At 69.1% G+C, this 55,584-nt stretch carries 55 protein-coding genes and 7 pseudogenes; 31 read left to right on the top strand and 31 right to left on the bottom strand.

Annotated elements, in window-relative coordinates; genetic code table 11:
- The first annotated feature begins 46 nt into the window (after positions 1-46).
- The 5 genes and pseudogenes from gap to GAS53_RS32530 all read left to right on the top strand — a co-directional run bounded on the left by gap (position 47) and on the right by GAS53_RS32530 (position 5,358).
- Entirely contained in the window at positions 47-1,048 is a 1,002-nt protein-coding gene (gene gap, locus GAS53_RS32550; protein ID WP_151481300.1) for a type I glyceraldehyde-3-phosphate dehydrogenase, read from the top strand.
- A 47-nt stretch (positions 1,049-1,095) separates the two neighbouring features.
- Positions 1,096-1,479, top strand: a pseudogene (locus tag GAS53_RS58500) (zinc-binding dehydrogenase); the annotation flags it as partial.
- Positions 1,480-1,637: 158 nt separating this feature from the next.
- Positions 1,638-1,997, top strand: coding sequence for a hypothetical protein (locus GAS53_RS32540; protein WP_192583379.1), 360 nt, complete (start codon positions 1,638-1,640; stop codon positions 1,995-1,997).
- Positions 1,998-2,045: 48 nt separating this feature from the next.
- A pseudogene (locus tag GAS53_RS32535) lies at positions 2,046-2,812 on the top strand (transposase).
- 923 nt (positions 2,813-3,735) lie between these two features.
- Positions 3,736-5,358, top strand: a complete 1,623-nt coding sequence (locus tag GAS53_RS32530; protein ID WP_225859226.1) for an MFS transporter — start codon at positions 3,736-3,738, stop codon at positions 5,356-5,358.
- A gap of 23 nt (positions 5,359-5,381) precedes the next feature.
- Here GAS53_RS32530 and GAS53_RS32525 read toward each other — a convergent pair whose 3' ends face one another.
- Positions 5,382-5,741, bottom strand: a complete 360-nt coding sequence (locus tag GAS53_RS32525) for a hypothetical protein (protein ID WP_151481298.1) — start codon at positions 5,739-5,741, stop codon at positions 5,382-5,384.
- A gap of 669 nt (positions 5,742-6,410) precedes the next feature.
- On the opposite strand from GAS53_RS32525, the gene GAS53_RS32515 reads away from it, so the two are divergent.
- The 4 genes from GAS53_RS32515 (at position 6,411) to GAS53_RS32505 (ending at position 7,974) form a co-directional block, all read left to right on the top strand.
- Positions 6,411-6,938 (top strand): hypothetical protein, encoded by a 528-nt coding sequence (locus GAS53_RS32515; protein WP_151481297.1) that lies wholly within the window; start codon positions 6,411-6,413, stop codon positions 6,936-6,938.
- Positions 6,935-7,270, top strand: a complete 336-nt coding sequence (locus GAS53_RS32510) for a hypothetical protein (protein ID WP_151481296.1) — start codon at positions 6,935-6,937, stop codon at positions 7,268-7,270. Before GAS53_RS32515 ends, GAS53_RS32510 begins: the two co-directional genes overlap by 4 nt.
- A gap of 39 nt (positions 7,271-7,309) precedes the next feature.
- On the top strand, positions 7,310-7,477 hold the full coding sequence (locus tag GAS53_RS55435) for a hypothetical protein (RefSeq protein ID WP_192583378.1): 168 nt from the start codon (positions 7,310-7,312) through the stop codon (positions 7,475-7,477).
- Between the two features lie 143 nt (positions 7,478-7,620).
- A complete protein-coding gene (locus GAS53_RS32505; RefSeq protein WP_151481295.1) occupies positions 7,621-7,974 on the top strand; it encodes a hypothetical protein in 354 nt (117 codons plus the stop codon).
- A 265-nt stretch (positions 7,975-8,239) separates the two neighbouring features.
- On the opposite strand, the gene GAS53_RS32500 is transcribed toward GAS53_RS32505, so the two are convergent.
- Positions 8,240-9,583 (bottom strand): amylo-alpha-1,6-glucosidase, encoded by a 1,344-nt coding sequence (locus GAS53_RS32500; protein ID WP_151481294.1) that lies wholly within the window; start codon positions 9,581-9,583, stop codon positions 8,240-8,242.
- A gap of 767 nt (positions 9,584-10,350) precedes the next feature.
- Between GAS53_RS32500 and ligA the strand changes: the two genes are divergently transcribed.
- A complete protein-coding gene (ligA, locus tag GAS53_RS32495) occupies positions 10,351-12,447 on the top strand; it encodes an NAD-dependent DNA ligase LigA (protein WP_192583377.1) in 2,097 nt (698 codons plus the stop codon).
- A 538-nt stretch (positions 12,448-12,985) separates the two neighbouring features.
- On the opposite strand, the gene GAS53_RS57715 is transcribed toward ligA, so the two are convergent.
- A complete protein-coding gene (locus GAS53_RS57715; RefSeq protein ID WP_263974179.1) occupies positions 12,986-13,120 on the bottom strand; it encodes a hypothetical protein in 135 nt (44 codons plus the stop codon).
- 70 nt (positions 13,121-13,190) lie between these two features.
- Between GAS53_RS57715 and GAS53_RS32490 the strand changes: the two genes are divergently transcribed.
- Entirely contained in the window at positions 13,191-13,379 is a 189-nt protein-coding gene (locus GAS53_RS32490; protein WP_225859229.1) for a hypothetical protein, read from the top strand.
- Here the strand turns inward: GAS53_RS32490 and GAS53_RS32485 are convergent.
- Together GAS53_RS32485 and GAS53_RS32475 are read right to left on the bottom strand one after the other, a co-directional pair.
- Positions 13,330-13,833, bottom strand: coding sequence for a hypothetical protein (locus tag GAS53_RS32485; protein WP_192583376.1), 504 nt, complete (start codon positions 13,831-13,833; stop codon positions 13,330-13,332). The genes GAS53_RS32490 and GAS53_RS32485 overlap by 50 nt on opposite strands.
- Positions 13,834-14,260: 427 nt before the next feature.
- On the bottom strand, positions 14,261-15,118 hold the full coding sequence (locus GAS53_RS32475; protein WP_151481290.1) for an alpha/beta fold hydrolase: 858 nt from the start codon (positions 15,116-15,118) through the stop codon (positions 14,261-14,263).
- 88 nt (positions 15,119-15,206) lie between these two features.
- On the opposite strand from GAS53_RS32475, the gene GAS53_RS32470 reads away from it, so the two are divergent.
- Positions 15,207-15,803: a TetR/AcrR family transcriptional regulator gene (locus GAS53_RS32470; RefSeq protein ID WP_151481289.1), complete on the top strand. Its 597-nt coding sequence runs from the start codon at positions 15,207-15,209 to the stop codon at positions 15,801-15,803.
- A gap of 18 nt (positions 15,804-15,821) precedes the next feature.
- Here GAS53_RS32470 and GAS53_RS56755 read toward each other — a convergent pair.
- Positions 15,822-15,944, bottom strand: a pseudogene (locus GAS53_RS56755) (alpha/beta fold hydrolase); the annotation flags it as partial.
- A gap of 156 nt (positions 15,945-16,100) precedes the next feature.
- Entirely contained in the window at positions 16,101-16,577 is a 477-nt protein-coding gene (locus GAS53_RS32460; protein ID WP_151481288.1) for a MarR family winged helix-turn-helix transcriptional regulator, read from the bottom strand.
- Positions 16,578-16,624: 47 nt separating this feature from the next.
- Here GAS53_RS32460 and pip point away from each other — a divergent pair, with 47 nt between their 5' ends.
- Both pip and GAS53_RS32450 read left to right on the top strand, forming a co-directional pair.
- Positions 16,625-17,584: a prolyl aminopeptidase gene (gene pip, locus GAS53_RS32455; RefSeq protein WP_151481287.1), complete on the top strand. Its 960-nt coding sequence runs from the start codon at positions 16,625-16,627 to the stop codon at positions 17,582-17,584.
- 124 nt (positions 17,585-17,708) lie between these two features.
- A complete protein-coding gene (locus tag GAS53_RS32450; RefSeq protein ID WP_225859225.1) occupies positions 17,709-17,858 on the top strand; it encodes a hypothetical protein in 150 nt (49 codons plus the stop codon).
- 42 nt (positions 17,859-17,900) lie between these two features.
- Here the strand turns inward: GAS53_RS32450 and GAS53_RS55430 are convergent, their stop codons facing one another.
- From GAS53_RS55430 to GAS53_RS32440, 3 genes are all read right to left on the bottom strand, one after another.
- Entirely contained in the window at positions 17,901-18,053 is a 153-nt protein-coding gene (locus tag GAS53_RS55430; RefSeq protein ID WP_192583375.1) for a hypothetical protein, read from the bottom strand.
- 470 nt (positions 18,054-18,523) lie between these two features.
- Positions 18,524-18,988 (bottom strand): hypothetical protein, encoded by a 465-nt coding sequence (locus GAS53_RS32445; RefSeq protein WP_151481286.1) that lies wholly within the window; start codon positions 18,986-18,988, stop codon positions 18,524-18,526.
- A gap of 98 nt (positions 18,989-19,086) precedes the next feature.
- Positions 19,087-20,022 (bottom strand): hypothetical protein, encoded by a 936-nt coding sequence (locus GAS53_RS32440; RefSeq protein WP_151481285.1) that lies wholly within the window; start codon positions 20,020-20,022, stop codon positions 19,087-19,089.
- Between the two features lie 134 nt (positions 20,023-20,156).
- Between GAS53_RS32440 and GAS53_RS32435 the strand changes: the two genes are divergently transcribed.
- Positions 20,157-21,173: an ArsR/SmtB family transcription factor gene (locus GAS53_RS32435; RefSeq protein ID WP_151481284.1), complete on the top strand. Its 1,017-nt coding sequence runs from the start codon at positions 20,157-20,159 to the stop codon at positions 21,171-21,173.
- 29 nt (positions 21,174-21,202) lie between these two features.
- Here the strand turns inward: GAS53_RS32435 and GAS53_RS32430 are convergent, their stop codons facing one another.
- From GAS53_RS32430 to GAS53_RS55425, 4 genes are all read right to left on the bottom strand, one after another.
- Positions 21,203-21,505 carry an ATP-binding protein gene (locus GAS53_RS32430; RefSeq protein WP_318723280.1) on the bottom strand — a complete coding sequence of 101 codons (303 nt, stop codon included), beginning with the start codon at positions 21,503-21,505 and terminating at the stop codon, positions 21,203-21,205.
- 57 nt (positions 21,506-21,562) lie between these two features.
- On the bottom strand, positions 21,563-21,730 hold the full coding sequence (locus tag GAS53_RS56750) for a hypothetical protein (RefSeq protein WP_225859224.1): 168 nt from the start codon (positions 21,728-21,730) through the stop codon (positions 21,563-21,565).
- Positions 21,731-21,796: 66 nt separating this feature from the next.
- Complete coding sequence (locus GAS53_RS56745) at positions 21,797-22,006, bottom strand: hypothetical protein (protein ID WP_225859223.1); 210 nt, start codon at positions 22,004-22,006, stop codon at positions 21,797-21,799.
- A 660-nt stretch (positions 22,007-22,666) separates the two neighbouring features.
- Positions 22,667-22,834 (bottom strand): hypothetical protein, encoded by a 168-nt coding sequence (locus tag GAS53_RS55425; protein ID WP_192583374.1) that lies wholly within the window; start codon positions 22,832-22,834, stop codon positions 22,667-22,669.
- 158 nt (positions 22,835-22,992) lie between these two features.
- On the opposite strand from GAS53_RS55425, the gene GAS53_RS32420 reads away from it, so the two are divergent.
- Both GAS53_RS32420 and GAS53_RS32415 read left to right on the top strand, forming a co-directional pair.
- A complete protein-coding gene (locus GAS53_RS32420) occupies positions 22,993-23,547 on the top strand; it encodes an RNA polymerase sigma factor (protein ID WP_151481282.1) in 555 nt (184 codons plus the stop codon).
- Complete coding sequence (locus tag GAS53_RS32415; protein ID WP_151481281.1) at positions 23,544-23,996, top strand: hypothetical protein; 453 nt, start codon at positions 23,544-23,546, stop codon at positions 23,994-23,996. The genes GAS53_RS32420 and GAS53_RS32415 overlap by 4 nt, the downstream gene beginning before the upstream one ends.
- A 62-nt stretch (positions 23,997-24,058) precedes the next feature.
- Here the strand turns inward: GAS53_RS32415 and GAS53_RS56740 are convergent, their stop codons facing one another.
- Positions 24,059-24,364, bottom strand: a complete 306-nt coding sequence (locus tag GAS53_RS56740) for a hypothetical protein (RefSeq protein WP_225859222.1) — start codon at positions 24,362-24,364, stop codon at positions 24,059-24,061.
- A gap of 435 nt (positions 24,365-24,799) precedes the next feature.
- On the opposite strand from GAS53_RS56740, the gene GAS53_RS32405 reads away from it, so the two are divergent.
- Together GAS53_RS32405 and GAS53_RS32400 are read left to right on the top strand one after the other, a co-directional pair.
- Positions 24,800-25,693: an alpha/beta fold hydrolase gene (locus GAS53_RS32405; RefSeq protein ID WP_192583373.1), complete on the top strand. Its 894-nt coding sequence runs from the start codon at positions 24,800-24,802 to the stop codon at positions 25,691-25,693.
- A 182-nt stretch (positions 25,694-25,875) separates the two neighbouring features.
- On the top strand, positions 25,876-26,097 hold the full coding sequence (locus tag GAS53_RS32400) for a hypothetical protein (RefSeq protein WP_151481279.1): 222 nt from the start codon (positions 25,876-25,878) through the stop codon (positions 26,095-26,097).
- 24 nt (positions 26,098-26,121) lie between these two features.
- Here the strand turns inward: GAS53_RS32400 and GAS53_RS56730 are convergent.
- Both GAS53_RS56730 and GAS53_RS56725 read right to left on the bottom strand, forming a co-directional pair.
- Positions 26,122-26,599, bottom strand: a pseudogene (locus tag GAS53_RS56730) (IS5 family transposase); the annotation flags it as partial.
- The gene (locus GAS53_RS56725; RefSeq protein WP_225859230.1) at positions 26,575-26,760 is read right to left on the bottom strand and encodes a hypothetical protein; all 186 of its coding nucleotides are present in this window, start codon (positions 26,758-26,760) and stop codon (positions 26,575-26,577) included. The gene GAS53_RS56725 and the pseudogene GAS53_RS56730, both read right to left, overlap by 25 nt.
- Positions 26,761-26,952: 192 nt before the next feature.
- Here GAS53_RS56725 and rox point away from each other — a divergent pair, with 192 nt between their 5' ends.
- A complete protein-coding gene (gene rox / locus GAS53_RS32385) occupies positions 26,953-28,497 on the top strand; it encodes a rifampin monooxygenase (protein ID WP_151481276.1) in 1,545 nt (514 codons plus the stop codon).
- Between the two features lie 1,021 nt (positions 28,498-29,518).
- Here rox and GAS53_RS32380 read toward each other — a convergent pair.
- From GAS53_RS32380 to GAS53_RS32360, 5 genes are all read right to left on the bottom strand, one after another.
- Positions 29,519-30,550 carry an ABC transporter permease gene (locus GAS53_RS32380; RefSeq protein WP_151481275.1) on the bottom strand — a complete coding sequence of 344 codons (1,032 nt, stop codon included), beginning with the start codon at positions 30,548-30,550 and terminating at the stop codon, positions 29,519-29,521.
- The gene (locus GAS53_RS32375; protein WP_151481274.1) at positions 30,547-31,509 is read right to left on the bottom strand and encodes an ABC transporter permease; all 963 of its coding nucleotides are present in this window, start codon (positions 31,507-31,509) and stop codon (positions 30,547-30,549) included. The genes GAS53_RS32380 and GAS53_RS32375 overlap by 4 nt, the downstream gene beginning before the upstream one ends.
- The gene (locus tag GAS53_RS32370; RefSeq protein ID WP_151481273.1) at positions 31,502-33,019 is read right to left on the bottom strand and encodes a sugar ABC transporter ATP-binding protein; all 1,518 of its coding nucleotides are present in this window, start codon (positions 33,017-33,019) and stop codon (positions 31,502-31,504) included. The genes GAS53_RS32375 and GAS53_RS32370 overlap by 8 nt, the downstream gene beginning before the upstream one ends.
- Before the next feature lies 1 nt (position 33,020).
- Positions 33,021-34,115 carry an ABC transporter substrate-binding protein gene (locus GAS53_RS32365; RefSeq protein WP_151481272.1) on the bottom strand — a complete coding sequence of 365 codons (1,095 nt, stop codon included), beginning with the start codon at positions 34,113-34,115 and terminating at the stop codon, positions 33,021-33,023.
- 165 nt (positions 34,116-34,280) lie between these two features.
- Positions 34,281-35,294 carry a LacI family DNA-binding transcriptional regulator gene (locus GAS53_RS32360; protein WP_151481271.1) on the bottom strand — a complete coding sequence of 338 codons (1,014 nt, stop codon included), beginning with the start codon at positions 35,292-35,294 and terminating at the stop codon, positions 34,281-34,283.
- 157 nt (positions 35,295-35,451) lie between these two features.
- On the opposite strand from GAS53_RS32360, the gene GAS53_RS32355 reads away from it, so the two are divergent.
- Positions 35,452-38,064 (top strand): PA14 domain-containing protein, encoded by a 2,613-nt coding sequence (locus GAS53_RS32355; protein WP_404829337.1) that lies wholly within the window; start codon positions 35,452-35,454, stop codon positions 38,062-38,064.
- Between the two features lie 156 nt (positions 38,065-38,220).
- Positions 38,221-39,258, top strand: a complete 1,038-nt coding sequence (locus GAS53_RS32350) for an ABC transporter permease (protein WP_404829348.1) — start codon at positions 38,221-38,223, stop codon at positions 39,256-39,258.
- Here GAS53_RS32350 and GAS53_RS32345 read toward each other — a convergent pair.
- From GAS53_RS32345 to GAS53_RS32320, 6 genes and pseudogenes are all read right to left on the bottom strand, one after another.
- Positions 39,231-39,806: a hypothetical protein gene (locus tag GAS53_RS32345; RefSeq protein WP_151481270.1), complete on the bottom strand. Its 576-nt coding sequence runs from the start codon at positions 39,804-39,806 to the stop codon at positions 39,231-39,233. The genes GAS53_RS32350 and GAS53_RS32345 overlap by 28 nt on opposite strands.
- Entirely contained in the window at positions 39,803-41,203 is a 1,401-nt protein-coding gene (locus GAS53_RS32340) for a hypothetical protein (RefSeq protein ID WP_151481269.1), read from the bottom strand. The genes GAS53_RS32345 and GAS53_RS32340 overlap by 4 nt, the downstream gene beginning before the upstream one ends.
- Positions 41,200-42,033: an ABC transporter ATP-binding protein gene (locus GAS53_RS32335; RefSeq protein ID WP_151481268.1), complete on the bottom strand. Its 834-nt coding sequence runs from the start codon at positions 42,031-42,033 to the stop codon at positions 41,200-41,202. Before GAS53_RS32335 ends, GAS53_RS32340 begins: the two co-directional genes overlap by 4 nt.
- Positions 42,030-42,848, bottom strand: coding sequence for a zf-HC2 domain-containing protein (locus GAS53_RS32330; protein WP_151481267.1), 819 nt, complete (start codon positions 42,846-42,848; stop codon positions 42,030-42,032). Before GAS53_RS32330 ends, GAS53_RS32335 begins: the two co-directional genes overlap by 4 nt.
- Positions 42,845-43,405 carry an RNA polymerase sigma factor gene (locus GAS53_RS32325; RefSeq protein WP_151481266.1) on the bottom strand — a complete coding sequence of 187 codons (561 nt, stop codon included), beginning with the start codon at positions 43,403-43,405 and terminating at the stop codon, positions 42,845-42,847. The genes GAS53_RS32330 and GAS53_RS32325 overlap by 4 nt, the downstream gene beginning before the upstream one ends.
- A 137-nt stretch (positions 43,406-43,542) precedes the next feature.
- Positions 43,543-43,701, bottom strand: a pseudogene (locus tag GAS53_RS32320) (transposase); the annotation flags it as partial.
- 248 nt (positions 43,702-43,949) lie between these two features.
- On the opposite strand from GAS53_RS32320, the gene GAS53_RS32315 reads away from it, so the two are divergent.
- From GAS53_RS32315 to GAS53_RS32300, 4 genes are all read left to right on the top strand, one after another.
- Positions 43,950-45,944 (top strand): right-handed parallel beta-helix repeat-containing protein, encoded by a 1,995-nt coding sequence (locus GAS53_RS32315; RefSeq protein ID WP_225859220.1) that lies wholly within the window; start codon positions 43,950-43,952, stop codon positions 45,942-45,944.
- A gap of 292 nt (positions 45,945-46,236) precedes the next feature.
- A complete protein-coding gene (locus tag GAS53_RS32310; RefSeq protein WP_151481264.1) occupies positions 46,237-48,231 on the top strand; it encodes a sensor histidine kinase in 1,995 nt (664 codons plus the stop codon).
- Positions 48,232-48,237: 6 nt separating this feature from the next.
- Positions 48,238-48,927 carry a response regulator gene (locus tag GAS53_RS32305; RefSeq protein WP_151481263.1) on the top strand — a complete coding sequence of 230 codons (690 nt, stop codon included), beginning with the start codon at positions 48,238-48,240 and terminating at the stop codon, positions 48,925-48,927.
- 273 nt (positions 48,928-49,200) lie between these two features.
- Complete coding sequence (locus GAS53_RS32300) at positions 49,201-50,229, top strand: Clp protease N-terminal domain-containing protein (protein WP_151481262.1); 1,029 nt, start codon at positions 49,201-49,203, stop codon at positions 50,227-50,229.
- A gap of 503 nt (positions 50,230-50,732) precedes the next feature.
- On the opposite strand, the gene GAS53_RS32290 is transcribed toward GAS53_RS32300, so the two are convergent.
- Positions 50,733-51,053 carry a hypothetical protein gene (locus GAS53_RS32290; protein WP_151481261.1) on the bottom strand — a complete coding sequence of 107 codons (321 nt, stop codon included), beginning with the start codon at positions 51,051-51,053 and terminating at the stop codon, positions 50,733-50,735.
- A gap of 192 nt (positions 51,054-51,245) precedes the next feature.
- Between GAS53_RS32290 and GAS53_RS32285 the strand changes: the two genes are divergently transcribed.
- Both GAS53_RS32285 and GAS53_RS56720 read left to right on the top strand, forming a co-directional pair.
- The gene (locus GAS53_RS32285) at positions 51,246-51,812 is read left to right on the top strand and encodes a hypothetical protein (RefSeq protein ID WP_151481260.1); all 567 of its coding nucleotides are present in this window, start codon (positions 51,246-51,248) and stop codon (positions 51,810-51,812) included.
- 139 nt (positions 51,813-51,951) lie between these two features.
- On the top strand, positions 51,952-52,356 hold the full coding sequence (locus GAS53_RS56720) for an integrase (protein ID WP_151481259.1): 405 nt from the start codon (positions 51,952-51,954) through the stop codon (positions 52,354-52,356).
- Positions 52,357-52,448: 92 nt separating this feature from the next.
- Here GAS53_RS56720 and GAS53_RS32275 read toward each other — a convergent pair whose 3' ends face one another.
- Entirely contained in the window at positions 52,449-52,994 is a 546-nt protein-coding gene (locus GAS53_RS32275) for a TetR/AcrR family transcriptional regulator (RefSeq protein WP_225859219.1), read from the bottom strand.
- A gap of 182 nt (positions 52,995-53,176) precedes the next feature.
- On the opposite strand from GAS53_RS32275, the gene GAS53_RS32270 reads away from it, so the two are divergent.
- From GAS53_RS32270 to GAS53_RS32260, 3 genes and pseudogenes are all read left to right on the top strand, one after another.
- Positions 53,177-53,965, top strand: a complete 789-nt coding sequence (locus tag GAS53_RS32270; RefSeq protein ID WP_151481257.1) for an SDR family NAD(P)-dependent oxidoreductase — start codon at positions 53,177-53,179, stop codon at positions 53,963-53,965.
- 30 nt (positions 53,966-53,995) lie between these two features.
- Positions 53,996-54,306 (top strand): annotated as a pseudogene (locus GAS53_RS56715) (dihydrofolate reductase family protein); the annotation flags it as partial.
- A gap of 160 nt (positions 54,307-54,466) precedes the next feature.
- On the top strand, positions 54,467-54,928 hold the full coding sequence (locus GAS53_RS32260) for a hypothetical protein (protein ID WP_151481256.1): 462 nt from the start codon (positions 54,467-54,469) through the stop codon (positions 54,926-54,928).
- A 47-nt stretch (positions 54,929-54,975) separates the two neighbouring features.
- Here GAS53_RS32260 and GAS53_RS32255 read toward each other — a convergent pair.
- Positions 54,976-55,220, bottom strand: a pseudogene (locus tag GAS53_RS32255) (hypothetical protein); the annotation flags it as partial.
- Positions 55,221-55,584: the final 364 nt, after the last annotated feature.

The raw sequence follows: 55,584 nt of genomic DNA, 5'->3' as shown, positions 1-55,584 counted from the left end.
CGCGAGCCGCGGGCGAGCCTGGTGTGGAAGGGAAGGGACCTCACTCATGACTCGCATCGCCATCAACGGATTCGGCCGCATCGGACGCAATGTGCTGCGCGCACTGCTGGAGCGCGACAGCGCCCTCGTCGAGATCGTCGCCGTCAACGACCTCACCGAGCCCGCCACTCTCGCCCGGCTGCTCGCCTACGACAGCACGGCCGGCCGGCTCGGACGCCCGGTGACCGCCGACGGGGACGCCCTCGTCGTCGACGGCCGTCGGATCACGGTGCTGGCCGAGCGCGAACCGGCGCAGCTGCCGTGGGCCGAACTCGGCGTCGACATCGTCCTGGAAGCCACCGGCCGCTTCACCTCGGCCGAGGCCGCCCGGGCCCACGTCGACGCGGGCGCGAAGAAGGTACTCGTCAGCGCGCCGTCGGACGGCGCCGACGTCACGCTCGCGTTCGGGGTCAACACCGACGCCTACGACCCGGCCGTGCACACGATCGTGTCGAACGCCTCCTGCACCACCAACGCGCTCGCGCCGCTGGCCGCGGTCCTCGATGAACTCGCCGGTATCGAGCACGGGTTCATGACGACGGTGCACGCCTACACGCAGGAGCAGAACCTGCAGGACGGTCCGCACCGCGACGCCCGTCGCGCCCGGGCCGCCGGCGTCAACATCGTGCCGACCACGACCGGCGCCGCCAAGGCGATCGGCCTGGTGCTGCCGAACCTCGCCGGCAAGCTGTCGGGCGACTCGATCCGCGTACCGGTGCCGGTGGGCTCGATCGTCGAACTCAACACGACCGTCGCCCGCGACGTGACGCGCGACGACGTGCTGGCGGCGTACCGCGCCGCAGCGGAGGGGCCGCTCGCCGGCATCCTCGAGTACTCGGACGACCCGCTCGTGTCGTCCGACATCACGGGCAATCCCGCCTCGGCGATCTTCGATTCGGCCCTCACCCGCGTCGACGGCCGCCACGTCAAGGTGGTCGCGTGGTACGACAACGAGTGGGGCTTCTCGAACCGCGTGATCGACACGCTCGAGTTCCTCGCCGCGCGCTGACCGGACGCCGGGGTGGTGGCCCGCCTCCGGCGACCGCGCAGGCCAGCACCGCAAGCAAAGGCAACCATGGCTTCCTCGACCAGCTCGGCGTCGTACCGGTCACCTACGGGGCGGGGCTGGCCGATCGCCTTGCCCCACTGGCTCCGTACGGTGTCGACTTGGTGCTGGACGCGGCCGGTAAGGGCTCTCTTGCCGAACTGGCCATTGCCGGCGAGCCGCACCGCGTGGTGACCATCGCAGAGTTCGACGCCGGCCGAAATGGAGTGCGGTTCTCCCGCTCCGAAGCAGGAGAGTCGACGGGCTGGGCAGGACTGCCACTGGCGGCCGATCTCGCCGACCATGGCCGCCTCACTGTCCCGCTGCACGCCGTGTTCCCGCTGAAGGCGGCCGCCACAGCTCACGACGTCAGCGCCACCGGCCACGCGCGCGGCGCGCGCCCGAGGTCTTCCCATGCCTGCAGCCAAGGGCTGTCCCGTAACTGCTGGTCATGGAGCTGGCCAGGGTGCGGAAACTGCGTGGCTGCTGAGTTCGCGGTGCCGGTATCGTCCGGTCTCCCGACCCGCCGTACCCGGCCTACGTTTAGAGAGCGATGCAGATGACCAGCCAGCAAGCAACGACTACCCTGTGGCGCCCCACCGGCCCCAAGGAGCTGGATCTGGTTCGGGAGCTGAACTGGCGTGCCTGGCCGCCCCGGCTGCCCGAGCAGCCGATCTTCTACCCGGTCCTCAACGAGGACTACGCGGTCAGGATCGCGCGGGACTGGAACGTGAAGCACGATGGCGCCGGCTTCGTCACTCGTTTCGAGGTCGAGTCGGAGTTCTTGAGCCGGTATCCCATCCAGCAGGCCGGCGGGCAGACGATCCTCGAGCTCTGGGTTCCGGCCGAGGAGCTGGACGACTTCAACGCCCACATTGTCGGCGAGATCCAGTTGGTCCACGAGTTCCGCTGAGGCGGGGAGGCCTGCTGACGGGGCACGCTACGGTGCGATGATCCCGGCGTGGCTGGTGTGATCGCGGCGTCGGAGCCGTCCTGGATAGCCCCGTTCACCGGGCTGAGCCCGCACGCCTTCGGGCAGCTGGTGACCGTGCTGCGGCGCGAGGTGCGGATGCGGTTCGCAAGGGTCGACCGTGGAGCCGGCCCCTGGAGGACCGGGCGCTGCTGGTCGCGGCGTATTGGCGCACCAACCTGACGATGCGTCAGCTCGCGCCGCTGTTCGGGGTGTCGAAATCCGCGGTGGCCCGCGTGATTGACCATCTCGGACCGATGCTCGCGCTCCAGCCCCGCAAGCGGTTCGCCAAGGACACCGTGTCCATCGTGGACGGCACCCTGGTGCCCACTCGCGATCACACCATCGCCAAGCAGTCGAAGAACTGCCGGTACTCCACCAACCACCAGGGCGTCATCGACGCCGACAACCGGTTCGTCGTCGTGGTCGGCCAACCGCTGCCCGGGAACCGCAATGACTGCAAGGCGTGGGAGGAATCCGGCGCCAAGGCCGCCGTCGGCAGGACACTCACAATCGCCGACGGCGGCTATCCCGGCACGGGACTTGTCATGCCCCATCGTCGACGCAAGGGCGAAGATCTGCCCGACTGGAAGGAAGCGCACAACAAGTCCCACGAGCAGGTCCGCGCCCGCGTCGAGCACGTCTTCGCCCGAATGAAGACCTGGAAGATCCTCCGCGACTGCCGGCTCAAAGGCGACGGAGTCCACCACGCCATGCGCGGCATCGCCCGGGTGCACAACCTCGCCCTCGCCGGATAAACGAGCGGGCCACACGATGGCCAAGCACACCTGAGGTGACCCAGAGATCATTTAGCGCCTGCTTCCGGGGGCCGGTCCTGGGAATCAACCTCGCCGACGGCCAATACGCCGCCACGAGCCAAGTTCTATCAGTGGCTCAACAACTACGGCTCGGCCCGCTTCACCGCTGCGTTGGAGGGCTTGGCCCAGGACCTTGACACCGAAGCTCCCCCATCGACTACCGGCGACGCCGCCAGGCGCTGCAAGGCTGGTCGTTGGCCGGCGAGACATGGGGCTCGATCATCGCTGAACTGCCGCCAGTCCCTGGTCCTGTCGGCCCCAATATGGACGACCGCAAGCGTCAGGAGGCGTGCGCTTACGTCTGGGACGACGTAACCCGAGGCGAACCCCGGTTCGCTCCGCGTCCCATCGAAGCGGAACACCCCCCAGACGTCCGCCGGGCCTGGCACCTCCGGCGCAGCAGCACATGGTCCCAGCTCTCACGACCCAATCCGCTCGACCACTACGCGGCACTGTGAGGGCTCCTCATCCAGCACGCCGAAGATCTCCCACGGAAGATCGACAAAGCAAGTGACCCCGCTCAGCCGAACCCGATCCGCCGGGACTGAGTTCTGAAGGCCATGTTGAGTGACGCAGAACTGGTGCTCGGTAAAGCGTCAGGTAAGTGCCAGTGTTCCGGCAGTCTTGGGCGGGCAGGAGCTGCGGTTCGGCGTGGGCACCGAGTTGGGGTCGCAGGACGCGGTGCGACAGCTCACTGGAGGGCATGAAATCCGCCCAGTCGCAACCCTCCGGGAGCCATGAAATCCTTCAAGTCGTAAATCCGCCAGAGGGCACAAAATTGCTCAGTTCGCAAATCCGGCAGAGGACATAAAGTCCGTTCAGCCGCAACAGTATTGACAGGAAACTCTAAGCTTGACGGCGTCGTGGAGTTTGCTTATGGTCCAGTCGTTCAGGTTCCCGCCGATCGATATCCGAAGGTGTTCATGTCCGCGCCTCCAACGTTGCCGAAGTTCAGGCAGCAGTTGATTCTTGCCGTTCTTATGTTGTGTTCTCTGCTGATTTGGCTGGACAATACCGTCCTGAGTACTACGCTGGAGACCCTTGCAGACCCGGTTCGTGGACTGGGGGCCAATCCCGGTCAGCTGCAATGGGCGACCGGTTCGTACACTCTGGCCTTCGCCACATTGATGTTCACTGCAGGCGCATTGGGCGATCGGTTCGGTCACCGGACTGTGTTTTCCAGTGGGTTGGTGATCTTCGCCGGGTCCTCGCTGTGGGCGGCGTACGCAAGCGATGCGGGTCAGGTGATTGCAGCTCGAGCTGCGATGGGGGTGGGCAGCGCGCTGATCACGCCCGCCATGATGGCCATCCTTATGTGGACCTTTACTGGCCCCGCGCGGGCTGCCGCGATCGGCATTTTCTCTACGTCGGCCGGTGTCGGAATGGCTGCCGGCCCGGTGCTGGCGGGGTTCCTGCTCGATCATTTCTGGTGGGGCTCGGTCTTTCTGATCAATGTCCCGGTCGCGGCATTGGCGTTGGTCGGGCTTGCCGTGCTGGTTCCGAATTTCCGCAGCCCCACTCTGCGACCACTGGACCCCGCTGGAATGTTGCTGTCGATCAGTGGGCTCGTGGCGTTGGCCTACGGGCTGATCCGGGCGGGGCAGGTGGCGGTGTGGAGTCGTACCGACGTCTGGGCGCCGATCGTTGTCGGTCTGGTTCTGCTGGCCGTTTTCGTACTCGTCGAACTGCGTGTCAAGGTGCCCAGCTTTGATCCGCGACTGTTCGCGCAACGCACATTCGGTGGCGGCAATGTGGCACTCGGATTGCTGCTCTTCGGTGTGGCCGCCATCACCTTCTATAATGCGTTCTACCTGCAAGGCGCGCTCGGATTTTCGCCGATGAAAGCGGGTTTGGCCAATATCCCGACCGCATTCGGCGCGCTCGCGGGGGCGCCCCTTGCCTCCCGCCTGGTTCGCCGCCTGCCGCTACGCCTTGTCACCGTGCCGGCGCTAACCGTGGCTGCGCTGACCATGGGCGGGTACGGGCTCCTCGGACTCCAAACTCCACTCGTCTGGATCGAGATCCTGTTGTTGATACAGGGTCTCTCGATCGGCATGGTGATCGGCCCCGTTACGGCCGCATTGATCAGCGACCTGCCGTTGGAACAGGCCGGTGCAGGATCGGCCGTCACCAACACCGTGCGACAAACCGGCAGTGTGATCGGAATCGCAGTAGGCGGCACGATCATGTCGATCACGTATCGCCGTGCGATCGAACCTTCGCTGGAGGGTGCACCCGGTCCGGTGCAGGATCAGGCGCGAGTTTCCGCCGAACAGGCCCGCCACGTCGCCACCACTATCCACCGGCCCGCTCTTGCTCAGGCTGCTGATAATGCGTTTATCCATGCTATGCACGTCGGCGCGGGCTGGATCGCGGTCATCGCACTCCTCGGAGCAGCTGTGCTGCTGATTACCTTGCCTGCTGCCGGAAAGAAGAAGGGTCCGATACCGGAGCCGGACTACGAAGAGGCCCGCAGCTCCGTCTGAGAGTGTGATGGCAGAACCCAGGCTCAGGCCCGCCGCAGGGCAGCATCAAATACCAGCTTCCGCAGCTCAGCGGGCACATTGGACGCATCTCGCCAAGCGTCTGCGATCGCGAGAAGCGCCTCCCGCGCGAGCTCGGGAGCGACGCCGGGCTGACCAGTGTCGATTTCGGCAAACAGCCGCTTGCAGACGACGTTGGTGACGTCATACAGGGCGCCCGAGGCACGGGCCATATCGGCCACACCGGAGTCCGCAGCATGAGGCGGTTCACCGGGAAGCCGAATGGCAACCGAACCCGCGGAGTAGATCCGCCCATGAACGAGGTCACGTAGAGCGCAGAGTTGATCTCGGGTCGGCAGGGACGGCTGGACAATGCGCTCGGTCACCAGCCGACTTTATCGGTGCCGCCCCCGCCTGCCGCCCCGACGCTGGTTCCAACTCCCGTGGCCAGGTTTCAACTACGGTGTCCCGGCTCAAGAGTCTGGTTGCAGCGGAGAGCTCCACGGCGGCCAACCAGGAGGGCGAATGGCCACCTACCGCTGGAAGTCACATCGTCGTGTGACTTCCAGCGGTAAGTGGCCAGAGACGAGGGGAAGACCACTGAGCATCCGCCAACTTGAAGTCGCAGGTCAAAGGGCTGGTGTGACCGGTTCTCGGAATGCTCAGGCTGGTGGTGGGCGGCAGTCTACGGAGTAGATCGTCTGTCATCTGTCGACTTCGAGGTTGGTCAGAACGAGCAAGGCGCGCAGGAGGCAGGAGGCAGGAGGCAGGGGGCGCAGGCAGGGTCGGTGCGGAGCTTGGTGAGGATCCGTCAGTTCTTGAGGTGAGCGAAGCCGTGTTCGACCGGTGCGCGTCCGACGGCGAGAACTCGGTTCGGTACGGCTCGTCTGAAGGGAGGGCTTGAAACGGAGTTGGGGCGGCCGACGGGTTCGCCTGCGCGGCAGCCACCCGGGCGGCCCCGGACGCGGGACGGGTCCCGGCGACCCCGAGTTACGTTCCTCGCTCGACGGGCTGATCTCGTGGACAGCCGCTCAACAGCTAAGGACTGACCGACGATGACGAAGCGTCCGCGTATCGAGATCGTCGGTGTGATGCTCGGGTTGTCGGCGGTGACGCTGACTGATCCGTTTGTTCATTCATGGTGGCTGGGCATGTTGATCGCTGTGAGTGTTGCCGCCCTCGGCGCCTTTGCCGTTGGACAGGCTGTCAATAGCCTGCCTCTTGTTTCGGCTGCTCGGCTCGCCACCGTCACGACGGTCATCATCAGCGGCGGCGGGATTGTCGCCGCCGTCATCGCAGGGCCCCGAGCGAATACCGGCCAAGAGTTCGCCATAGTCCTGGCTGGCTATGTGATGTTGCGTCTCATCGGTGCGACGGTGGATCGGCTGACGCCGTCGGTGAACGTCTCCTTGATCGCATCGTTCGTCGGGACCGCGGTCGGTCTGAGCACGATTCTCTTGGTGCTGGCGGCCCATCCGGACCTGTCCGTATGGGCCATCCTGGGCATCGGGGCCGGAACCGGCTACATGGAAGGCGTCATCACCGGGTTCGCACTGCGGCCGGGGAGCATGTCGGCGCGATGAACGACAAAGCGGGGCTGAAGGCCCCATGCGATCAGCTGCTGACGGGGGCGCAGGCTGTCACGGGACCGGTCGACATCCACACCAACCACACGGGCGGTCCCATGAGCGAACACGTCCCTGACGCCAAGCTGATCATCGAGCACACTGCGCAGCTCGTTGGCCCCGACGGCCAGGGTTGGGTTGTCGCCTGCAACCTCGGGTACCGATCGGAGCGGATCCCTGTCCGCTCCACAGCTCTCCAGCACAAGGTGCAGCACCTGGACCACCCTCTCATCGGGGAGCTGGAGGTGTCGGGTGCGGCTGGTCCCGGATCGTGGGCCGGAGATGGCTGAGTCCGCGCTGCGGCGGAGTACCAGCGCAGCCTGACCGCCGTGCGGCAGGCCGCCGGCTCGCTCGCAACACGGCAGATCGGCGAGGTACTGGGCTTGGACACCGGGATACGGGGCAAGCTGGAGCCGCTGCGCGGGAAGCTGACGAAGCTGGCCGACCGCAGCTGGCTGCACAAGCGGCCCGACGGGAAGTTCACCGCCCGCCCGTGACCAGGTCGCCCAGCGACAGGGGGCGTAACTGAGGTGTCCCTGGCGTCTGTTGGAATTGGAGGCCACCCCTCGGTCTGCGTCACTCTTGCTCCGGAGGCTGAGCTGTGGCTGACTGGCAACGGCGCGGAGGGGGAGTAGGGGGCATGGGCAACTGGGTCGTGATCGCGGAGTACTACAGCGACGTCTACAGGACCGAGTTCATCTGCCATGGGCAGGAAACGAAGGACCAGGCACTGAAGGCACTCCGTGCTGCCATCCACACGTATGTACCGAGCAAAAATATCGTCGAGAAGCGGCGCCGTGTGTACCGCTTCGCCGACCGGGAGTCATACCTGGTGGTGATCAAAGGCAAGCTGACGGAGTGGGAGTGCACCCTGCGCATCGCGGAGTTGGTCTCGGACTCGACCGACCCGGCCGTGGCCGAGCGGGCCCAGATGGACGACGGCGCGGCAGAGGCGGCTGACGGGCCGCAGGACCGGATCCCGCCCGGCTACTGAGCGACGGACCGAACTCCGCTCGGGTCGGTCGCCCTGCAGAAACCACGGCCCTGTGTTCAGCCGGGTCAACCGCAGCGCTCAAGCGACCAGCTCAAGCACTCGGCGGCCAGACCAGCCGCGCAGCCACAGCCCAAATGGCGCAGGACTCAAGGGGCCAACTATCGCTGCGCTGCGCCATTCGGCCGTTCGGTCCCCGGCAGTGCCGCCGCCGAGTCGCCTTCGGCTTCGTTGGACCGGCCGTCGCACCGGTCGTCCGGGGTGATCCTCAGGCCCGCAACGCCGCGCGTCCTTCGACGATCAGTCCCGCAGGCGCTGATACCGACTCGACCCGGCCGTCCGAGCTGATGGTGACGTCGAGCCGTTCTCCCGCGACGGTGAGCCCGGCGACGGTGAGTGCGCCGACGGGGAGTGGGCCTGTCGGGCGGAGGCGGATGCGGCCCGCGGGGATGTCGGGATCCAGGCCGGTCAGGGCGGTCATGAGGGCGATGGCTGATGCGGCTGACCAGGCCTCTGGGCGGCAGGCGGCCGGGTAGGGGACCGGTGCGGGGGTGCCCGCGCAGGCGTCGCCGCCCCACAGTTCCGGCAGCCGGTAGTCGAAGGCCGGCGCCGCGGCGAGGATGCCCTCGATGAGCCGGACGGCGGCGTCGGGGTGGCCGCTGCGGGCGAGGCCGGTGACGGCGATGGCGGTGTCGTGCGGCCAGACGGTGCCGCAGTGGTAGCGCAGCGGGCCGTAGCCGTCGGACCGGGACGACATCGTGCGCAGCCCGTAGGCGTCGGACATGTCCGGGGCGGCGAGCCGTGCGGCGACGGCGGCAATCTCGTCGGCGTTGAGGATGCCGGTGGCCAGAAGGTGGCCCATGTTGCTCGCGACGGCGTCGACAGGGCGGCCGGACTTGTCGAGTGCTATGGCCGGGTAGGGCCCTCGCTGGTCGGAGGTATCGCAGACCCAGAAGCGGGCGCGGAACCGGTCGGCGAGTCGGATGCGAACGTTCGCCAGCGTTCGCCGTCCAGCAGGGCGAAGGCGTCGAGGAGTGCCGCTCCGGCGAGGGCCGCCTCGTAGAGTAGCCCTGTACTTCGGCGAGGGCCAGGGGCGCTTCGGCGAGGCGGCCGTCGGCGAAGCGCACGGCGTCTGCGGAGTCCTTCCAGCCCTGGTTGGCCAGGCCGGTGCCGCGGTGGTCGACGTACGACAGGAACCCGCCTCCGGCCTGGGCGGCGGTGTCGATCCAGCCGAGCTCGCCTTGAGTGCGGGCAGCAGCGGCTCGATGTCGGCGGCGGGCAGGCCCCAGCGCCAGGCGTCGTGGAGCAGGCAGATCCACAGGGGGGTCGCGTCGACCGTGCCGTAGTAGACCGGCGGCAGACGAAGTCCCTGGCCGTCGTCGAAGACGCCGCGCCGCACCTCGTGGAGGATCTTGCCCGGCTCTTCCTCCGTCGCCGGATCGGTGCGGGTGCCCTGCTGGGCGGCCAGGGCGCGCAGGGTGCCCAGTGCGAGATCAGTGCCCAGCGGCAGGAGCATCCGTGCGGCCCACAGGCTGTCCCGGCCGAAGAGCGTGAAGAACCAGGGGACGCCCGCGGCGAGGAAGGTGTCACCGGGCGATGCGGCTGTGGCCATGCGCAGCGAGTGGAGGTCGTCCAGGCTCTGCGCGACCAGGGCGGGCAGGCGACGGTCGTCGGCGGTGACATCCGGACGCTGCCAGGTGGGCCGGGGGGCGGCGGCGCTGACGACCGCGTCAGGTTCCGATGCCCGATCAGGAGTACCGAGAGGGGACCGGCCGGCGCGGAGGCCGAAGCTCGGCCTGCCGAGTTCGCCCGCCGCGCGGCCCTCGACGGTCAGGTCGTACCGACGAAGCCCACCTGCGCCGCATCCTCGCCCACCACGACCCGCACGTGTTCCCGGGGCTTTCCTCACCTGCGTCTACAACCCCGACCGCGCCCTGTGCCGGAGCCCGGCCAGCTCTGCCGACCAGCCGGTCAAGGCCCACTGCCAGCTACTGGCCTGCCGCAACACAGCTCTCACGCCAGTCAACCTCCAGGCCCTGAATGGCCACCTCACCGAGCTGGAACAGACCTTGACCGACGGCGACCGTCTCGCCCCAGGCGTCGTGGCAAAGGGGGAGGCACAGCTCTACCTGCCCGGCCCGACCCCAGGCCCCCGCAGCGTCACAGTCCTCGGCGAGTGTGAACCCCCATGATCCAGTCGCCCGGACGTTTCAGTCTCAGCGGCAATCCGGTGTGCTGGAGTCGGCCATCAGCACGGCGTTCGAGGCAGGACCCGGCGGTGCCGCGGGTGACCCCAGATCTCACCTGTACCCGGCTGGATGGACGGCCGGGTACGTCGGCACCGGGCCGTTGTCAGTGGTGGCGGGCAGGATGGCGGGCATGACGACACCAGCTGCAGTGATCGTGGATGCCGCCGCCTACGCGCAGGCGGTCGAGGACGCGGTGAAGGCGTCGGCCGCCTACTACGAGGGCGGCGCCTCACCGCTGGACGACGACACCTACGACCGGCTGGTGCGCGGCATCGCCGCATACGAGGCGGAGCATCCCGAGCAGGTGCTGCCCGATTCGCCGACCGGGAAGGTAGCCGGCGGCGCGGTTCAGGGCGATGTGCCGCACACGGTGGCGATGCTGAGCCTGGACAACGTGTTCTCGCCGGAGGAGTTCACCGCCTGGACCGCCTCCCTGGCCCGCCGGATCGGCCACGACGTGGAGCAGTTCAGCGTCGAGCCGAAGCTGGACGGGCTCGCGATCGCCGCCCGCTACACCCGCGGCCGCCTCACCAGATTGGTCACGCGGGGCGACGGGACGGCCGGGGAGGATGTCTCGCACGCCATCGGCACCATCGAGGGTCTGCCGGACGAACTCGCCGAACCGGTCACCGTGGAAGTCCGGGGCGAAGTCCTGATGACCACCGCCCAGTTCGAGCATGGCAACGAGGTACGCACCGCGCACGGCGGGCAGCCGTTCGCGAACCCGCGCGGCGCCGCGGCGGGCACCCTGCGCGCCAAGGAGCGCGCCTACACCGTGCCGATGACGTTCTTCGGCTACGGGCTCCTCCCAGTGCCCGGTACCGAGACCGCGCTCGCGGAGCAGCTCCTCGAGCGCGCGCACAGTGACTTGATGGCGCAGGCCGCCGCGTACGGGGTGAACACCACCGCCTCCGCCGCAGTGCCCGGCATCACGGCCGACACGGTCGAGCAGGTGCTGGCCCGGGTGAGCGAGATCGCGGCGCTGCGCGCTGAGTTGCCGTTCGGGATCGACGGGGTCGTCATCAAGGCCGACCTGGCCGCCGACCAGCAGGTGGCCGGTTCGGGGTCGCGGGCCCCGCGCTGGGCGGTCGCCTACAAGCTGCCCGCCGTGGAGAAGATCACCCGGCTGCTGGAGGTGGAGTGGAATGTCGGCCGCACCGGCATCATCGCCCCGCGCGCCGTGCTGGAGCCGGTCACCATCGACGGCGCCACCATCACGTATGCCACGCTCCACAATCCGGCCGACATCACCCGCCGCGACCTGCGCCTGGGCGACCACGTCATGGTCCACCGGGCCGGCGACGTCATCCCCCGCATCGAAGCCCCCGTCGCCTCCTTGCGCACCGGCGACGAACAGCCCATCGTCTTCCCCGAGGTGTGCCCGCGCTGCGGGTCGGCGATTGACACCAGCGAGCAGCGCTGGCGCTGCGAAAACGGCCGCAACTGCCATCTGGTGGCCGCCCTGTCCTACGCCGCCGGCCGCGACCAGCTCGACATCGAGGGCCTGGGCACGACCCGCGTCGTCCAGCTCGTCGAGGCCGGCCTGGTCGCCGATCTCGCCGACCTGTTCACCCTCACCCGCGACCAGCTGCTGGGCCTGGAGCGGATGGGAGAGACCAGCACCGACAACCTCCTGGCCGCCATCGCCGCGGCCAAGGACCAGCCGCTGTCGCGGGTGCTGTGCGCGCTCGGTGTGCGGGGCACCGGCCGGTCCATGTCCCGCCGCATCGCCCGCTACTTCGCCACCATGGACCACATCCGGGCGGCCGACACGGAAACGCTGCAGCAGGTCGAGGGCATCGGCACCGAGAAAGCCCCCGCCATCGTCGCCGAACTCGCCGACCTCGCCCCCCTCATCGACAAGCTCGCCGCCGCCGGGGTGAACATGACCGAACCCGGAACCACCCCGCCCCGCGCGACCGCCGCCGACAGCGGCGATGAGGAAAGCGGAGCGAGCGAGGAGAACGAGCCAGCCGGGCCGTTGGCTGGGATGACGGTGGTCGTCACCGGTGCGATGACCGGGCCGCTGGAGAAGCTCAGTCGCAACCAGATGAACGAGCTCATCGAACGCGCCAGCGGCCGAGCCTCCTCCAGCGTCTCCAAGAAGACCACCCTGGTCGTCGCCGGCGAGAACGCCGGATCCAAGCGGGCCAGGGCCGAAACCCTCGGCATCCGTCTGGCTACCCCCGACGAATTCGCCGTCCTCATCGCCGACTTCCTCGACTGAACCCGTCCGCAGACGCATGTCGCAGCTCACAGCGGCAGCCAGGCCAGGCCGGGAACATCCCGCAATGGTTGACCGTTCATCCATACGTGGCTGCGGAGGGGACAGTGTCCCCGGGCCTCACCTATAGCCCATGGGGACGATCGTCCGGCTGAAGCCCCATGGTGCCTTTCGCCGAGAGGCGACCGCCCTCCGCACGCCACCCCTACACGGCCCCGGCTGGCCTCCCCCGACCGGTCGGGGCCTTCCTGCTGCCCGCGTCGCGCGCTACGCGGCAGGTTCGTACGTCACGGACTCGAGCGGACAACCGAGCATGGGTCCCGCAGGACCGCGAGTTCGGTGTCGTCGGCGGCCGGGCCTCAGCGCAGCTTCGCGCCCGCCTATTCCGCGGCGTACGGGCAGCGCACCGCGTCGTCGGGGGCGGGCGGCAGACTCTGGTCTCAGACTCATCCAGGCCCGCAACCGCGCCGAACGACTCGCGAAGCAGCGTGAAGAGTTGGAAGAGATGTGCGCTGAGCTCCGCGCAGGCCGTTGGACCACCTCACCCGCCGCTGGTCGGCCAGTCGTTGGGGGCGGGGAGGGCATGGGCGGCTGCCGGGGTGAGGGTGGTGAGCCCGCCGACGATCAGGCCGAGCACGGCGGGCCGCGCGCCCCGGCGCATGCCTCGTTGCTGCATGAAGGTTCCCCCGATTTTCACGGAGACGACCGCCCGAGGAGCCCTCTCGTGCGCGTCCCCGGTGATCGGGATGCTCCCGCCGTCCGGGGACGGGATGAGCGACGCAAGCTTTTGCACGGCGGCGCAGGAACGGGTGCTGGTCATTACGTGGTGGGACGCCGCGTACGATGCCGACCTGCCCGAACTCCCCGAGCTGAGCCGGGAGTTGGTCACCGGGGCGGTGCGTCGGTGGCGGTTCGAGCCGGTGCCGGAGGCCTGACGGGGGAGTACGACAGTTCCCACGGCCTGCTCCTGACGCCGCCCCGCCACAGCACGTAGCGGTTCTTGCGTTCCCAGTGGACGATCCGTGCGGCCTTCGCCGTCCAGTCCAGGGCCAACCACAAGAGAATCAGGACGATCCACGGCTCCCAGGCGAGGGCCATGACCAGCGTCGGCACCAGGAGCACCGGAAGGAAACCCCAGATGATGGGCCGGCTGGGCCAGAACTCCTCGGTGGGCAGGACCGTCTCGGGGGCCACGGGAGTCGCGGCATCGAAGTCCCGCACCTCGCCGAGCCATTTGATCCGGGTGGCTTTGAGGAGCGTGAACAGCACCCAGAGCGCGAGCCAGCCTGCGATGTGCAGCGCAAACCGGCCGTCGGTCCGCACCGGCGGGAACTCCCGTACGAGAGCCACGACCACCGCGCTGACGACGAATGCGAGCAACGCGGTCAAGGAAGCCCGCAACTCGTGATGCACCAACCTGCCCATCGCATCCCCCGTGCTCCCCGCGCGGAGGGGTCACCCCACCCCGACACCTCCGCCTCGCACCTCCGGTCCGGGCCAGTGCGCGTCCGGTCCCGTGAGGATCAGCCGCGCCGTGTGCCGTACGTCCGCGCTGGACGCCGCCAACCGTAGTTCCAGCGCGCCCGGCTCAACTACCCGGCGCCCTGAACGGTCGGTGAACGCCGAGAGATCTCCGTGGAAGTCACTCCGCAGGGATCCTGGGCGGATCGGTCGGCTTGAACACCCACGAACTACCAGGAGGCCCCATCCTCGGCCGTAACGGTCACGCAAGTACGGTGAGAAGCCCACGGTTGGCCGGTGTCAGCGCTCCCGTTGGCCGATGGGGCGGTACGGGGGCCGCCCACCGCCCGTGCGCTCAGCCGGTGTGTGGGACCGGCTCTGCTCCGGTCCGGATCAGGAAGTCGGTGAGCGCTTCGGCGAGTTGTTCAGGCTGGTCCTCGGGGATGAGGGTGGACGAGTCGGAAATCTCGATCAGCCGGCCCTTCGGGTACAGCTCCGCCAGTCGGGGGCCGTGCTCGCGCGGCATCAATCGGTCCTCGGTCGCCCAGACGACCAGTACAGGGCGGTCGAAGTCACGTAGCCGCTCGCTCCAGGCCAGCAAGATCTCACGCTTGGGCGCCGAGGTAGCGAACTTGGCGAAGTCCCGGCGAATGGCCCTGCTACCGGTCGCGGGAGCGAACCAGTCGTCCAAGATCTCGTCCGGAATCCCGCGCAGGCTCATCCCGCCGTATCCGTTGCGGTTGTTCCGGAACGCGGGGATGCGCATCAGCCGCGTCAGAAGCCAGACGCCGCCGGGAACCCTGCACACGGTGGCCAGCGCCTTGGCCGGTCCTGGGGGAAAGTTGTCGAACGCCTCGCAGGCCACCAGCACCAGCCGGGCGACCCTTCGGCCCTGCTTCTCCGACACCAGGAACTGGCCACCGCCCCAGTCATTGAGGACGAGGGTCACGTCGTCCAGGCCCAGCCGTTCGATGAACTCACCCAGCAGTCGTGCGACACCATGGTGGGACAGGTCGGCGTCCGGGTTCATCGGTCGGCGATGACCGCCGAGGGGCAGTGTGGGCAGGATGCAGCGATACCCGTCCAGCAGCGGTACCACCTTGCGCCACTGCGTCTCATTCATCGGCAGGCCATGGCCGAACACCAGCACCGGGCCTCCACCGCCGGTGTCCTGATAGTCGATCAGCCCGGACGACAACTCGATCTCCGGCATCGCACCCCCATTTGATAGAGCGTTCTAATGTAATCTAGTGAAGGCCGACGGGCCATGCCAAGACGTCGGTGGAGAAGGGGCGAAGGCAATGGGGCAGGGGCAGCCGGACACGCGGACCAGGATCCAGGGTGCGGCCACAGTGTTGTTCCGCCGCAACGGCTACACGGGCACCGGCCTGAAGCGGATCGCGACGGAAGCGGAAGCGCCTTTCGGCTCGATCTACCACTTCTTCCCCGGCGGCAAGCAGCAGCTGGCCGAGGAAACGATCCGCACGTCCGGCGCCGCGTACGGCCTGATGGTGCTGGCCTTGCTGGACAGCGTCCCGGACCCGGTCGAATCCGTCGCGCACGCCTTCGAGGCGGCCGCGGACGACCTGGCCGCGACGGACTATGCCGACGCGTGCCCGATCGCGACGGTGGCGCTGGAGGTCGCCAGCACCAATGACATCCTGCGGGTCGCGACGGCGGAGGTCTTCGCCGAGTGGGTCAGCGCCGGCGAACAGTGGTTCGGCCGCTGGGTGTCCGACCAGCACGCGGCGCGGTCACTCGCCTACTCGATGATCATGATGCTGGAGGGGGCGTTCGTACTCTCCCGGGCCGCCCGCGATCCGGAGCCGCTGCGGGTGGCCGGCCGCTCGATGGCCGAGTTGCTCCGCACAGCCATCGAGCAGGCCGGAGAGGGCTGACTTCCATGGGTGAGGCAACCCGCCTTGGCCCAGGAACTGGTCACCGCCCCAGTCATTGAGGGTGAGGGTCACGTCGTCCAGGCCCAGCCGTTCGATGAACTCACCCAGCAGTCGTGCGACACCACGGTGGGACAGGTCGGCAAGGATGGCGAAGGCAGCAGTGGCATTCGAGCCATCGGTGATCGTGAGCTGGAGCCAGTCGGACGATGCGGTCAAACGCGTCCGGTTCCAGGGCTGCTGCAGTGCGGTAGCTCGGAAGAGGGACCGCACTGCAGGTCCCTAGAGCACTGCAGGTCCCTAGAGTCGATACGCCGCCGCGATCCGCTCCTGGAACGGGCGGCGACGTACGGCCTCCGCCACCTCGATCAGCAGCTCCGCCAGCGGCATCGAGAGCTCCCCGTCCAGCTCCGCCACCGCCGCCACCGTCGCGTCCCACTCCGCCTCGATCTGCGGCAGCAGGGCATGGGCCTTCGACGTGAGCTCGATCAGCCGGCGGCGGGCGTCTCGCGGGTCGGGGGTGTGGGTGACCAGGCCCACGCGGGCCATCTCGGCTGCCGTCTGGCTTGCGGCTGAGTGCGAGACACCCACCGCCGCGGCCAGGTCGCGGACCGGGAGCGGGCCTTCGGCCAGGAGCGCCCGTACGACTGGGGAGAAGCGGGGCCGGTACTCGGCGATGCCCTGCTCCTGGTAGACCGTGGCCACGCCGCCGTCGAGCAGTTCGAGGACATGGCGGAGCAGGGTGCCTACGGCGACAGGGTCTGGATGATTCCTCACGGTGCTAATCTAACAGTGCTGTTAGATTCCAGGAGGGTGTGTCTCCCGTGGCCGAGCTTTATCCCCCCATCGAGCCGTACGAGCACGGCATGCTCGACGTCGGCGAGGGCAACCGCGTGTACTGGGAGACCTGCGGGAATCCCGCGGGCAAGCCCGCCCTTGTCCTGCACGGCGGGCCGGGGTCCGGCGCGGGGCCGTTCTGGCGACGGCTGTTCGACCCCGCTGCGTACCGCATAGTGCTCCTCGACCAGCGGGGGTGCGGGCGGAGCACGCCCGACGCCGCCGATCCGCAGACCTCGCTCGCCGCCAACACCACCCCGCATCTGGTCGCCGACATCGAGCTGCTGCGGCAGCACCTCGGCATCGAGAAGTGGATGGTCCTCGGCGGCTCCTGGGGTGTGACCCTCGCGCTGGCGTACGCCGAGCAGCACCCTGGACGCATGTCCGAGCTGGTGCTCTTCAGCGTCACCAACACCACCCGCCGCGAGGTGGAGTGGGTCACCCGGGACATGGGACGGGTCTTCCCCGAGGAATGGGCCCGGTTCCGCGACGCCGTACCGGAGCGGGAGCGGGACGGCAGCCTGGTGGAGGCGTACGCCCGGATGCTCGCCGACCCCGATCCGGCCGTACGGGAGCGGGCGGCACGGGAGTGGTGCCGGTGGGAGGACGTACACGTGTCCACCCACCAGGGGCACAAGCCCGATCCCCGTTACGTGGACCCGCACTTCCGGCTGCGCTTCGCCCGCCTCGTAACGCACTACTGGCGGCACGCCGGCTTCCTGGAGGACGGGGCGCTGCTGCGCGACGCAGGGAAGCTCGCCGGCATCCCCGGCGTCATGGTCCACGGGCGGATGGATATCAGCGGGCCCCCGGACGGCGCGTGGCAGCTGGCTCAGGTGTGGCCCGACGCGGAGCTCGTGCTGATCGGCGAGGAGGGGCACGGGCTGTCGGGGGACGCCACGACGGAGGCCGTATTGGCGGCCACGGACCGGTTCCGGACGCTCTAGGAACGGGCGCCGACCGTGGCCCAGTGGGCGTTCTGCGAGACTTCGGCGGTGCTCGTCGCACTTGAGGCGGGCTGTCCGGTTCCGGTGCTTCCCGGCCGGCCAAGTGTGCGGTCCGCTGAGAAGCATGGGCGGGCGCCAGCCGTACCCGAGCGATCTGCCGGATGAGGCATGGAAGTTGATCCGGCCCGTGATCACCGCCTGGAAGGCGAAGCACCCCTCGCTCAGCGGGCATGCGGGCCAGTACGCGATGCGAGAGATCGTCAACGCCATCTGAAAATCTTGTATGAGCATGGCTATTCTGCACGGACGTTTGTGATCAGGCCGCGAGTTCGTAGTTGTGCTGGTCAGGGGTGGGGTAGCGGCGTTGGTGCTCGCGGGCGGGGTGCAATGCCCAGTAGGCGTCGAAGTTGCCGTTGTCGATGGGAGCGCGGAGCTGGAGTACGGCGGCTTCGGCGCCGGGAGCCCGCACCCGGCCCGCCTCCGTAACTCCAGGGACGGTATCGCAAGGGTCCGACGCGGCGGCAACGCGCTGCAGAGTGACGACACCAGCTGGCGAAGCCGGGGGAGTGTTGAGGGAGAGAGCGGTCTACCTCGCCTCACGGCTGCTCTCCGAGGCTATGTTCGTCATCCGTTCCGAGATGGTCAGTGCGATGGCGGAGGCCCTTCGGCGGCCGACTACGTTCAGCATCTGGTGAAGCGCGGCCCAGTTGGCGCCTCCCCCCCCGCAGGGCGACGTCGAGGAGCCATAATCCATCATCTTCTGCACAGCATCACTTCCAGAAGCTGTCCTACAACCAACCCCCTTTCATGTTCAGGACACAAGACCTGCAACTTCACGATGCACACCGCTCACTGGGTTCTCGGGGCGCCCGTGGCCCGCCGGGAGGCGGCGGGCCACGGGGTGGGTGCACCGGTCAGCCGTGCGGGTGAGTGGTCAGGTCAGGAGTCCAGGAACGCGCCGCATCCCGACCAGATGAACCGGTGGGAGCTGATCTCGTTCTCCACCTCGACACCGCTGGTGAAGTACTGCTCCTCAAGGGTGTCCATGTAGTACTCGTCCGGCCTGATGCAGGTGTGGCCGCCCGCCCAGTCATCTCCCGTGCCGTTGAAGAGCTGAACCCGCCTCGCGTCCGAGGACTTGTAGACGAGGGATTCCGCGTTGTTGGTGTCCTGCCAGCGGCCCTGGAAGGGGCCGGAGCTGTTGCCCCAGTCCGAGTCCCAGCTCGTTGTGCTGCCGAGCCGAGTGGCGCCGCAGTTTGCCCCGCTGTACGCGACGAAGGTGCCGGCGGGGATGGCGGCGTACGCGTTGTTGCAGGCGGTGGAGGCCTGCGCGTTCGCCGCCGGGACGATCGCGCCGAAGCTTGCCAGGCCGAGTGTCGCGGCGGTGGCCAGGATCTTGCGCATGATGGATGACTCCTTGTGTGTGGGTGCGGTGTGATGACGCTCCGCGGCCGTGCTGCCGCGGAAGTGTGGATGCCAGGTACTGCAGGGACGGCGCGGGATCAGGCCGCCGAGCCGGTGATCTTCTCGGCCCGGGCCAGCGCGTCGAGGCTCATGCGCTGATGGGCGGCAAGCGCGTCGTCGTACCGGGAGGGCAGCTTCTCGCGGTACTCGGCTTCGAGTGCGCGGGTCGTCCGGGTCAGGGGTGTCCGGCCGGCGCAGGTGGCCTCGGCCACCGCCAGGCGGACCTCCACGGCGTACGCCTTCTCCTCGCTCAGGCCCTTCTTGAGCTCCGGGAGCCCCTCGCGCGCCTTCGTCGGGGTGGCGTAGTCGTGGCCCGCCGTCCGCATGCATGCGGACCATTGCTTGACCGCGTCGGTGAACCGCCGGTCCTCTGCGAGGTCCGCCGCGTACAGGGGCGTCAGGTTCGTGGCCGTCTTCTCGGCCCGGAACCAGGTCTCGAAGTCCCCGTACAGCCGGCCCCGGGCGTCGGCCAGACAGCTGTCGCGGGGAGTGCGGACGGTGCCCCCGGTGGGAAGTTCGGCGGTCAGCATGGCGCTCGACGGCGAACCCAGGAGCGCGTCGGTGTAGCGGATGCCTTCCTTGCGCGGGAGCGCCTTGGCGTATGCGCCGTTCGGGTCGTCGATGTGCTGGGTCCTCGTATGCAGCCGGCTGCCGTAGCCGTTCCGCTGGGCCCAGCCGACGTCGGTCAGGAAGGCGCCGTTACCCTTCAGGTCGTCGACAGTCGGCAGGGCGCCGATCCGGTACGGGAAGCCCCTGTCCGCCATGCATTCCTTGATGAGGAGCTGTTCGGCACGCCGTACGAGGATCTCCTCGGCGGCGGTCAGCTCGCGCCCCTGGCCCCAGGTGCTCTCGGCCGCGGTGGCCCGCTGTGGCTGAGCGGAACCCGACTGCTCGTCCGTGCTGGTGGTGCAGCCGGCCGTAGTGAACGTGGCGATTACTGCGGCTGTGCATGCGGAAACGAACGCTCGCCTCATGGTGGTGCTCACTCCCCCGAGTTGTGGCGCGCGGCCGTCGCGCCCCTTTGCTCCTTGAGCATCTCTGACGCGAGCATGGCCATCCAGGGTTTTCTGCTCTGCCTGAAAAGCCCAGGACACCATGGGGGAATCGAATGCTCCGGATCCACTTCACCGATGCCGACCTGGCCCGGACCCGCGTCGCGGCCGCATCGGACCCGCTGTGGGAGATCTGCGCGAGCCTGCACCGCTTCCAGACCCGTCGGGGACGCTGGGCCTACGCGGACTGGTACCGCGGCGCCCGTGCCAGGCTGCAGGCCACACACCTCAACCGCACTCTGCGCACTCTGTTGCTACCGCTGGTCCCGCGTGCCGCCTACTTCCCTGACTTCCTCACCCCTTCCGAGGCCGCCGAAGGACTCGACGCCGGTCTGGGGGCCGTCCTGGCAATCCCGCAGCGCCGGGTCCTGGACGAGGTGGGCATCCTCAGCCGCACCAGCAGCGCCCCTGCTTGGGCGCCGCGCCTGGCCGAGCCGGGCCTGCGCAAGGAACTGGTACTGGCGATGCGGACCTACTACGACACGGTCATCGCCCCGTACAGCGACCGCATCCAGGCCCGCATCGAGGCCGAACGGTCCGCCCGCGCCCGCGACGTGCTCGAGGGCGGGATCGAGGGGATTCTCCAGAACCTGGGCCCCGACGTGCGGTGGCGGAGCCCCGTCCTGCGCACCGTCTATCCCGAGGACCGTGACCTGTACCTGAACGGCCGCGGGCTGCTCCTGGTCCCGTCGTACTTCTGCTGGGGAAACCCCGTGACGTTCGGCGACAACACGCTGGACCCCGTCCTGATCTACGCACTCAGCCACGAGCCCCGCCGCACCGCGCTCCCCGGGGACCTCAGCTCCGGCGCACCCCTGGCAGCCCTGCTCGGCCGCACCCGCGCCGCCGCCCTGCGCGTCGTCGCCAGCGGCGCCACCACAGGTGAACTCGCCCGCGCCACCGGGGTCTCCGCGTCATCGGCCAGCCAGCACGCCACCGCCCTGCGGGACGCGGGCCTGATCGTCAGCTATCGGCACGCCGCATCCGTACTGCACACCCTCACCCCGCTCGGAGCCGCACTGCTCCGCGCCAACACCCCAGCTCCCGGTGACCTTACGACAGCCCGGCAGTAGTCCGCTTCACCGGGGACACGAACAGGCGCCTACAAGGCGCACTCACACCACACGGCCTTGCCGTCCGGTGGCCGCTCCACGCCCCAGCGCAGGGCGACCGCGTCCAGCAGGAGCACACCGCGGCCGGTCTCGTCGTCCGTGGGGGAGTGACGCAGGACGAGCCAGGCGTGCGGGTCCGGATCGGTGACCTCCAGGCGTACGTGGTCGTCTTCGGTCCGCGACAGACGCAGGGGCAAGGGGGTGCCCACGCCGAGGTGGTCGATCACGTTGGTCAGCAACTCGCTGACACAGAGCTGGACTTCGGGGCACGGGACACCCAGGTGCTCGCGCACGGTGCGGCGGATCTCGTGCCGCCGGGGGCCCGTCAGTTACGCCCCCGCCCTACGCGGTCACGGACGCGCGGTGAACCGCCCGTTGGGTCGCTTGTGCAGCCGACCGCGGTCGGCGAGCTTGGTCATCTTCGCCCGCAGCGGCTCCAGCTTGCCGCGCACCGAAGCGTCCAGGCCCAGCCGTTCGCCGACCGCCCTGACCTGCACCGGGCCGTCGGCGGCCCGCACGATCACCAGTATTGCGGTAGTTGCCGGGCAGGGCGGCCTCGTCGGGAGTCTCACTGCGGTGCGGGATCAGCAGGGTGCCCGGCCCGCCACCCGGGCGGGAGTCGGGGCGACGGCCACGGCCCGGTCCTGCTCGGCCAGACAGTTCAGGACCCGCTCGGCGACTATGAGTTCCTCCCGCTCGGCCCGGACCTCATGTAGCTGCTTGGCCAACTCCTCAGCGAGCGTGTCCAGTTCACTCCGGCGAGCCGTGATCCGCTCCAGTTCCTGCATTCCCACGCCCTCTCCGCGCTCTCCCGGCGTACCGGCCCGGTGACGGATCGTAAGAGCCGCATGGCGGGCGGCGCAGCCGAACCCGACAACGCCTCCGGCCGACAGGTCAGACGATCTTCACCGTGGACACCGGCCAACGACCAGCATGAGTACCCTGCCCGCTCCTCATACCAGACCCGTGACCTGCGAACTTCACGTTGCACGGGCCTCAGTGCACACGGGAGTCCCACGGGTATTGCTGGAGTTGGTCGGTGAGGTCCTTCCTGGCCTTTGCCTGCCGTCCTCGGCGCATGAGCGTGTCAGCGCGCTTGAGCGCCGAGGATCCGTCTGCTCGGCAGATTTCTCTGAGGCGGAGGGCTCGGCAGGGCCGTGCGGCTGGACAAGGCCGGGGGCATCGATGCTCAGGATGTGACAGAGCGTCCAGGGGACCGCGATCCGTCGGCTGGGAGCGTTCTCCCCGTGAGTGGCCGTCGCAGATGAGGGGAGTCCAGAGGGCAGTAGCAGCCGCTCCCGGCGGAATCGTTGTCCCAAGGTGTCGCCTTGTTCTTCATACTTCTTTTGGAGGTCCCGTTCGTACGCGTGGAACCCGGGCAGTCCGCCGCCCCGGCGTTCACCGAGTTCCATGTTCATCATCGCCACGGGGACGTCGGCGCAGGGTTCTTCGAACTAGGACAGGATCGCCTGGACGGCTGTCGGCATGCTGCCGATGGACCAGGTGATGGTCCAGTGGATGAAGCCCAGTGTCTTGGCGAGTGCGGCCAGGCCGGACAGCCAATCGTCGACCGTGGTCGCCTCAGGCGCCCGGTCGATGGCATTCCACCCGGCAGCAGACACTGCGGTGACGTGCCGGGACGCTGGCTGACGACAGCGGGCCCGACCTTGGCCACGTCGTTCAATGGTCGGGCGTGGGGTTGGCGAACTCGCGCCATCACTGGGCGTCGGGTTGCGCACCCGCCAGATGAAGCCGCGACCAGGCCGGTAGGGTCATCAGGATGGGTGATTCCACGGGGGACGGCACGAACGACGAGGAGCCGTGGGATGCCGCAGCAGCGCTGGTACGGGCCGCGCAGGACGGGGACGCGCTGGCAATGGACGATCTGCTCGCCCTGGTGACCCCGTACGTGACGCGCTTGTGCCGTCCGATCGCTCCGGTCGACTGGGCGGACGCGGTTCAGGAGTCGCTGCTGGCGGTCTTCAGGGGATTGCGGGGACTGCGTGATCCGCAGGCATTCTATGGATGGGTGCGCACCGTCACCGTTCGCGAGGCAGTGCGTCAGGCGCGGCGCACCGAGGTCGAGCAGGCGGCCGATCCCGATGACGTCGCGCGGTTGGCAGGGCTGCTGTCCGACGATGGCGGGGAGCTGTCCGCACAGGTGCGGGATGTGCTCTCGCGGTTGCCGGTCCAGCACCGTGCGGTACTGGTGTTGCGCGAGTTGGAGGGACTTGATGAACGCAGCGCGGCCGAACTGCTTCAAGTCGCTCCCGGCACGGTCAAGTCCCGCCTGCACCGCGCACGTTCCTCGTTCCGGAAGGCGTGGTCGCGATGAGCAGTGATCCGGTGGCGCGGCTGCGGGTGGTGGCCACGGGGCTACGGGCCGCAATGTACGCCGAGGAACGGATCGACCTGCCGTACGACCGGGTGTGGGGGATCGCTGCGGATTTGGAGCGTGAGCTGCCACACCTGGTCCCCTTCCTCCGGGAATTCCGCGTCCCGCCGGGCGACAGCGACCGCAAGGCGGCTTTGGCGGTGGGGACACTGGGCGTGCGCGAAACCTTCGAGGTCCGCCTGGCGCCCGGATGGTGCCTGATGCAGTCGCGACTGGTGGTGGGCGGTATGGCCGCCGTGGCGGAGGACGGTGGGACGCGCTTCGCAGTGCTCGCTGCGACACGTCCCGCCATCTTGCAACCGGTCCAGTGGATGTACGGCGGCCTGCTCGGGGAACGCCGCAGCCGGGCCTTCATTCGCACGATCGCGCAGCGGGCCGCGCTGCGTTAGGAGCGTGGGTCGGTAACGGTGGTTCGAAGAGGTAGGCCGGTCATTGATGAGGCTTCCTGATTTCACGGCCAGAGCTGCTGTTGCTCCTCAGACACCTTGATCAACGCACTGGTCGATGCCGGACTGGAACTGACCGGCATCGACGAACCCGCCCCCAGGACAGCCGCACTCGCAGCCCGTCCCGAACTGGCCGAGCACCTCAGACGTCCCCCGATCCTGATACTCGCCGCCCGCCGGACAGCACCATGAATGCCAATGATCCTCACCAGGCAATTTGGCTTGTCGATGGTCTTGGTGCCTGCGGTGACGAGGTCGAAGTAATGGCGGTAGAGGTTGAGTTCGCGGACGCGGGCTGTTGTCTTGTTCATGGGGCGGGAACGCTCCAGGGCTCTGGTCGGGTGATGTGATCAGGCGGCCGACCTCGGCTGCGGAGTCCGAGTGGAAGAGAAGATGTGACGGGGGTCGGACAGCAGGGTCTGGGGCTTGGCCAGCAGTTGGTCGCGTATTCGGTTGCGGCGCCGGGCCACTGCCGGGCGTCGAGCATCCAGTCGACGGCCCTCCGGGCCAGGGGGCGTAGCCTTTGCAGATCAGGGACTTGGAGAGTTTCGCGCCGGTGTCAGCGACGACCTGATCAGTAGGTGGCGGACGCGGTCCGCTGCCGTTTCCGCTCCACCAGAGCAACACCACGAGACATGAGCACAGCCACCATCGTGAAAGTCGGGGGAACCTTTCGACCTCGGCCCGACTCCTGGCTTGTCGATGCGAACCAGTCGCGGTCCGCACCGACACAAGAGGAGCTCTTGATGGCAGCGAGCACGATCGCTTCTGACAGGCCACTTCCACAGGACGAAGGGGTCGAGCACCGATGGGTGGATGTGCGTGGAATCCGGCTGCACGTTGCCGAATACGGCACCGGCCAACCGATCCTGATGCTGCACGGATTCCCGCAGCACTGGTTCGCCTGGCACAAGGTCGCCGCCCTGGTCGCGGCCGGTCACCGCCTCATCTGTCCGGACCTGCGCGGGTTCGGCTGGTCCGAACAGACGCGTCGCGGCTACGACATGGACAGCCTGGCCGAAGACATGCTCACGCTGCTCGATGCGCTCGGCCTGGACCGCGTGGGTCTCGTCGGACACGACTGGGGTGCCCACCTCGGTTTCCGTCTGTGCCTGCGGGAGCCGGAGAGGTTCCGCGGCTTCCTGGCCCTCAACATGGCCCATCCGTGGTCCCGTCAGAGGGCGATACTGCCGAATCTCTGGCGGATGTGGTTCACCGCCTTCATCGAGTACCCGGTGATCGGCCGCTTCGTGCTCCGTCACTGGTCTGCCTTCACGCGCTTTCTGCTGCGGCATCAGGTCGCTGACCGGTCGGCCTGGCAGGAGGCGGAACTTGAGGAGTTCACCGCCGCAACAAGCGCCAGTGCGCACGCCGGGCAGGCCCTGTTCTGGCAATACGTGCTACGGGACGTCCCTGCCCTGGTGCGCGGCACCTGGCGCCGCCATCGGCTGACCGTTCCCACGGTCCTCCTCGGTGGAGAACGCGACAACGTGATCGCACCGTCGCTGCTGGCCGGAGCGGAGCGTTACGCCGACGACCTGACCGTACGACTCGTGCCTGCCGTGGGCCACTACCTGCCGCAGGAACGCCCCGAGGTGGTCGCCGAGGCCCTGCAGAAGCTGTTCACCGGTCGGTCCTAGGGCTTCTCTTTCGGATCTTGTTGGGTCAGCGCGCGGATGCCCCAGTCCCCCGTGAGGCTGGAGAGGGATGCCCGGCGTCGCCCGGCAGGATCCGAAGGGAAGGTCTGGGGTCCTGTCCGGCGGTTCAGGCGAGGCCGTATTCCGATGGCCACCTCGCCAGCAATGTTTCTAGGGTCAGTGGAATGACACACAACCTTGTGGATCCGGCGACGATCACGACGGAGATGGCCGTGCAGATTCGCACGTGGCGAGTCGATGAGGACTTCAGCTGGCGCGCCGTGGCCCAGGCCGCTTCCGAACTCTGGGGCTCCGAATACGGCAGCAACCAGCTCTACGGCGAAGACCTCTGCGCGGCCGCCGCGCAGGTGCTGGGCGAGAATCCCTACCAGGAACCCTGGAATTGACACCCGTCAGGTCCTTCCTTCGGGTCAGCGGGTGGACCACATGAGGATGCCGGCGATGTGGAGTCCGGCTCGGAAGACGGTGGCGGTCTTCTCGTAGCGAGTGGCCAGGCCGCGCCTGTTCTTCAGGCGGTTGATGCAGCGTTCGACGGTGTTGCGCCGCTTTCTACGCCTCGCGATCGAAGGCGGGTGGACGGCCACCCTGGCGGCCCTTGCGCCTGCGGTTGGCGATTTGGTCGGCGGGCGGTGGAATTACCGCCCGGATTCCGCGTCGGCGCAGGTGCTCGCGGATGGCCCGGGATGAGTAGGCCCGGTCCGCCAGGACACCTTCGGGCCGGGTGCGCGGCCGACCGATTGTCCTGGGCGCGCGCAGGGCGGCCATAACGTGCTCGAAAGCGGGGGCGTCGCCCGCTTGACCGGGGGTGAGGACAAAACACAACGGGCGCCAGCGGCTGTCTGCGGCAAGGTGGATCTTCGTGGTCAGCCCGCCGCGGGAGCGTCCGATCGCGTGATGGGCGGGCTCGCCGACCAGAGCCCCTTTTTGAGGGCCCCGGCGGCATTCTGGTGCGCGCGCACGATCGTGGAGTCGACCGTGACCAGGACGAGCCGGGCCGCCGCGCCGGATTCGCCCTGCAACCGCACGGGCCCGTTCGGAGTCGTGATCACGTGGCTGGGAAATGAATGGACGGGCTGTTGCTCGGGCTTGTAGCTTGCAATGGACCGTGACACCGCCCGAGGAGGTGAGACCCATGAACGCTGTAGCGATGTGGGTGCTCCCCCTTCCTGTCATGGCCGGCGACTGACGTAGGTGTCGCCGGGAGCGCCTCGCCAACAAGGCACTCCCGAAAGGCAACACCTATGCACTCTCCGCAGTTCACCGCTGAGCCGTCGTCGAACAACACGGTCGAGCGCGACTTCACCGTGGGCGAAGTCCCCGAACTCCGGTCATCGGCCTCCGGCGCCGATCGCGCGCCCCTCATGTTCGACGTGATCATTGCCGGGTGCGGGCCGACTGGCGCGGTGCTGGCCGCCGAACTCCGGCTGCACGATGTGCGGGTACTCGTTCTGGAGAAGGAAACCGAGCCCGTGTCGTTCGTCCGCATCGTCGGTCTGCACATTCGCAGTCTCGAGCTGATGGCAATGCGCGGACTGCTGGATCGCATTCGCGAACACGGAAGGCAGCGTCCGGCCGCCGGTTTCTTCGCCGCCATCAACAAACCCGCGCCCCAGGGCCTGGATTCCGCGTACGCCTATCTGTTGGGCATCCCGCAGCCGGTCATCGTCCACCTGCTCAAAGAGCATGCGATCCAACTGGGTGCGCAGGTCCGGCGCGGTTGTGCGGTGGCCGCTTTCGAGCAGGACGACGAGGGAGTGACCGTCGAGCTGGCCGACGGCGAACAACTGCGTTCGCGCTATCTCGTCGGCTGTGACGGCAGCCGCAGTACGGTGCGCAAACTGCTCGGCGTCGGCTTCCCCGGCGAGCCCTCGCGGACCGAGACGCTGATGGGCGAGATGGAAATGAGTGTGCCGCAGGAGGAGATCGCCGCCAAGGTGACCGAAATCCGCGAAACCCATCAGCGATTCTGGCTCCGGCCCTTCGGCGAAGGGGTCTACAGCGTCGTAGTCCCCGCCGCGGGAGTCAGCGACCGCGCGGAACCGCCCACTCTCGAGGATTTCAAACGACAGTTGTGCGCCGTCGCCGGAACCGATTTCGGCGTGCACTCCCCGCGTTGGTTGTCCCGCTTCGGGGATGCCACCCGGCTTGCCGAACGTTATCGGATCGGGCGGGTGCTGCTGGCCGGCGATGCGGCACACATCCATCCACCCATCGGCGGGCAGGGCCTCAACCTGGGCGTTCAGGACGCGTTCAACCTCGGCTGGAAACTGGCCGCACAGATCCGCGGCTGGGCGCCGGGAACACTGCTGGACACCTACCACGCCGAACGTCATCCGGTCGCCGAGGACGTCCTGGACAACACCCGCGCCCAGATGGAACTGCAGTCCACCGAACCGGGCCCGCAGGCCGTGCGCAGGCTGCTCACCGAACTGATGGACTTCGACGAGGTGAATCGCTATCTGATCGAGAAGATCACCGCGATCGGCATCCGCTACGACTTCGGCGAAGGCCCCGACCTGCTCGGCCACCGCCTGCGCGACATCGAGGTGAAACAGGGCCACCTCTACGGTCTGCTGCATCGCGGCCGCGGCCTGCTGCTGGACCGCACCGAACGCCTGACCGTCGGCGGCTGGTCAGACCGCGTCGATTACCTCGCGGATCCCACTGCGGTACTGGATGTTCCGTGCGTCCTGCTACGCCCCGACGGCCACGTCGCCTGGATCGGCGACGATCAGCAGGACCTGGACGCCCACCTCTCCCGCTGGTTCGGCAATCCCGCCAACTGATTTCGCCTGAGCAACCGAAAGGCCCGTGAGGAGGATCCAACGGCCAGTAGCAACTGACCATCGGAAGACTGGAGGCAGCATCAGCCGTGGTGCTCTGGCGCCAGGGTCGGCCTACGAGGAGGGGTCGGCCTCCGAGTGACGACCGGAAGAGGCGGAAGAGCACCGCGGAGTGGATCGGCGAAGACGGCCGTGCGTTCGTCCAACGGCCGTCTGCCGAACATGAACGACGAGGCCACCTCGGCGCCCCAACTGCCCGTTTCGGCCGTTCATTTTCCCGTTCGCGGACCTCATCGTGTCCCGGCGGCCGTCCGGACGGTGATGTCCGCCGGGGTGCGGGAGCGCGGAACGGCGGAGGCCGACGCGAGGTCGAGCCGCTTGTCCATGTCGAGGCGGAAGGTTCCGTACGGGTTGCAGGCTCGCTCGAACAGGTATGGGCCGCGGCGTATTGGCGCAGGTCAGATCGTCACACCCGGCGGCAGAACCTTCATGCGGGCCCGCGCACGGCGTTCGGGCCGGGCATGCTGCGCTGCCAAGCGCGCCTGCCGAAGGAAGTGCTTGAACCCCATCGGCCTCTCCCGGTCAGAGAGTTGAGGCAATCCGTGGACGAGCTCTTCCCCGTGGACGCGGTGTCGGCTGCTGCCGCACCGCGCTCCCTGACGGCGCCGGGTGAACGGCTCGGTCTGCGGCTGCGGTCCGACCTGTCCGTGTACCAGGTGGCCGACGCCTGTTCGGTGACCGAGGCCACCTTCCGCGCCTGGGAAAGCGGCGCCACCACCTCGCGCGGCCACAACGCCGACGTCTACCGGCATCGCTGGAGGGACTGCGCGCCCGGCTCACCCAGACTCCCGCGCCCCCGTATCCGGCCGCCACCGCACCGGACTGGCCCGCCCTGGGCGGCCTCCACCGGGAGATTCCTTCCCGGGCCGACACCGACCAGCCGTGCCGGCGCTGTCGGCACACCGCCGTCCGGCACGGTGTCCACATCGGCACCACCGCCGAGACGCGCGCGGAGTTCACAGGGTCATAGGACCCGCCGTCTACGGCCCAGCCACGTCTGGGCCACGACCACGCCGGCGAGAAAGGCGCCGCTGACGACCTGCTGGTAGGCGGAGTCGAGGGAGCCGATCTGGTTGATGATGTTCTGGATCACCTTCAGCAGGAGCACGCCGACCAGCGAACCGCTGACGAAGCCGAAACCGCCGGAGAGCAGGGTGCCGCCGATGACGACTGCCGCGATGGCTTCCAGTTCCATGCCCGACCCGAGGATGGTCACGCCCGACACCAGCCAGGCGGCGTTGAGCGCGCCCGCGAGGCCGGCGCACAGGCCGGACAGGGTGTACACGGCGATCTTCGTTCGTGCCACCGGGGCACCCATCAAGGCCGCCGCGTCCTCGTTGCCGCCGACCGCGTACACGTACTGTCCGAACCTGGTGCGTCGCAGCACGACGGCTCCGAGCACGAACAGTGCCATCGTGATCCACACCGGCACACCGACCCCGAGCAGTGAGCCCTGGCCGAGTGTCGCGAAGAACGAGTCCTTGTCCACGAGATACGTCCGTGAGCCCTCGTCGGTGATCGCCAGAAGGATGCCGCGCGCACCGAGCATGGCGGCGAGGGTGACGATGAACGGGGCCAGTCCTGACCGGGCGATGAGCACTCCGTTGACCAGGCCGATCAGTCCGCACACCATGAGCGGGAGCAGGAGGGCCACCGTCGTGCCGTGCTGCGAGCCCCAGGCCGCCACGACTCCACCGAGGGCGAAGAGCGAGCCGACCGAGAGATCGATCCCGCCGGTGACGATGACGAACGTCATGCCGAGTGCGACCACGGCGAGGAAGGCCGAGGACAGCGCCATGTTCTCGAGGTTGTCGCCGGTCAGAAAGGTGTCGAAGCTCAACGATGCCACGACCATGGCCACCAGGAGGGTGACGAGGGCCCCGTGCTGCTGGGCGAGGGCGCTGACGCGTTCGGCGCGGCTCGGTGAGCCGTCCTCCTCGGTGCTCCGGCGGACGGTGTCGGGCTGCGTGTCGGTTTCCGTGGTCTCGGTGGTCATCGCTTCCCCCGTTCGCGGGCCGCGTAGACGGCGCCGACGATCACCACGGCCTGGGCGATCTGCGTCCACGACGGCGGAAGGTCGTGCTTGACGAGCGTGGTGGTCAGCAACTGGATGAGGACGGCGCCGGCGATCGTGCCGCCGATGCGGACCCGTCCCCCGGACAGAGGGGTGCCGCCGACGACCACGGCGGTGATCGCCGACAGTTCCATGAGAGTGCCCAGCGAGGTGGGGTCGCTGGCTGTCAGCCGGGCGGTGGCGAGGACACCCGCGATCGCGGCCAGGGCGCCGGAGCAGATGTACACCACGATGAGGACCCGGCGGACGGGCAGGCCGGCGAGGCGGGCCGCCGGCCGGCTGTCGCCGATGGCGAGCAGTTGCCGCCCGAATGTGGTGCGGCGCACCACGAAGGCCACCAGCAGGGCCAGGGCGGCGGCGATGAGGACGAGATACGGGATGCCCAGCAGGTCGCCGGAGCCGAGTGCCGCCATGCCCGGGTCGCGTACGTCCTTGAGCTGGGGGAGCAGTACCAGGGCGAGTCCGCGTCCGGCGACCATGAGGGCGAGCGTGGCGACGATGGGCTGGACGCCGAGGAAGGCGATCAGTGTTCCGTTCGCGAGCCCGACCAGGATGCCGCCTGCCACCGCCACGAGTGCTGCGGCCCACGGACCGTAGCCGAGGTACAGGGACAGCAGCGAGGTGGACAGGGCCATCACGGAGCCCACCGACAGGTCGACGCCCTCAGTGCCGATCGCCAGCGCCATGCCCAGGGCGACGATGAGGACCGGTGCGACCTGGACGGCCTGGGTGCGGAAGTTCTCCGCGGAGACGAAGTGCGGGGTGAGGGCGACGTTGAAGAGCAGGAGTGCGACGACGCCCGCGTAGACGCCGTACTCCCGCAGCAGGCGCAGCAGCCGGTCGCGGTCCACTGGTCCGCGTGCGAGCGTCAGATCAGTCATGGTGAGTCCCGGCGGGTTCGGCCGCGATGGCTCGTATCAGCGCGTCCTCGGTGACGGCGTCGCCGGTCAGCTCGTCCACGACCGCACCGTCCTTGAGTACGACGATGCGGTCGCTGCCCTCGATCAGCTCCTCGGTGTCGGAGGAGATCAGGAGTACGGCGAGTCCGTCGTCGGCGAGTTCGTCGATGAGGGCCTGTACTTCCGCTTTGGCCCCGACGTCGATCCCCCGCGTCGGCTCGTCCAGCAGCAGTACCTTCGGGTGCAGGGCGAGCCAGCGGGCCAGAAGAACCTTCTGCTGGTTGCCGCCGGAGAGTTCGCCCACCTTCTGGTGCGGGCCGGCGGACTTGATGTGCAGCCGCCTCACGAAGGTGTCGACGATCCGGTCGATGCGGGCGTCGTCCACCAGCCCGAACCGCGACAGTGCGGGAAGGGCGGCGAGCGCGATGTTCTCCCGTACCGACAGCCCGGGGACGATGCCTTCGGCCTTGCGGTCCTCCGGGAGCATGCTGATGCCGGCGCGGATCGCGGCCGGTGGGGAGCCGGTGCGCACGGGGGCGCCCCCGACCGAGACTCGGCCCGAGCTTGTTGCCAGCGCTCCGGCGACAGCTCTGGCCGTCTCGCTGCGGCCCGAGCCGAGCAGCCCGCCCAGGCCCACCACTTCGCCCGGGCGGATGGACAGCGACACATCCTGCAACTGGTGGCGGACCGTCAGCCCCTCTGCTCGCAGTACGGGTTCGGCTGACATGTGGTGAGAGCCGGTGAACCGGGTCAGGCCCTCGCTGCGGACCTCGCCGATCTCCCGGCCCAGCATGAGCGAGACCAGACGCAGGCGTTCGAGGTCGGCGAGGCGGCCGGTGTGCACCACGTGCCCGTCGCGCAGCACGGTGACCGCGTCGCAGATCTCGTACAGCTCGTCCATGCGGTGGCTGACGTAGACCACGGCGATGCCGCGCTCGCGCAGCGCGCGGATCACGTCGAACAGGGTGCGCACCTCGCGTGGTTCGAGAGACGAGGTGGGCTCGTCCATGATCGCCACCCGTGCGTCGACGGCGACCGCACGCGCGAGAGCCACCATCTGCTGGGCCCCGACGCCGAGTTCGCGCAGCGGACGGCGCACGTCGACCCGGATGCCCAGGCCGCACAGCGCCTCGTCCGCCTCCCGGTGCATGCGCCGGAAGTCGATCAGACCGAGCCGGCCGCGGGGTTCGCGGCCGAGGAGGAGATTGCGGGCCACGCTCATCAGCGGGACGAGGTTGACCTCCTGGTAGATGGTGGAGATGCCCGCCTGCTGGGCCTGCAGGGGCGTGGTGAAGCGGACCGGCGTGCCGTCGTGGACGATCTCGCCCGCGTCCGGCTGGTAGACGCCGGTGAGAACTTTGATCAGGGTCGACTTGCCCGCGCCGTTCTCGCCGACGAGGGCGTGGACTTCCCCTGCGCGGGCCGTGAAGTCCACGTCGGACAGTGCCTTCACACCGGGGAAGACCTTGCACACGCCGGTGACCGAGAGCATGTCAGTACGCCTTGCCGAGGTCCGACTGGGCGTTGGCTTTGGTGTACGCGCTGTCCTTGATAACGATGTCCTGCGCCACTTCGCCGCCCCGGGTGAAGGTGTCGAGTGTCTGGAAGGCGAGCGGTCCGAAGCGCGGGTTGGACTCGATGACGCCGTGGATCCAGCCGTCGACGATGCCCTGCACGGCGTTGCGTGTGCCGTCGATGGTCACGATCTTCACGTCACCGGGCTTCTTGCCCGCGCCCTTGAGGGCGTTGACGGCGCCGAGGCCCATCTCGTCGTTCTCGGCGTAGACGCCCTTGATCCCGGGCTTGGACTGGATGAGGTTCTCGGTGACCGACTGGCCCTTCTCGCGGGCGAATTCGCCCGTCTGCTGGAACACCACCTTGAGGCCGGGTGCCTTTTCCTTGATCCGGTCAGTGAAGCCCTTGGTGCGTTCCGTCGTGACGTTGTTGCCCGCCGCGCCGAGCAGGATGGCGATCTCGCCCGTGCCTCCGGTCGCTTGGATCATCTGGTCGGCGGCCCGTTTGCCCTGTTCCACGAAGTCGGAGCCGATGAAGCTCACATAGTCCTTGCAGGCGGTGGCGTTGATCTTGCGGTCCACCGTGACGATCGGGATGTGCTTGGCCGCCGCCGTGCGCAGGACCGGTTCCCAGCCGTCCGAGTTGAGCGGCGCGATGACGAGCAGGTCGGCACCCTTGGCGATGAGGTCCTGGACGTCGCTGATCTGCTTGGAGAACTGCGATTGGGCGTTGGCGGTGAGGAGCTCGACGCCGCGCTTGCGCGCTTCCGCCTTGATCGAGGCGGTCTCGGCGATCCGGAAGGGATTGGCCTCCTTCTCGGACTGGGAGAAGCCGACGGTGGCGCTCTCGAGGTCGAGCTTCTTGCCCCCGTACGCGTCGAGTGTGCAGGCGGGCCCGGATCCGGTGCTCGGCGAGGCGACCTGCTGGCCGGAGTCGCCCTGCTGCGCGGCGGCCTTGTCGCTGGTAGAGGAGTCCTCGGATTTGGAGCATCCGGTCAGGGCCAGGCTCGTGAGGAGGCCGGTGGCGAGGAGGGTCCGTGCGGAGGTACGACGGAGAAGTGCGGTGGGCTTCATGACAGTCCCCAAACGGCGCGGCCCCGGCGCTGAGAGCGCTCCCGGGGAGTTCGGCACTTGCGGTCAACACGGCGTGCACGTCGTTCAGGGGAGGTTTTTACATCGTTGGAAGCGGGGCTGTAAACCCTTCCGTCCGAAATCTCGGCCCAATGGTCCGGACCGTCGTCAGCGACGGCCGAGCGTGCTCTCCCGCTCCACCAGCCGGAATTCCGCGGTGAGTTCACGCCCTCCGGGCTCCTGACGGCCCGACAGGCTGCGCAACAGCGAGGCCACCGCAAGGCGGGCGATCGCCTGCTTGTCCGGCGAGATCGTGGTCAGTGAGACGGCTCCGAAACGGCCCTCGGTGATGTCGTCGAAGCCCACCACGGCAACGTCCCACGGCACCCTGAGCCCGCGCTCGTGCAGCACCCGCATGGCACCGATCGCGATGAGGTCGTTGTAGGCGAAGACGGCGTCGGGCCGCACGCCCGCGTCCAGCAATCGGGCCATGGCCCGGGATCCGTCGTCCCGGTCCCACCCGCCGACGGGCACGACCAGATCGTCCGTGGCCGGCAGGTCCGCCGCCGTCAACTCCGCCCGCCAGCCGTCGAGTCGCAGGTGCGCCGGGCGGTTCGCGGAGTCCGTGCGGGCGCCGAGGTAGGCGATCCGGGTCCGGCCTCGGTCGAGCAGGTGGCGCACCGCCGTCCGCGCGGCGGCCACGTTGTCGATCGCGATGTGGTCGAAGGGCAGGTCGTACTCGCGCTCGCCGAGCAGCACCAGCGGCACGTCGTCGGCGCGGCCGCGCAGGTCCTCGGCCTCCAGCTCCAGCGGACTGAGGATGAGCCCGTCGATCACCCGGGCCCGGAAACCCTGGCTCACCAGCAGCTCCTGCTCCCGGTCGCCGCGCGTGTGGTCGAGCAGGACCGTGAACTCGTGCTGGGCGGCCGCGTCGATCACCGCGCCCGCGAGTTCGGCGAAGTAGGGGTTGCCGAGCTCGGGAACGGCGAGCGCGATGATGCCGGTACGGCCCTTGCGCAGATGACGCGCTGTGAGGTTCGGCCGGTAGCCGAGTTCGTCGATGGCCTCCTGCACCCGGGCGCGCATCACCGGTGTGACGTGCGGATAGTTGTTCACGACGTTGGAAACGGTCTTGATCGAGACGCCGGCCCGTTCGGCAACGTCCTTCAGGCTGACCCGCAAGGGATCTCCTCGGCATCGGTGGCGGCTCCGCGGTCGGAGCTTTGTCATGAACCTGGACAGCGGCCGGGAGCCGTGCTCTCATGCCAACTGCCTCTGCTTCCAACGTTGTACAGACTGAAGCACCGAGCCGCCACCCTTCCTCAACCAAGGAGGATTCGTGCGCATCAGATCGTTCAGATCGTTCAGAAACCACCTCGCCCTGTTCCTCGCGGCAGTGCTGGGTGCCGCGGGACTGGCCGCCGCACCTGCCGCGACGGCCGCGGAGGATCCCCCCGAGGTCCACGGCCTCAAGGGCGAGTACTACACCCAGTCCGCTCCCGGCGCCTTCGACTTCCACGAGCTCAAGGCCACCGGCTTCGACCCGCAGCTCGACTTCGACAACCTGGAGCCCCGTCTGCGTTCGGCTACCGGCCGGTCGGACGATGTCAGCGTCCGCTGGACCGGCCGGATCGTGCCGGAGAAGACCGGCCCCACCACCTTCTCCGTCATCGGAGACAACGGCTTCCGCCTCTGGGTGGACGGGAAGCTCGCCATCGACCACTGGGTCGACGACTGGGATCGCGAACAGGTCGGCGAACCCGTGGAGTTGACCGCCGGCAAGGCCTACGACATCAAGATCGAGTACTTCGAGCACTACGGAGGGTCCAACCTCCACGTGCGCTGGACACCGCCCGGCGGCACCAAGACCGCCATCCCGCAGAAGGCCTTCCTGCTGCCCGAGGGCTACGACTACAACGGGGCCATCGCCACCACCGTCCTCAAGGACGGCCGCACACTCCGGCTCGACTTCGCCCAGGCACTCGCGGCACCCCAGGCCGCCCTCACCGACCATCTGGATGCCGTGATCGGTGGCGCCACCTGGCCGCTCGGCCGGGCGCGGCTGAATCCGGCCGACTCCAGATCGCTGCTGGTCGCCCTCAAGGAACCCGTCGTCGGCAACAAGACCGGCACCGCGCGTGGCACCGCCGACGTGCGCTACGACGGATCCGGCGGCCTCACCGGCCAGGACGGCAACGTTGTCAAGGCCTTCTGGAGCAGCGGCGCCAACCACTCGACCCACCAACTGCGCACCCGGTGGGCCGACGACGTCACCCCGGCCAACGCCCACCGTGAGTACCCGAGGCCCCAACTCACCCGCACTGACTGGAAGAACCTCAACGGCACCTGGCAGTTCGCCGCGGCCCAGGCGGGGGAGCAGCCCCCGGTGGGCCGGAACCTCGCCGAGAAGATCCTCGTCCCGTACCCCGTCGAGTCTCAGCTGTCGGGCATCGAGCGGCACGAGGACCGGATGTGGTACCGGCGCACCTTCACCGTCCCGGCCGACTGGAAGATCGGCTCCGGCAAACGCCTGCAGCTCAACTTCGGCGCGGTCGACTGGCGCTCCGAGGTGTACGTCAACGGCACCAAGGTCGCCGAACACAAGGGCGGCTACGACAAGTTCGGCGCCGACATCACCGACGCGTTGAAACCCGGCCGCACCCAGGAACTCATCGTCGGCGTCCACGACCCGACCGACTCGGCGACCGGCGAGAACCCGCCACTCGGCAAACAGCGCCTCGACCCCAGCGGCATCTGGTACACACCGTCCTCCGGCATCTGGCAGACCGTGTGGATGGAACCCGTCGCCGCCGACCACGTCGACTCGCTGAAGCTCACCCCGGACGCCGGCGCCGACACCCTCACCGTCGAACCGCAGGGCGTGCGCACCGGACTCGCGGTCACCGCGATCGCGTACGACGGCAAGCGGCGGGTCGCCACCGCCGCCGGCCGCACCGGCAGCCCCCTGACCCTGAAGATCCCCGACGCACACCTCTGGTCGCCGGACGACCCGTTCCTGTACGACCTCAAGGTCACCGTCGGCACCGACCGCGTCAGCAGCTACTTCGGCATGCGGTCCATCGCCGTCGAGAAGGTGAACGGCACCCCGCGCACCGTCCTCAACGGCGAGCCGGTCTTCATGATGGCCACCCTCGACCAGGGCTTCTGGCCGGACGGCCTGCACACCGCCCCGAGCGACCAGGCCCTGGCCTACGACCTGAAGATGCACAAGGCCATGGGCTTCAACTCGGTGCGCAAGCACATCAAGGTCGAACCCGACCGCTGGTTCTACTGGGCCGACCGGCTCGGCCTGCTGGTGTGGCAGGACATGCCGTCCATGACGGCGGGCGTGAACCCGAGCGCGTCGGCCCGCACCGAGTACGAGCGCGAGATGAAGCAGATGATCGACGAGCACATCAGCAGTCCGTCGATCGTCATGTGGGTCACCTTCAACGAAGGGTGGGGCCAGTACGACGTGGGCCGCATCGCCGAACAGGCGAAAGCCTGGGACCCGACCCGCCTGGTCAACAACCAGTCGGGCCTCAACCTGGGCGCGGACGGCGGCACCGGCGACATCATGGACGAACACGGCTACCCGAGCCCCGCGCTGCCACCGCACCCGGACGGCAAGCGGGCCCTGGTCAGCGGCGAGTACGGCGGCCTCGGCCTGGCCGTACCCGGACACGCCTGGTCGGTGCAGCAGTCCTACGTCGATGTCGACCCGGCCACATACACCGACGACTACCTCACCAAACTCGCCGAGGTGCACGCCCTGGCCTGCAAGGGCGGCAACGGCGCGGTGTACACCCAGATCGCGGACGTCGAGGGCGAGCTCAACGGGCTGATCACATACGACCGCAAGGTCGTCAAGCCCGATGTCCGGCGACTCATGGCGGCCCACCAGGCACTGATCGACAACGCCTCGCGGGCGACTCCCGCCGGCTGCCCCTGACCCCGAGCCGCCCGGCGAACGGCACCCCGCCGCTCGCCGGGCGGTCCCGGTTCCCTCCCACAGCACCACCGTCCCAGGAAGCGCCGATGACCGTGCTGACACAGGACGGGGCGGGGCTCATGGTCCTGGGCGCCCCGACGCGACCTCCCCGAAGTCCTGGGCGCGCAGATCCGGTCGGGCCGCTACCTGACCAAGGCCACCGAGGGGATTCCGGCCGCGGTGCTCGGCTCGGTCGCCGCCGCCCGCCTGGGCTACCCCGACCTGGTCCCGGGCGTCCCGCACCCGCAAGTGCTGCTCGGCGGCCGCTGGTTCAGCGTCGTCGGCATCCTTCGCAGCATCCCGCTCGCCCCCGATGTCGATCGCTCGGTCCTGGTCGGCTGGCAATCCGCACGCGCCGAGCTGGGCTTTGACGGCCGTCCGACCCAGTTGTTCATCGAGGCGGACGAGCGCGCCATGGAGGACGTGCACGCCGTTCTGCCCGAGACGATCGCACCGGAGAATCCCGGCCTGGTCAAGGTCAGCCGCCCCGCGGACGCGCTCGCCACGAAGCGCTCCACGCAAGCTGCCTTCTCCGGCCTCTTCGTCGGCATGGCCGCGGTCGCCCTGCTCATCGGCGGCATCGGCGTCGCGGACACCATGGTGATCTCCGTCCTCGAACGCCGACGTGAGATCGGCCTGCGCCGTGCCCTCGGCGCCGCCCGCGGCCAGATTCGTAACCAGTTCCTCACCGAGTCCGTCGCCCTGTCCGGCCTCGCCGGACTCATCCTCGGTGTCCTGGCCACGGTCGGGTACGCCGTTATACCGGTCGTGGCCGGTGGTCATCCCCCTGTCCTCAGCGGGAATCGGCCTCGGCGGCGCAATCCTCGTCGGCGTCCTCGCGGGCGTCTTTCCCGCCGTACGGGCCTCGCGCCTGCCGCCTTCGGAAGAGCTGTCGGCCTAGTGAGCGTCGGACGCCTCGCAGCGGGGCCGGCTATGGACGGGGCGACATCTCGATCACCTCGCGCTCGCGCCTGCACGCCGCTCCGGCCATCATCCCGCCACCGCAAGGTCCTTCGGCCACCACCGCCGAATTCGGCCAACGGTGTCCGCCAAGTGGTGTACGGGATGACGAGTTGGTGCGTGACAGCGGGTAACCCTGATTGGGGTGTTCGTGCGGCTCGGTCCGGTTACCGTCTCGGTCCCGCGACGGCGTAGGCCGTGGTGCCGGCGACCGTGAGGACCAGGGCTGTCCAGGTGCCCGCCGCCGTCTCGGGTGGCAGCAGCATCCACGACGCCACCTGCATCGGCGTACTCGTCGGTGGCGGGGCGAAGAACGAGAAGGAGAGCCAGGCGAACGGCAGCGTCCATGCGTACTGGCCGCCCGAGAGCGCCGCGCCCAGGGCGATCAGTCCCATCAGGCCCGCGCTGTTGCGGACGACGAACGCCGTGGTGGCGATGTCCTCGCCCACCGTCTGCACGGTCAGCAGCACGGCGGCGACGACCGCGCCGGCGAGCAGCACGTGGGCCACTCTGCGAGGCACCCAGCGGATCGCGGCCGTCCGGTCCAGCGCGAGGTCCTGCCCACTGAGCCCGACCGAGGCGGCCATCGCCCCCGTAGCGAGGATGAGCGCGGCCGGCCGCGGATCACCGGGCCCTGCGCTGCCGTTCCGGGCGAGTGCCCCTATCGCCACGGCGCTGATCACCACCGCGGCGAGCGAGGCGGGTACCTGACGCGAGCGGGCGTACAGCGTCAGCCATCTCACCGGGAGGCACCGCCCTTCAGCGCGTCGAACGCGTCGCCCTTGCAGGAGAGCGCGGCGGCGCGCATCGCGTTGATCCGCGAGAGCTGTTCGGCCCGCGGCAGCGCCTTGAGTTCCGTCCACACCGGGCGGGCCTCGGCGTCGACCTCGCGGCGCAAACTCGCTGACGCTGTGCCGGGCAGCGACCTGAGGTCCCCGAGGACCCAGCCCACCGCGACGGTCTGCGCGAAGTCATCATTCCCGAAGCCGCTCCAGCCCACGGGGGTGCACCCTGGCACCATGCCCTTGGCAATCAGGGCCCAGGTCAGCTCCTCGCCCTTCGCGGCGGCGGCGATGATGTCGTCGTCGAAGTCGAAGAGCACGGTCTCGCGGGACCACTGCGGCGTGGAGCCCTCCGGCAGTACGGCGGTGTTCTCCCGGACCGAGACCGGCGCCTGGCTGCCCAGGGCGCCGTGGAGCAGGCGCAGCGCCTCCTTACCGGGACCCGCCAGGTCGGCGAGTCGCGCCTGGTGCGTCTTCGCCACGCACACCGGGCCGTCGCACACCAACTCCGCGGCGGCTTCGTCGACGACATACATCCGGCGCGGGTCGGAGGGGAGGACGAGCAGGGTGATCACCACGCCCGCCAGGACGGGCGTCAGGGCGATCAGCCGGACGCGCGGGGTCGCGGCCACCAGCAGCGCGAAGCCGGTCGCGGCCATGCCGAGCAGCCAGATCGTCTGCCCGACGTGCACCGAGGCGGAGAGCGTGACGAGCACATCGCGTACCTCTTCCACCCCCGGTGACAGCAGGGAGACCCGGCTCGGTTCCGTGCTCTCGATCCCCGCCGCCGTGGTCGTCTCCGTCCGGCCCAACGACATGTGCATGAGGGCCGTGAACACGAAGGCGCCCATGGCAAGCGCGGGCGGGGTGAGCACGGACGGCAGGGCCCGCCCGGCCCCCATGCCCAGCACGGCCCCCGCGACGAGGAAGAGTGCTCCCACCAGCGAGATCGGCAGCCACCCGAGGTGCGTGTACTCGGTGTTGGCGAGCACCTGGACCGCGCCCACGAGGACGAGGAGTGTGAAGGCCGAGGTCAGCGTGATCGCTGTCGTGCCCGCCAGCGTGGCCGCGCGGTGCCGGGCGGGCCGCGGCGTGCTCGTCAGCAGCTCGGACATCTTCGAGCGGTGGTCGCGCAGGCCCTGCAGCGCCCCGAGCCCCACGGCGAGCGGCCACAGGTAGAACAGCATGGAGCGGGTCCACAGGGCCATGGACGTCCACTGGGCCGTCCACGACGTGGTGCCCGTCCACCACGATCCGGGAATCAGGTACAGGAACGCCAGCGCCGTCGTCAGGACCACGGCGCCGGCCCACAGGGCGACGGAGCGCTTCAGCTCGATGCGCAGGACGCTGACGTTCACCAAGTGCCCTTTCCTTGCTTGGGGCCCTGCAGCAGCGCCGAGTAGCCGCGCTCCAGCGGGCTGTCACCCACGTGCTCCGGGCCGCCCACCGAGGCCAGCTCGTCCGGAGGGCCCTGGAAGACCAGCCGGCCCTCGGCGAAGAGCACCACGTCGGTACAGGCGGCGGCCACGTCCTCCACCAGATGGGTCGAGACGACCACGCAGGTGTCCGTACCCAACTCCTGCAGCAGCTCGCGAAAGCGCAGCCGCTGCGCCGGGTCCAGGCCGGCTGTCGGCTCGTCCAGCAGGAGGATCGTCGGGTCGTTGACGATGGCCTGGGCGATGCCGACCCTGCGCACCATGCCGCCCGACAGGACCTTCATCTTGTCGTCGGCGCGGTCTGCCAGACCCACCCGCTCCACGGCGCGCTGCACCGCCGCGGGGATGTCCGCCTTCGGCACCTCCTTCAGCCACGCCATGTACTCGACGAACTCGCGCACCGTAAAGCGTTTGTAGTAGCCGAACTCCTGCGGGAGGTAGCCGATCTGACGGCGCAGCGCACGGAGCTCGCCCATGCCGCCCACGGACTCGCCGAGCAGTTCCAGGCTGCCCTCGGCGGGGCGCAGCACGGTGGCCAGTGCCCGGATGAGGGTGGTCTTGCCCGCCCCGTTGGGGCCGAGCAGGCCGTGCACTCCAGTGCCCAGCGACAGGTCGAGCCCGTCGACGGCCATCCGTTTCCTGCCGACCCTGACTTTCAGCCCGGTGGCCCGGATCTCCCAGGCGTAGGCCGTCGGCGCGATGTCGGCCGCGCTCACCGCGGATCTCATGTGGTGTTCCTTTCCGATGGTCATCGATGGGCTCCCAGCACGGAGTAGGCGCCTCTGCGGGCGATCACGACACCGATGCCGAGTGCAAGGATCAGCCCCCACGCGGGCAGACCGCCTGTCTGCAGGGCGAAGGTCGTACGGCTGGTGGCCAGGGTCGGCGCCACGACCACGGCGGCCCACACGGCGGCCAGCCAGGCGGCGGCGCGGGTCACACCGACGACACCGCCGAGCGCCAGCGTCGTCGCGGTGAAGGCCAGGCAGGGCAGCAGCCACTGAGCCACCATCACCCCCGTCACCCATCCGCCCACCAGCAGCGCGGGGACGACCACGCCGAGCACGGACGCGGTGCGCCGCAGCACCAGGTAGAGCCCGGCCCTCGGCGCGGAGGCCGTCAGCTCGTACGCCGGGTCCAGACCGCGCGACCAGGACGCCGCGACGCCGAGCACGGGCAGAACCGGCGCGAGCAGCAGCACCAGCGACACCTCGCCGGAGCCGGTGTCGGCCAGGTCGAGCAGCAGCGCGAGCAGCGTCACGCCCACGACCATGGCCAGCCACGGCACCATCGTGGGCGTCAGCCATCGCGACAGCCGCGCCGACCAGTGCCGCCGACGCGGCATCGGGGCAGTGCCGGCGAGCTGGGGTTCGAGGTCGGCCCACACGGTGCCGACCAACGCCGCAACGGCGGGCGCCTGCGCCGTGACGGCGGTCGACAGCCGGTCACGGCACACCCGGCACGCCTCCAGATGGGCCTCCAGGGCCCACACCTCGTCGGCGGCGAGGTCCGTGTCGCCACGCGCGTAACCGTCGATGATCCGCATCGACGCATGTTCCACACTCATGCCAGCGCCCTCCGCATCGCGATCCGGGCCCGGCGGGCACGGGTCTTGACCGTGCCCTCGGGCAGCCCGAGCAGTACCGCGGTCTCCCGAACGGACAACCCGTCGAGCACCATGGCCTGCAGTACCTGTCTGAGCTCCGGCGCGAGGCGCCGCAGCGCGTCCCCGACGTCACCGTCGACGGTCGCTGCGAGCGCCTCCTCCTCGGCGGCGGGCGCCGCGTCGGGCACAGCGGCGGCCGGCGGCGGCTCCGCGTGGTGAGCCCTGCGCCTGAACGCGTCGACCAGGCGGCGCGCCGCAATCGTCCACAGCCATCCAGCAGCCGTCCCACCGGCTGTGGTTCCGGCGAACGCACCCGCCGCGCGCCACACCGCCAGATAGGTCTCCTGCATGACCTCGGCGACGATCTGCTCGTCCACACAGCGGCGGCGCAGCCGCACAGCCAGCCACGGTGACGTACGCCGGTACAACTCCTCGAACGCGGCACGATCGCCCCTGGCCACCAGCCGGACGAGACGCTCCTCGTCCAGTTCGTCGGGTGCCTTCCTCACTGCTCTCACGCCTGCTAGACGTGGGGCACGGGCGGCAGGTTTTCCCTCAGGCGTGATCCCCGCCACATGCGGGCGCAGTCCAGGAGTTACGGTCACGTCCGCTGGAGTGGGGTATCGACGGCCACTCGGTGATCTCTTCTTTGGAGGCGGGCCTCGGTCCACTCGTCGTTCTTCTTGGCCGGCACCGTGCCGACCAGGCGGATCAGTGCGGTGCGGTAGGGGAAGATGCCGACCACGTCGGTGCGGCATCTGATCTCCTTGCTCAGCGGTTCTTGCGGATTGTTCGACCAGGCCATCGCGCTCACCTGGGACTTCGACAGCGGGTTGACGCCCAGGCTCTCAACTCTGGCGCAGGACACCAGCCACGTCCTGTGCCTTCACCAGCACCGCCTGCACCCTCGTCTGCTACTGCCGTCGCACGGGATGAGATTGGCTGTCAGCCGATCAAGAGGACCGCCGATTCCGACTTTGGTCGACGATGCCGCTACCTCAGGACGACTGCGCACCATCTCGTGCTGCCCCAGCGTGGAACTCCGTACATCGAGGAGGCAGCGTGACGATCTTCCGTACGCGGACAAGGGCAGGCGTCGTGACGCAGGCGGCGGTGGCGATCGGGCTCACGGTGGCGGCCCTGCCGTCTCCGGCGGCGGCCTCACCGGCCCAAGCGGCGACTCCGACGCAGCTGTACGTCGCTCCCTGGGGCAAGGACTCCTGGCCCGGCACCCTGGACCGACCCTTCGCCACACCGGCACGCGCGCAGCAGGCCGTACGCGCCCGGACGCCGCGGATGACGTCGGACCTGGTGGTGAACCTGCGCGGCGGGACGTACAACCTGAAGGCGCCGCTGCACCTGTCGGAGGCCGCGGGGGACTCCGGCCGGGGCGGCCACCGGGTGATCTACCAGGCGTACGGCCACGGGACACCGCGACAGGAGCGGGTGACGATCAGTGGCGGCCGGCAGATCTCCGAGTGGCGGCCGGACCAACGGCTACAGGGATTCTGGCGCGCGGACGTGGGCGGGCTCGAAACCCGCCAGCTCTACGTCGAGGACCGGCGCGCCACGCGGCTCACGCGCGACGGTACGGGCTTCCCGGGCACGCTGAAGGCAACCAGGACCGGTTACGTCACCACCAGTACCGTCCCCCGAACCTGGCGGAACCCCGGCGACATCGAGTTCGTCTACCGATCCGGCTATGTCGAGGGCCGCTGCGGAGTCGCAGGGGTCTCCGGTAGCGCCCGCCGGACCACCATCACCATGGACCAGCCGTGCTGGGATCTGGCCCAAGAGCTGTACGAGGGCCCGGAGTTGCTCGAAGCGCCGAACAGTGTGGAGAACTCCACCAGCTTCGCACCCAAGCCCGGCAGCTGGTATCTCGACCGCTCCCGGCCCGGACACCACGAGCTGCTCTACTTCCCGCGGCCCGGGGAGGACATGCGCCGGGCCAGGGTGGTCGCCCCGGTCCTGGAGACCCTGGTCACCGGCACCGGCCGTCCGGGCCGTCCCCTCCACGACATCGGCTTCCGCGGCCTGACGTTCGCTTACGCCACCTGGCTGGCGCCCAGCGAACCCGCCGGGTTTCCCGCCGCGTGGAGCATGTACCTGCGGCCCGGGAAGGGCGAAGACGCGAGGCTGCTCACGGTGCCCGGCACGGTCGCCTTCCGCACCGCCGAGCGGATCACCTTCGAGGGCAACCGTTTCACCCACCTGGGCGCCCAGGCGCTGGAGTTGTCCGAGAACAGCTCGTACAACGTCGTCGACGGCAACGTCATCAACGACGTCTCCGACGGCGGCATCCTGATGGGGGTGGTCCCGCCCGACCAGAAGGGGACCAACCGCGGCAACCGGATCACCAACAACTGGATCCACCACATCGGCGCGGAGTACCACGCGGCCTCCGGCATCTGGGACACCGCGACCCAGGAGACCACCATCGCGCACAACCAGGTCAACGACGTGCCCTACACCGGCATCCTCTCCGGGCCCAGCGACGACCTGCGGGGCATCATGCGCCGCAACCACATCCTCGACAACCGCGTCTTCGCGACGAACCGGCTCATCGAGGACGGAGGCGGCATCTACCTACGCGGCGAACAGGGCAGCTCCTTCGCCGACGGAGCCGTCATCAGTGGCAACGCGGTCACCGACAGCAAGGACGGCATCTGGAACGTCGGGATCTACACCGACGACAGCACCAACTGGGTCACCGTGGACCGCAACACCGTCTACGACTACGTCGCCTCCATCGGCGGCTGCAGCGAGGAATGGGGTAACCGCCCCGTCCAGAACGTGCGCTACCGCAGCAACTTCTGGGACGACGCCATGCCCGAATGGCTCGAACGACGGGAGTTCCCCGGAGCCTGGCCCCCGGCCGACGAGCAGAACCCGGAGGAGGGGTGCGGAAACCCCCGCCGCCTCACATTCACCGACAACACCCTGCTGCCTCCCCGCAGCCCCGGCCAGGCCTGCGCCACTAACACCGCCTGCGCCGCCGTACTGGCGAACGCCGGCCCTCTCCCGTCCTACCGCCAGCGCTTGGGCATGCCATGACGAACGGCGAGTCGCATGCGTGCTTCCGGCCATGCCGCCGTCACTGGCGGGCTTCCCGGCGGCAGGACAGCCGGCATCGCGAACGCCTCGTCTGCCGCTGCCACTTGCTTGACCAAGGTTGGGGCCGGCACGAAGGCGGCCACCGCCCTCGTCACCTCGATCAAGTCACCCGGCCCACGCCCGGCCGGTGAACGTGGCCCATCGGCTCTATCGGAAGTTGGACGCGGCCGGGGACGGGTCGGTCCGGCGCAGGACGCATCGGCGAGAGGGCACGTCGTAGGCTCATGCCCTCATGGAAACCTTACGGAACTGGCTGCTGCCGGTGGTCGTCGCGGCCTTCCTTCTGGTGTGGCCGGGACCGGAGGTGCTGGACGGAGGCTACGGCGTCTCCCGCGAGGACCTCGAGTTCACCCTGGTCGTGGCCGCCGGGACGACCATCGCGCTGGGTCTGCGACGGCGGGTGCCGCTGGTGGCGCTGGCAGGGGTGTCTGCCTTCTACGGACTGGCCCTGTTGACCACGGCCTCGGACGCGGTCCTGATGTTCGTCATCGTGGGCGACTTGATGGCCGTGTACTCGGTCGCCGCCCGCACCACCCTGCCGGTGACGCTGAGGGCGGTCGGCGTCCTCGTGTGCTACCAGGGCCTGGTCGGCTTCGCCGTCGACGGCGCGAGCCTCTCGGCGGTCGCCGGCCTGACCGTCGCCGTCGCGTTCCACCTGGGAGTCGTCGGGCTCGGCCGGGGCCGCGCCCAGCAGTCGGCCGCACGAGCGCGGGCCGCCGCTCGCCTGGCCCGGGCCCGGGCCGAGGGGCAGGAGGCGGGGGCGAGTGAACGGCGCAGGCTGGCACGGGAGTTGCACGACGTCAGCGCCCACCACCTCACCTCCGTGGTCGTCACCGCGGAGGCCGCCCGGCGCCTCTCCGCCAGCCGTCCCGAACTGGCCGCCGAGGCCCTCGACTTCGCCGCCCGCACCGGCCGCGAGACCCAGGCCACCGTGCAGCGCCTGGTCACCTCCCTGGGGGCCGCCGAGGAGGGCGACGACGTCCCGCTGGGTACCCGGCTCGAGGAACTCGCCAGCGGCTTCATCCGCCTCGGACAGCGAGTGGGGATCACGGGCGCCGCGGACGTCGCGGCAGCCGGCACGCAGGTGACGGAGGCGGTGTTCGGCATCGCCAGGGAGGCCCTCACGAACACGCTGCGCTACGCCCCGGGGGCCGTCGTACGAGTCGGCGTGCAGGACCTGGGCGACGGATGGCTGGCGCTCACCGTCGACGACGACGGAGGGTCCCGTACGGACCTGGAGGCCGGCGCACCCGGCGCCGGCGGCCGGGGTCTTGGGTCGGGGCGGGGCATGACCGGTATGCGCGAGCGCGCCGAGGCGGTCGGCGGCACGGTGACCGCCGGGCCGGGAGCGGGCCCGTCCGGCGGCTGGTCGGTACGGGCGGAACTGCCGGCCCACCCGGAGCAGACCGCACGTCCCTCGACGGGGCGGGGCAGGGTGCTGGACTGGCGCCTCGCCTCGCACGCCTTGCTGCCGGCCGCCGGGATCCTCCCGGCCGTGTTCCTGTTCACCGAGGACCGGGACGCGCCCGGTCTGTTGCTGCTGAGCGCGCTCCTGATCGTGCAGCTGCTGCCGTTGCTGTGGCGGCGGGCGGCGCCCTGGCCGGTGCTGGCCGCGTTGCTCGCGGGAGCCTGGCTGTGGCCGTGGGCACCCGGCTCCGACGCGGATCCCTGGCTGGCCCTGATCGCGGGCGCCTGCGCCCTGGCGGGCGGGGTGTACGCGGTGGGGGCGTACGGCCGTGATCCGTGGGCCACTTGGGCATCGGTGCTGTTGGCGGCGCCGGTGCTGGCCGGCGCGGTGTCGGTGACAGCGATGCGGGACGGCACGATCGACGGGGAGCCGGCCGGAGCCCTTGCCGTGGGGCTCACTGTGTTCGCCCTGACGGTGATGCTGCTGCCGCTGTTCGGCTGCGCGTGGCTGGCGGGGTTTCTCGTCCGGTCCCGGCGCGGGCACATCGCCCGCCGCGAGGACGGCGAGCTGGGCGCGGTCGTCCACGAGGCGCTCGCCGCGGCGCACCGGGAACGGCAGCGGGTCGCCGCCGGGCTGCGCGCCGCGGTCCTCGACCGGACCGCCGAAGTGGTCAGCGCCGCCGAGGAAGGCCGCCTCGACGACGTGGCCCCGGCGGCCCGTGAGTCTCTGGCGGCGATGCGCGAGCTCCTGGGCAACCTGCGCGACGGCACCCCTGCCGACGCCCCGCTCCTGAGCCCTGCCGAGGGCTCGATAAAGTGACGCCCCATGACCTCGCCCTCCACCCCCGCCCGGGTCCTGGTCGTCGACGACCAGGCCGTGGTCCGCGCGGGATTCGCGGCCATCGTCGACGCTGAGCCGGACTTCGTGGTGGTCGGCGAGGCGGGTGACGGCGCCGAAGCGGTCACGCTGGCCGGCCGACTGACCCCGGACGTGGTCCTGATGGACATCCGCATGCCCGGCATGGACGGCCTGACGGCGACGAGCCTCCTGACCGGCCCGACGTCGGGCCACGTACCCCGGGTGCTCGTCCTGACCACCTTCGACCTCGACTCCTACGTCTACGAGGCCCTGCGCGCCGGTGCCTCCGGCTTCCTCCTCAAGGACGCCCTGCCGACCGAACTCCTCACGGCGCTCAGGGTGGTGGTCGCCGGCGAGGCCATGCTGGCCCCTGCGATCACCCGCCGTCTCATCGACACGTTCACAGCCGCCGCCCCCGCCCCACCCGCCGCCCCCGCGGCCCTCGACGCCCTCACCGCCCGTGAACGCGAGGTCCTCTCCCTGATCGCGACGGGCCTCGCCAACGCCGAGATCGCCACTCGCCTGGGGGTTGCCACGGGCACCGTGAAGACCCATGTCAACGCTCTCCTGAACAAGCTGGATCTACGGGACCGGGTGCAGGCGACGATCTTCGCGTACGACACCGGCCTGGTGCGGCCGAGACCGCCGCTCGCCTGAAGGGTGTGCGCGGCGCCGGGCGTTGAACCATTGGTCCGGCGGGCGCGGCAACCACCGCGGACGGAAAGGGGCGGGTGGACGCGAACACCGCTGGACCTCATCTTTCGCGTGGCGAACAGGCTGCTGTCGTCATCGCGGCCCGCGCATCCGGTGATACAGCAACGCTCCAGGTATATCCCAGGGTGCAGTAGCAGATCGTTCTCCGGAGCGACGCCGTCTCCCGCCCCGGTCAGGGAGGCTGCTCCGCAGGACCAGCAGGAAGAGGAAGGCCGTATGGAAGCGACCAAGTCGCCCGACTGGAACATCGTGGGAATCCTGGGGGCCGCTCGGGGCGCGCAGGGGGACGCCGGGGGAGCCATCGGCACAGAGCATCTACTGGCCGGCATCACCACGTCCAAAGGGTCGGCGCGCGAAGCACTCGTGGATGAAGGGGCGACCAAGACCGTGCTGCTGGCGGTGTTGCGGGACAGGATGCACAGGGACGGCGGGTGGAGCGCCGGCGACGACGCGGAGGGGAGCGTTGCCTCGAAGGACGTCCTGGGGGACGACGGTGATCGGCGCACCCAGTTCACGGGCGCTGCGGCCAGAGCGCTGACCGCCGCGATGGGGCACGCGCAGGGGGAAGACGCGGCGAAGTTCGGCGCCGAGCATCTGCTGAGGGGACTGCTGGAGGAGGACAACCGCGCTGTGGAGCTGCTGGGCGCATGCGGTATCTCACCGCACGCCGTACGCGCCCGCCTCGACGGTGGCTCAGGGAGTCAGGAGGATGGCCTCAACCCTCTGCTGCACGCCACACGCGACGTTCTCCTCGGCCGTAGCCACTATCGTCGGATGTCCTTCTGGATGCGGTGGCTGATCAGACTCAGTGGGGTCAACTGGGCGTCGTTGCCCGCCGGTTGGGTCAGACTGGAGACCTACGAGCAGGCACGTCGTCTCGGCAATGGCGTGGTGGGCACCGAGCATGTACTGCTCGCGATCCTGGCCACCCACGAGGTTGCGCTCCAGTACCCGCATCTGTTGGGGGAGAGCGCCCCCGACCAAGACACCCGGTACGCGGGCGGCGAGCGACTGGCACGCCTGGGCATCGACTACGCCTCGGTTCACAGTGCGCTGACCGCCGGTGATCGCGTTCGCCTGACAGCCGACGCCCGGCCCGTCGAGCAGTACGTCGACGAGGCCGCGGGCCCGAACCTGGTGAGTACGGCCGATCCGGGCACCGGCCCCCTGGTCGAGGCCCTCCTGAGAGAGGAGACACGCGCCCGGCAGCTGATAGACGCGCTGACCAGCACTTCCGACAACTGAGAGGGCATGTGGTCTCGGGTTTCCAGGATTCCACGCTCGGTCAGCCGCTCGGTCAGCCGCTTGAGCTTCAGGCGGGTGTTGTTGATGTTGTTGGGAGCGATCTCCAGGTCCATCGCCTCGCACACTTGCCGCGTTCGCAGGGGCGCGTCGGCCGCGGCGAACACCGCCATGATCTGCTGGTAGGCCGGATGATCCGGCAGCTTGGGGGCCGGCAGCGCGGGCGGCTGGGGACCGGCTGGCTCCAGCAGCGTCTTGCGGGTTATCCGGACCTCCTCGGCAGCGCGGCCGAGTTCGTCCAGCCGTGCGGTCAGCTGCGCGATCTGCTCCCTCGTCGTCTCGGCCTGCGCGGCAATCTCAGCAGCGCGTATAAGGAGGCTCGGTGTCACCCGCTCCGGCGCGCTCCGCCAGTCGTCTGAGCTGCCCAGCAGCCCCGGCGGATGGAAGGAAGCTGTGGCTGTGTCAGAACCCGTGCGCCGGGCCATGACAGAAGTCGCTTCAACCGGTCACAGACCGGGGACATCCCTGGCCCTCTTGAGCACCGAGCTGAACGCGTCCACCACGGCGTTGTGCCGCCTCGCGTGCGCCGCCCGGTCCGCCGGCACCAGCCGCGCGGCGGCCTGCACGGCGTAGGCGTCCGGATCACCGAAGGCGGTTTGCGGGTGCTCTCCCGTATCCGCGCAATGCGCCGTGACATCCTTGACCGCCTGGAGCACGACTGCCCGGTCCACGCCCGGCTGCATGGCCAGCCGTACTTGGAAACGCGCCATCCACTTTTCGCGGTCCTCCTCCCTTGCCGCGTCCGTCGTCTGGTCCTTCTTCGCCACGTGCTCTCCCGGGTGATCAGCAGCCGTCCGTCATGGAGTTGGACAGTTGGACGCCGAGGCATCGACGTGGGTTGCGGAAGCGAGACGAATTTCAGGTGACCGCATGGGGAGCCGCACTGGCAGCCGCAGCTCGTCGACGCTGCCGAGGCCCGATTGCACCGCGCCACGCTCTTGCTGCAGGCGGCCCGCTCTGTGAAGCCTGGTGAGGAGTCCACCGTCGAGGGCTGGCAGTATCGACGCACCGCCGGGCCGGCAGCCGCTGGCGTCCCACCGCGCTGTTCCTCTCCCCGGTCGACGAGCCGGGGGCGGGGGCCGCGGTTCGATGCCGAATGCGAGGAGAACTACGCGTTCTGGACCTGGGCGAGCATCGAGGTTCTGCGACACACCGGGGCCAGGATCGAGGAACTGCTGGAGCTCACCCACCTGAGTCTGCGTCAGTACGAGGCGCCGACCGGCGAGACTGTGCCGCTTTTGCAGATCAGCCCGTCCAAGACCGACCGGGAGCGCGTCATCCCCGCCGACCCGGACCTGGTCGCGGTCCTCGCTCGGATCATCCGCCGCATCAAGGGCACCGGCGAGCGGGTGCCGCTGCTGACTCGGTACGACGGTTACGAGCGGGTCTTCGGCCCGCCGATGCCGTACCTGTTCCAGTGCCCCTCCCAGCACCGGTTGCAAGTCATCTCCCCAACCGAATCCGCGAGTTCCTCACCGAGCATGCGCTCCGGGCCGGCATCGTCGACGTCGATGGGACACCGCTGAGGTTCACGCCGCACGAGTTCCGCAGAATCTTCTCGACGGAGACGGTGAATGGCGGTCTGCCGGTCCACATCGCGCGAAGCTCCTTGGCCATCTCGATCTCAACACCACTCAGGCTTACGTCGCGGTCTGTCCCGAGGAGGTGATCCGCCACTACCGGCAGTTCGTCGACCAGCGCCGAAAGCACCGTCCCAGCGAGGAGTACCGCGAGCCCTGCGACACCGAGTGGCAGGACTTCCGTGAGCACTTCAGCCTGCGCAAGGTCGCACTCGGCACGTGCGACCGGCCCTATGGGACCCTTTGCCAGCATGCAGACGCCTGTATCAGGTGCCCCATGCTCCGTTTGGACCTGGTCCAGGAGCCCCGGCTGCTGGGGATCGAGACCAACACCCGCCAGCGCCTGGGAGAGGCCCAGCGGATGCAGTGGCTCGGCGAGGTCGCCGGACTGCAGGAGAGCTTGAGACACATCGCCGAAAAGAAGCGGCAGGCCGAGCGGATGCGAGCCCGAGCCAGTCACGGCGAGGCGGAAGTCGCACTACTCGGCTGAGCGATCACCCCTCGGCGATGATCTGAGCCTTCAGCCGGTCGTACTCGGCCACCGCAGCCGGCAGGTGGTCGAAGTACCCCTTCCAGAACTCGTCAAGGGCTGAGGAAGCTGCCCTGCCGACCCATGCCACGCAACAAAGTTTCGACCACGAGGGTTGCCAGTTCATCGACATCGTCGGCTTCGTCCGAGCGATTCTGGGCGGCCTCGTGAATGAGGGCGTAATAGACGCGGCGAGCCCACGCCAGGTCAGTGTCAGGGCGTAGTACACCGGCTTCCAGTGCGCGCTGGAACAGGCGGTCGCACTGATCGAGCACATCGGCATGTGCGCGCGCCACGTCGGGGTCCTCCGGTGTGGTCCTGCTCATTGCGAACCCCCACCCGATCTTGACCCGGAGGACGTTGGCGGTCGCTTGGTAGAGGGCGACCAGTGGTGGAGCGCTGTCGGGATGGGCGCTCGTCACGGCTTCGTGGAACTGCTGCGTTGCCCAGGCTGTAAGAGCGGCCACCAGGGCCTCTCGGCTGGTGAACCGGCGGTGCACGGTCGTCCGGGCGACGCCCGCCGCCTCCGCGATCTGCTCCATCGTGGCCGCCGGATTGGAGCTGAGGACACGCTCGGCGGCTTCCAGGATTGCCCTCACGGTCCGCTCCGCGTCCGCGCGCAGTGGCCGCTGTTGACTCTTCCGATCCACGAGGCTCCCTCTCCCTGACTCTCCGAGAAGAGTACGGGATAGTCGCCACTCACCCGCAACTTGCAACATTAGTGTTGCAGATTCTAGAGTTCTCGCATCGAATGAGACTCATCTCTGGATAGGGGTGCTCCATGGACCTGCAACTGAACAACAAGGCCGCTGTCGTGACCGGCGCGAGCCGGGGGATCGGCTTGGCCATCGTCTCCGCACTGGTGAGTGAGGGCATGCGGGTGGTGGCCGCGGCACGGACGATCACACCGGAGCTCAAGGCCACCGGCGCGATCGGCGTGTCCGTGGACCTTTCAAAAGCCGACGGCCCTGGCCGGCTCGTCGCCCTCGCCGAAGCCGAGCTCGGCGGGCTGGATCTCCTGGTCAACAACGTCGGCGGCGGCGACGCCGGGGAGGGCCAGACGGGCGGCTTCCTCACCTTCACTGACCAGCAGTGGTACGACGCGTTCGACCTGAATTTCCTCGCCTCGGTCCGCACTACCCGGGCCGCGCTGCCTCACCTCACCAACAGCCGCGGCGCCATCGTCAACATCTCCTCCAACGGAGCCAGGACCCCGCATGCGGGCCCTATCACCTACACCACCGCCAAGGCTGCACTGACCGCGTTCGGCAAGGCGCTGGCCGAGGAGTTCGGCCCCCAGGGCGTGCGCGTCAATACGGTCTCGCCCGGTCCCGTCCGCACGGACATGTGGGAAAGCCCCGACGGCTACGGAGCCGAGCTGGCCAAGTCGATGGGCCTGGAACAGGAACAGCTCCTGGCCCATCTCCCGACCGCCATGGGCATGGTCACCGGCAGGCTCGTAAGCCCCGACGAGGTCGCCGCCCTCGTCGCCTACCTCGCCTCGCCCCTCGCCGGCAGCACCACCGGGGCGGACCACATCCTCGACGGAGGCGCGATAAAGACAGTGTGACCACAGGCTGACCGGGCTGATCGCCGCCACTGGTGGGGCGACGATCCACGCGCCGGTGTTCGTCCTCACCCACCGCGCGCGAGCCGCAGCCGATGGACGGTGGCACCACGTACCACTTCGTCACGGACGGAATCACCTCCGCACTGGACCAGGCCGCGCGGCGGCCGGCGACGACGTCACGGTCCTCGGCAGCGCGACTACCGTCAACCAGTACCTGACCCGCCGGCCTGATCGACGAACTACGCCCACACATCGCCCCTTCACCATCGGCTCCAGCACCGCAGGTGACGTCGCGTCCGGCGAGCCAGGTCACGCACGTGACCTACCGCGTGCAGCCCTGAGCCGGTCGCCGCCCCGTCGCTCTCTGTTCCTCCGGTTCACCTCCGACAGCTGCGTCACGTGTTCAAGGGGTTGTTTGTTCGGACCCAGTGTTCGAAGGTGAAGAGCCGCCAACCGCTACTCCTGGACCGCGAGTTGACGGGCACTGGGAGGGGATTTCTCATGGCACTACGCAAGTTGGCCGCGGCACTGTTCGCGGCAGCGGCGATCGCGGCCTCGACGGTCGGGCTCAACGGGACAGCTGCCGCCCACACCGACAGCGCCAACGGCGGCACCGGCATCCTCACGTCCGAGGAGGCCCGGCAGCCGTCGCTGACGGCGGCCCAGATGAAGAACGCCGTCGTTCCGGAAGCGGCCGGGTCCGGCTCGGCCGCCGCCTCGCTGAACTGTGCGTACTACTACGTGTGCGGGAAGGGCGGGAACGGCAACAGATTCGACTACACCACGTGCAGCACGACGTACACCCTGCCCAACCTCGTGGGCTGGGGCTCCCTCCACAACAACCAGACGCCGGGCACCAGGGCGCACTTCTACGACGTGAACGGTGCCTGGATGTTCTCCATCGACGCTCCTGACAGGAATGACGTGTTCTGGACCCCAGTCTGGTACGTCATCGCCTGTTGAGCTGACAGCCCGGCCCGGTCTGTGTGCGGTGGGGTGAACCCGACGGTTCACCCCACCGCCGTCAACGCCTCCCGTACCGCCGCCAGGTCCTGGTCCGACGCCAACCCTGCGTGGTATAGCCGAAGTTCCGTCGCCCCAGCTCCGCCGCTCGCCCCGCGACCTCGACCAGGGTGACCGGGCTGCCGCCCATCCCCGACACGATGCCGAAGGTGGCGGCCAGTACGGCGCCTTCCGCCCCGGCCCCCGCGAAGGCGGGCAGCGGCCCCGGTCCGCCCGCGCACGGGACGACGACGGCGCGCGTCATCGTGCTGGTCGGCGCGGCAGCTCCATTGCCCGCTGCTTGTCGTAGGTGTCCGTGCGCGCGGGCCTCTTGAACGCCGAAGTCCCGGCCCAGTCGGATGCGGCCGCCCTCTGCATCCGGCGCACGGTCGACGACCTGGGACCGGCCGAACTGTAGGAGCTGGCTCGCGGCACCGCCATGACCGCTCTCTGCCACTCGCACCGCCTGGCAGTGGCGGATCCCGAGCGGGCCGGCCGACCCCGCCTCCCACGGCTGTGGGCCCCTCCGCGCTCGCGGTGCTGCACGCCGCCGAGTGCGCGATCACGGCACTCGCCGCCGGGAGATGCGACCTGTGAGCAGCCTCATCTGACCTGGG

Source organism: Streptomyces albicerus, assembly GCF_008905045.1.
GTDB lineage: Bacteria > Actinomycetota > Actinomycetes > Streptomycetales > Streptomycetaceae > Streptomyces > Streptomyces albicerus.
This window is presented reverse-complemented; position numbering and strand designations above follow the sequence as displayed.

Excerpts from the sequence above, each read along its gene's own strand:
- gap (WP_151481300.1), top strand. The coding sequence starts at position 47 with ATGACTCGCATCGCCATCAACGGATTCGGCCGCATCGGACGCAATGTG.
- GAS53_RS32540 (WP_192583379.1), top strand. The coding sequence starts at position 1,638 with ATGCAGATGACCAGCCAGCAAGCAACGACTACCCTGTGGCGCCCCACC.
- GAS53_RS32515 (WP_151481297.1), top strand. The coding sequence starts at position 6,411 with ATGACGAAGCGTCCGCGTATCGAGATCGTCGGTGTGATGCTCGGGTTG.
- GAS53_RS32510 (WP_151481296.1), top strand. The coding sequence starts at position 6,935 with ATGAACGACAAAGCGGGGCTGAAGGCCCCATGCGATCAGCTGCTGACG.
- GAS53_RS32505 (WP_151481295.1), top strand. The coding sequence starts at position 7,621 with ATGGGCAACTGGGTCGTGATCGCGGAGTACTACAGCGACGTCTACAGG.
- GAS53_RS32500 (WP_151481294.1), bottom strand. The coding sequence starts at position 9,583 with ATGGCCACAGCCGCATCGCCCGGTGACACCTTCCTCGCCGCGGGCGTC.
- ligA (WP_192583377.1), top strand. The coding sequence starts at position 10,351 with ATGACGACACCAGCTGCAGTGATCGTGGATGCCGCCGCCTACGCGCAG.
- GAS53_RS57715 (WP_263974179.1), bottom strand. The coding sequence starts at position 13,120 with ATGCAGCAACGAGGCATGCGCCGGGGCGCGCGGCCCGCCGTGCTCGGC.
- GAS53_RS32490 (WP_225859229.1), top strand. The coding sequence starts at position 13,191 with ATGCTCCCGCCGTCCGGGGACGGGATGAGCGACGCAAGCTTTTGCACG.
- GAS53_RS32475 (WP_151481290.1), bottom strand. The coding sequence starts at position 15,118 with ATGCCGGAGATCGAGTTGTCGTCCGGGCTGATCGACTATCAGGACACC.
- GAS53_RS32470 (WP_151481289.1), top strand. The coding sequence starts at position 15,207 with ATGGGGCAGGGGCAGCCGGACACGCGGACCAGGATCCAGGGTGCGGCC.
- GAS53_RS32450 (WP_225859225.1), top strand. The coding sequence starts at position 17,709 with ATGGGCGGGCGCCAGCCGTACCCGAGCGATCTGCCGGATGAGGCATGG.
- GAS53_RS32445 (WP_151481286.1), bottom strand. The coding sequence starts at position 18,988 with ATGCGCAAGATCCTGGCCACCGCCGCGACACTCGGCCTGGCAAGCTTC.
- GAS53_RS32440 (WP_151481285.1), bottom strand. The coding sequence starts at position 20,022 with ATGAGGCGAGCGTTCGTTTCCGCATGCACAGCCGCAGTAATCGCCACG.
- GAS53_RS32435 (WP_151481284.1), top strand. The coding sequence starts at position 20,157 with ATGCTCCGGATCCACTTCACCGATGCCGACCTGGCCCGGACCCGCGTC.
- GAS53_RS32420 (WP_151481282.1), top strand. The coding sequence starts at position 22,993 with ATGGGTGATTCCACGGGGGACGGCACGAACGACGAGGAGCCGTGGGAT.
- GAS53_RS32415 (WP_151481281.1), top strand. The coding sequence starts at position 23,544 with ATGAGCAGTGATCCGGTGGCGCGGCTGCGGGTGGTGGCCACGGGGCTA.
- GAS53_RS56740 (WP_225859222.1), bottom strand. The coding sequence starts at position 24,364 with ATGAACAAGACAACAGCCCGCGTCCGCGAACTCAACCTCTACCGCCAT.
- GAS53_RS32405 (WP_192583373.1), top strand. The coding sequence starts at position 24,800 with ATGGCAGCGAGCACGATCGCTTCTGACAGGCCACTTCCACAGGACGAA.
- GAS53_RS32400 (WP_151481279.1), top strand. The coding sequence starts at position 25,876 with ATGACACACAACCTTGTGGATCCGGCGACGATCACGACGGAGATGGCC.
- rox (WP_151481276.1), top strand. The coding sequence starts at position 26,953 with ATGCACTCTCCGCAGTTCACCGCTGAGCCGTCGTCGAACAACACGGTC.
- GAS53_RS32380 (WP_151481275.1), bottom strand. The coding sequence starts at position 30,550 with ATGACCACCGAGACCACGGAAACCGACACGCAGCCCGACACCGTCCGC.
- GAS53_RS32375 (WP_151481274.1), bottom strand. The coding sequence starts at position 31,509 with ATGACTGATCTGACGCTCGCACGCGGACCAGTGGACCGCGACCGGCTG.
- GAS53_RS32370 (WP_151481273.1), bottom strand. The coding sequence starts at position 33,019 with ATGCTCTCGGTCACCGGCGTGTGCAAGGTCTTCCCCGGTGTGAAGGCA.
- GAS53_RS32365 (WP_151481272.1), bottom strand. The coding sequence starts at position 34,115 with ATGAAGCCCACCGCACTTCTCCGTCGTACCTCCGCACGGACCCTCCTC.
- GAS53_RS32335 (WP_151481268.1), bottom strand. The coding sequence starts at position 42,033 with ATGACCATCGGAAAGGAACACCACATGAGATCCGCGGTGAGCGCGGCC.
- GAS53_RS32330 (WP_151481267.1), bottom strand. The coding sequence starts at position 42,848 with ATGAGTGTGGAACATGCGTCGATGCGGATCATCGACGGTTACGCGCGT.
- GAS53_RS32310 (WP_151481264.1), top strand. The coding sequence starts at position 46,237 with ATGGAAACCTTACGGAACTGGCTGCTGCCGGTGGTCGTCGCGGCCTTC.
- GAS53_RS32305 (WP_151481263.1), top strand. The coding sequence starts at position 48,238 with ATGACCTCGCCCTCCACCCCCGCCCGGGTCCTGGTCGTCGACGACCAG.
- GAS53_RS32300 (WP_151481262.1), top strand. The coding sequence starts at position 49,201 with ATGGAAGCGACCAAGTCGCCCGACTGGAACATCGTGGGAATCCTGGGG.
- GAS53_RS32270 (WP_151481257.1), top strand. The coding sequence starts at position 53,177 with ATGGACCTGCAACTGAACAACAAGGCCGCTGTCGTGACCGGCGCGAGC.
- GAS53_RS32260 (WP_151481256.1), top strand. The coding sequence starts at position 54,467 with ATGGCACTACGCAAGTTGGCCGCGGCACTGTTCGCGGCAGCGGCGATC.